Annotated in this window: 55 protein-coding genes and 3 pseudogenes (1 of these 58 running past the window's edge); 30 read left to right on the plus strand and 28 right to left on the minus strand. The window is 69.8% G+C overall.

Features of this window, described 5'->3' with window-relative positions; genetic code table 11:
• The 6 genes from ectA to DDJ31_RS38460 all read left to right on the plus strand — a co-directional run.
• Positions 1-476, plus strand: partial view of a diaminobutyrate acetyltransferase gene (ectA, locus tag DDJ31_RS38435; protein ID WP_127175816.1) — the 3' portion only. Its footprint begins 64 nt before the window's first position; the window shows 476 of its 540 coding nt (coding positions 65-540); its start codon lies off the left edge, out of view; the stop codon is at positions 474-476.
• Between the two features lie 130 nt (positions 477-606).
• Positions 607-1758, plus strand: coding sequence for a cytochrome P450 (locus DDJ31_RS38440; RefSeq protein WP_240677917.1), 1152 nt, complete (start codon positions 607-609; stop codon positions 1756-1758).
• A gap of 25 nt (positions 1759-1783) precedes the next feature.
• Positions 1784-1981, plus strand: coding sequence for a ferredoxin (locus tag DDJ31_RS38445; protein WP_127175814.1), 198 nt, complete (start codon positions 1784-1786; stop codon positions 1979-1981).
• Entirely contained in the window at positions 1978-3222 is a 1245-nt protein-coding gene (locus DDJ31_RS38450; RefSeq protein WP_127175813.1) for an NAD(P)/FAD-dependent oxidoreductase, read from the plus strand. Before DDJ31_RS38445 ends, DDJ31_RS38450 begins: the two co-directional genes overlap by 4 nt.
• A 48-nt stretch (positions 3223-3270) precedes the next feature.
• The gene (locus DDJ31_RS38455; RefSeq protein WP_127175812.1) at positions 3271-3684 is read left to right on the plus strand and encodes an ectoine synthase; all 414 of its coding nucleotides are present in this window, start codon (positions 3271-3273) and stop codon (positions 3682-3684) included.
• Between the two features lie 330 nt (positions 3685-4014).
• Positions 4015-4788, plus strand: coding sequence for an NAD(P)H-dependent oxidoreductase (locus DDJ31_RS38460; RefSeq protein ID WP_127175811.1), 774 nt, complete (start codon positions 4015-4017; stop codon positions 4786-4788).
• Positions 4789-4941: 153 nt separating this feature from the next.
• On the opposite strand, the gene DDJ31_RS38465 is transcribed toward DDJ31_RS38460, so the two are convergent.
• Positions 4942-5517, minus strand: coding sequence for a CGNR zinc finger domain-containing protein (locus tag DDJ31_RS38465; RefSeq protein ID WP_127175810.1), 576 nt, complete (start codon positions 5515-5517; stop codon positions 4942-4944).
• Between the two features lie 417 nt (positions 5518-5934).
• On the opposite strand from DDJ31_RS38465, the gene thpD reads away from it, so the two are divergent.
• The 4 genes from thpD to DDJ31_RS38485 all read left to right on the plus strand — a co-directional run bounded on the left by thpD (position 5935) and on the right by DDJ31_RS38485 (position 11048).
• Positions 5935-6834 (plus strand): ectoine hydroxylase, encoded by a 900-nt coding sequence (gene thpD / locus DDJ31_RS38470; RefSeq protein ID WP_127175809.1) that lies wholly within the window; start codon positions 5935-5937, stop codon positions 6832-6834.
• 637 nt (positions 6835-7471) lie between these two features.
• Positions 7472-8782, plus strand: a complete 1311-nt coding sequence (locus DDJ31_RS38475) for an MFS transporter (RefSeq protein ID WP_127175808.1) — start codon at positions 7472-7474, stop codon at positions 8780-8782.
• A gap of 406 nt (positions 8783-9188) precedes the next feature.
• Positions 9189-9749, plus strand: coding sequence for a hypothetical protein (locus DDJ31_RS38480; protein WP_127175807.1), 561 nt, complete (start codon positions 9189-9191; stop codon positions 9747-9749).
• A gap of 78 nt (positions 9750-9827) precedes the next feature.
• The gene (locus tag DDJ31_RS38485; protein WP_127175806.1) at positions 9828-11048 is read left to right on the plus strand and encodes a phthiocerol/phthiodiolone dimycocerosyl transferase family protein; all 1221 of its coding nucleotides are present in this window, start codon (positions 9828-9830) and stop codon (positions 11046-11048) included.
• A 160-nt stretch (positions 11049-11208) separates the two neighbouring features.
• Here DDJ31_RS38485 and DDJ31_RS38490 read toward each other — a convergent pair whose 3' ends face one another.
• Positions 11209-12459 (minus strand): MFS transporter, encoded by a 1251-nt coding sequence (locus tag DDJ31_RS38490; protein ID WP_127175805.1) that lies wholly within the window; start codon positions 12457-12459, stop codon positions 11209-11211.
• An 84-nt stretch (positions 12460-12543) separates the two neighbouring features.
• Between DDJ31_RS38490 and DDJ31_RS38495 the strand changes: the two genes are divergently transcribed.
• Complete coding sequence (locus DDJ31_RS38495; RefSeq protein WP_127175804.1) at positions 12544-12870, plus strand: ArsR/SmtB family transcription factor; 327 nt, start codon at positions 12544-12546, stop codon at positions 12868-12870.
• 224 nt (positions 12871-13094) lie between these two features.
• Here the strand turns inward: DDJ31_RS38495 and DDJ31_RS38500 are convergent, their stop codons facing one another.
• Positions 13095-14213 carry an FAD-dependent oxidoreductase gene (locus DDJ31_RS38500; RefSeq protein ID WP_127175803.1) on the minus strand — a complete coding sequence of 373 codons (1119 nt, stop codon included), beginning with the start codon at positions 14211-14213 and terminating at the stop codon, positions 13095-13097.
• A gap of 99 nt (positions 14214-14312) precedes the next feature.
• Between DDJ31_RS38500 and DDJ31_RS38505 the strand changes: the two genes are divergently transcribed.
• Positions 14313-14999 (plus strand): TetR/AcrR family transcriptional regulator, encoded by a 687-nt coding sequence (locus tag DDJ31_RS38505; RefSeq protein WP_127175802.1) that lies wholly within the window; start codon positions 14313-14315, stop codon positions 14997-14999.
• A 100-nt stretch (positions 15000-15099) separates the two neighbouring features.
• Here DDJ31_RS38505 and DDJ31_RS38510 read toward each other — a convergent pair whose 3' ends face one another.
• A complete protein-coding gene (locus DDJ31_RS38510) occupies positions 15100-16413 on the minus strand; it encodes a M14 family zinc carboxypeptidase (RefSeq protein ID WP_127182384.1) in 1314 nt (437 codons plus the stop codon).
• A gap of 261 nt (positions 16414-16674) precedes the next feature.
• Between DDJ31_RS38510 and DDJ31_RS38515 the strand changes: the two are divergent.
• Positions 16675-17247: pseudogene (locus DDJ31_RS38515) on the plus strand (ThiF family adenylyltransferase); the annotation flags it as partial.
• Positions 17248-17311: 64 nt separating this feature from the next.
• Here the strand turns inward: DDJ31_RS38515 and DDJ31_RS38520 are convergent.
• Positions 17312-17917 (minus strand): NADPH-dependent FMN reductase, encoded by a 606-nt coding sequence (locus DDJ31_RS38520; RefSeq protein ID WP_127175801.1) that lies wholly within the window; start codon positions 17915-17917, stop codon positions 17312-17314.
• 151 nt (positions 17918-18068) lie between these two features.
• Between DDJ31_RS38520 and DDJ31_RS38525 the strand changes: the two genes are divergently transcribed.
• Positions 18069-18917 (plus strand): helix-turn-helix domain-containing protein, encoded by an 849-nt coding sequence (locus tag DDJ31_RS38525; protein WP_127175800.1) that lies wholly within the window; start codon positions 18069-18071, stop codon positions 18915-18917.
• Between the two features lie 362 nt (positions 18918-19279).
• Here DDJ31_RS38525 and DDJ31_RS38530 read toward each other — a convergent pair whose 3' ends face one another.
• The gene (locus DDJ31_RS38530; RefSeq protein WP_127175799.1) at positions 19280-20743 is read right to left on the minus strand and encodes an oxygenase MpaB family protein; all 1464 of its coding nucleotides are present in this window, start codon (positions 20741-20743) and stop codon (positions 19280-19282) included.
• Entirely contained in the window at positions 20740-21426 is a 687-nt protein-coding gene (uppS, locus tag DDJ31_RS38535) for a polyprenyl diphosphate synthase (protein ID WP_127182383.1), read from the minus strand. Before uppS ends, DDJ31_RS38530 begins: the two co-directional genes overlap by 4 nt.
• Before the next feature lie 308 nt (positions 21427-21734).
• Between uppS and DDJ31_RS38540 the strand changes: the two genes are divergently transcribed.
• On the plus strand, positions 21735-22121 hold the full coding sequence (locus DDJ31_RS38540) for an alpha/beta hydrolase (RefSeq protein WP_276319327.1): 387 nt from the start codon (positions 21735-21737) through the stop codon (positions 22119-22121).
• Positions 22122-22226: 105 nt separating this feature from the next.
• On the opposite strand, the gene DDJ31_RS38545 is transcribed toward DDJ31_RS38540, so the two are convergent.
• Genes DDJ31_RS38545 through DDJ31_RS38555 form a run of 3 tightly spaced genes read right to left on the minus strand, consistent with a single transcriptional unit; the run spans position 22227 to position 25511 of the window.
• Positions 22227-22697, minus strand: coding sequence for a MarR family winged helix-turn-helix transcriptional regulator (locus DDJ31_RS38545; protein ID WP_127175797.1), 471 nt, complete (start codon positions 22695-22697; stop codon positions 22227-22229).
• 59 nt (positions 22698-22756) lie between these two features.
• On the minus strand, positions 22757-23965 hold the full coding sequence (locus DDJ31_RS38550) for an FAD-dependent monooxygenase (RefSeq protein ID WP_127175796.1): 1209 nt from the start codon (positions 23963-23965) through the stop codon (positions 22757-22759).
• A gap of 49 nt (positions 23966-24014) precedes the next feature.
• Complete coding sequence (locus DDJ31_RS38555; RefSeq protein WP_127175795.1) at positions 24015-25511, minus strand: MFS transporter; 1497 nt, start codon at positions 25509-25511, stop codon at positions 24015-24017.
• Between the two features lie 608 nt (positions 25512-26119).
• On the opposite strand from DDJ31_RS38555, the gene DDJ31_RS38560 reads away from it, so the two are divergent.
• On the plus strand, positions 26120-26302 hold the full coding sequence (locus tag DDJ31_RS38560) for a hypothetical protein (RefSeq protein WP_127175794.1): 183 nt from the start codon (positions 26120-26122) through the stop codon (positions 26300-26302).
• 236 nt (positions 26303-26538) lie between these two features.
• Here DDJ31_RS38560 and DDJ31_RS38565 read toward each other — a convergent pair whose 3' ends face one another.
• The 6 genes from DDJ31_RS38565 to DDJ31_RS38590 all read right to left on the minus strand — a co-directional run bounded on the left by DDJ31_RS38565 (position 26539) and on the right by DDJ31_RS38590 (position 33324).
• Positions 26539-27153, minus strand: coding sequence for a TetR/AcrR family transcriptional regulator (locus DDJ31_RS38565; RefSeq protein ID WP_127175793.1), 615 nt, complete (start codon positions 27151-27153; stop codon positions 26539-26541).
• Positions 27154-27307: 154 nt separating this feature from the next.
• Positions 27308-28150, minus strand: coding sequence for an MBL fold metallo-hydrolase (locus DDJ31_RS38570; RefSeq protein ID WP_164784804.1), 843 nt, complete (start codon positions 28148-28150; stop codon positions 27308-27310).
• A gap of 409 nt (positions 28151-28559) precedes the next feature.
• Complete coding sequence (locus DDJ31_RS38575) at positions 28560-29825, minus strand: MFS transporter (protein WP_206280599.1); 1266 nt, start codon at positions 29823-29825, stop codon at positions 28560-28562.
• Positions 29826-30209: 384 nt separating this feature from the next.
• Positions 30210-31088, minus strand: coding sequence for an NAD-dependent epimerase/dehydratase family protein (locus DDJ31_RS38580; protein WP_127175790.1), 879 nt, complete (start codon positions 31086-31088; stop codon positions 30210-30212).
• Positions 31089-31723: 635 nt separating this feature from the next.
• Positions 31724-31894 (minus strand): hypothetical protein, encoded by a 171-nt coding sequence (locus DDJ31_RS38585; protein ID WP_164784803.1) that lies wholly within the window; start codon positions 31892-31894, stop codon positions 31724-31726.
• Between the two features lie 164 nt (positions 31895-32058).
• Positions 32059-33324 (minus strand): MFS transporter, encoded by a 1266-nt coding sequence (locus tag DDJ31_RS38590; protein WP_127175789.1) that lies wholly within the window; start codon positions 33322-33324, stop codon positions 32059-32061.
• A gap of 55 nt (positions 33325-33379) precedes the next feature.
• On the opposite strand from DDJ31_RS38590, the gene DDJ31_RS38595 reads away from it, so the two are divergent.
• The gene (locus DDJ31_RS38595) at positions 33380-33886 is read left to right on the plus strand and encodes a winged helix-turn-helix transcriptional regulator (RefSeq protein ID WP_431029107.1); all 507 of its coding nucleotides are present in this window, start codon (positions 33380-33382) and stop codon (positions 33884-33886) included.
• A gap of 116 nt (positions 33887-34002) precedes the next feature.
• Here DDJ31_RS38595 and DDJ31_RS39575 read toward each other — a convergent pair whose 3' ends face one another.
• The 4 genes and pseudogenes from DDJ31_RS39575 to DDJ31_RS39580 form a co-directional block, all read right to left on the minus strand.
• A complete protein-coding gene (locus DDJ31_RS39575) occupies positions 34003-34140 on the minus strand; it encodes a hypothetical protein (protein ID WP_240677916.1) in 138 nt (45 codons plus the stop codon).
• 319 nt (positions 34141-34459) lie between these two features.
• Positions 34460-34654, minus strand: coding sequence for a transposase family protein (locus DDJ31_RS38605; RefSeq protein ID WP_240677915.1), 195 nt, complete (start codon positions 34652-34654; stop codon positions 34460-34462).
• A gap of 121 nt (positions 34655-34775) precedes the next feature.
• Positions 34776-35580, minus strand: a protein-coding gene (locus DDJ31_RS38610; RefSeq protein ID WP_127175787.1) for an IS5 family transposase whose coding sequence is annotated in 2 segments (ribosomal slippage) — positions 34776-35238 and positions 35237-35580 — 807 coding nt in all. Because the reading frame shifts where the segments join, the coding sequence is not laid out codon by codon here.
• A 98-nt stretch (positions 35581-35678) separates the two neighbouring features.
• Positions 35679-36038, minus strand: a pseudogene (locus DDJ31_RS39580) (transcriptional regulator); the annotation flags it as partial.
• A gap of 298 nt (positions 36039-36336) precedes the next feature.
• On the opposite strand from DDJ31_RS39580, the gene DDJ31_RS38615 reads away from it, so the two are divergent.
• From DDJ31_RS38615 to DDJ31_RS38630, 4 genes are all read left to right on the plus strand, one after another.
• Positions 36337-37575: an ATP-binding protein gene (locus tag DDJ31_RS38615; protein WP_240677914.1), complete on the plus strand. Its 1239-nt coding sequence runs from the start codon at positions 36337-36339 to the stop codon at positions 37573-37575.
• A gap of 166 nt (positions 37576-37741) precedes the next feature.
• Positions 37742-39355 carry a Mu transposase C-terminal domain-containing protein gene (locus DDJ31_RS38620; RefSeq protein ID WP_431029105.1) on the plus strand — a complete coding sequence of 538 codons (1614 nt, stop codon included), beginning with the start codon at positions 37742-37744 and terminating at the stop codon, positions 39353-39355.
• The gene (locus DDJ31_RS38625) at positions 39352-40095 is read left to right on the plus strand and encodes an ATP-binding protein (protein ID WP_127175784.1); all 744 of its coding nucleotides are present in this window, start codon (positions 39352-39354) and stop codon (positions 40093-40095) included. Before DDJ31_RS38620 ends, DDJ31_RS38625 begins: the two co-directional genes overlap by 4 nt.
• Positions 40096-40108: 13 nt before the next feature.
• Positions 40109-41218, plus strand: a complete 1110-nt coding sequence (locus DDJ31_RS38630; protein WP_240677913.1) for a hypothetical protein — start codon at positions 40109-40111, stop codon at positions 41216-41218.
• 20 nt (positions 41219-41238) lie between these two features.
• On the opposite strand, the gene tpg (DDJ31_RS40145) is transcribed toward DDJ31_RS38630, so the two are convergent.
• Positions 41239-41991, minus strand: coding sequence for a telomere-protecting terminal protein Tpg (gene tpg, locus DDJ31_RS40145; RefSeq protein ID WP_437184208.1), 753 nt, complete (start codon positions 41989-41991; stop codon positions 41239-41241).
• A 71-nt stretch (positions 41992-42062) separates the two neighbouring features.
• Between tpg (DDJ31_RS40145) and tap the strand changes: the two genes are divergently transcribed.
• From tap to DDJ31_RS38815, 3 genes are all read left to right on the plus strand, one after another.
• Entirely contained in the window at positions 42063-44285 is a 2223-nt protein-coding gene (gene tap, locus DDJ31_RS38640; RefSeq protein ID WP_127175782.1) for a telomere-associated protein Tap, read from the plus strand.
• A 10-nt stretch (positions 44286-44295) separates the two neighbouring features.
• On the plus strand, positions 44296-44814 hold the full coding sequence (tpg, locus tag DDJ31_RS38645) for a telomere-protecting terminal protein Tpg (RefSeq protein WP_346656299.1): 519 nt from the start codon (positions 44296-44298) through the stop codon (positions 44812-44814).
• Positions 44815-45103: 289 nt separating this feature from the next.
• Positions 45104-46021, plus strand: coding sequence for a hypothetical protein (locus DDJ31_RS38815; RefSeq protein WP_206280770.1), 918 nt, complete (start codon positions 45104-45106; stop codon positions 46019-46021).
• A 17-nt stretch (positions 46022-46038) separates the two neighbouring features.
• Here the strand turns inward: DDJ31_RS38815 and DDJ31_RS38655 are convergent, their stop codons facing one another.
• The 7 genes from DDJ31_RS38655 to DDJ31_RS38685 all read right to left on the minus strand — a co-directional run bounded on the left by DDJ31_RS38655 (position 46039) and on the right by DDJ31_RS38685 (position 51384).
• On the minus strand, positions 46039-46668 hold the full coding sequence (locus DDJ31_RS38655; RefSeq protein WP_171480956.1) for a hypothetical protein: 630 nt from the start codon (positions 46666-46668) through the stop codon (positions 46039-46041).
• Positions 46665-47195, minus strand: a complete 531-nt coding sequence (locus DDJ31_RS38660; protein WP_171480957.1) for a hypothetical protein — start codon at positions 47193-47195, stop codon at positions 46665-46667. Before DDJ31_RS38660 ends, DDJ31_RS38655 begins: the two co-directional genes overlap by 4 nt.
• The gene (locus tag DDJ31_RS38665; RefSeq protein ID WP_171480958.1) at positions 47192-48022 is read right to left on the minus strand and encodes a hypothetical protein; all 831 of its coding nucleotides are present in this window, start codon (positions 48020-48022) and stop codon (positions 47192-47194) included. The genes DDJ31_RS38660 and DDJ31_RS38665 overlap by 4 nt, the downstream gene beginning before the upstream one ends.
• Complete coding sequence (locus DDJ31_RS38670; protein WP_171480959.1) at positions 47962-49434, minus strand: hypothetical protein; 1473 nt, start codon at positions 49432-49434, stop codon at positions 47962-47964. The genes DDJ31_RS38665 and DDJ31_RS38670 overlap by 61 nt, the downstream gene beginning before the upstream one ends.
• Before the next feature lie 55 nt (positions 49435-49489).
• Positions 49490-49831 carry a hypothetical protein gene (locus DDJ31_RS38675; RefSeq protein WP_171480960.1) on the minus strand — a complete coding sequence of 114 codons (342 nt, stop codon included), beginning with the start codon at positions 49829-49831 and terminating at the stop codon, positions 49490-49492.
• 554 nt (positions 49832-50385) lie between these two features.
• Positions 50386-50574 carry a hypothetical protein gene (locus DDJ31_RS38680; RefSeq protein ID WP_171480961.1) on the minus strand — a complete coding sequence of 63 codons (189 nt, stop codon included), beginning with the start codon at positions 50572-50574 and terminating at the stop codon, positions 50386-50388.
• Positions 50575-50763: 189 nt separating this feature from the next.
• The gene (locus DDJ31_RS38685; protein ID WP_171480962.1) at positions 50764-51384 is read right to left on the minus strand and encodes a TniQ family protein; all 621 of its coding nucleotides are present in this window, start codon (positions 51382-51384) and stop codon (positions 50764-50766) included.
• A gap of 256 nt (positions 51385-51640) precedes the next feature.
• Here DDJ31_RS38685 and DDJ31_RS38690 point away from each other — a divergent pair, with 256 nt between their 5' ends.
• From DDJ31_RS38690 to DDJ31_RS38715, 6 genes and pseudogenes are all read left to right on the plus strand, one after another.
• The gene (locus tag DDJ31_RS38690) at positions 51641-51964 is read left to right on the plus strand and encodes a DEAD/DEAH box helicase family protein (protein ID WP_171480963.1); all 324 of its coding nucleotides are present in this window, start codon (positions 51641-51643) and stop codon (positions 51962-51964) included.
• A gap of 55 nt (positions 51965-52019) precedes the next feature.
• Positions 52020-52691: a DEAD/DEAH box helicase family protein gene (locus tag DDJ31_RS39970; RefSeq protein WP_171480964.1), complete on the plus strand. Its 672-nt coding sequence runs from the start codon at positions 52020-52022 to the stop codon at positions 52689-52691.
• A gap of 375 nt (positions 52692-53066) precedes the next feature.
• Positions 53067-53270 (plus strand): helicase associated domain-containing protein, encoded by a 204-nt coding sequence (locus DDJ31_RS38700; protein ID WP_171480965.1) that lies wholly within the window; start codon positions 53067-53069, stop codon positions 53268-53270.
• A 1-nt stretch (position 53271) separates the two neighbouring features.
• Positions 53272-53457 (plus strand): annotated as a pseudogene (locus DDJ31_RS39975) (helicase associated domain-containing protein); the annotation flags it as partial.
• A gap of 390 nt (positions 53458-53847) precedes the next feature.
• Positions 53848-54453, plus strand: coding sequence for a hypothetical protein (locus DDJ31_RS39590; protein ID WP_171480966.1), 606 nt, complete (start codon positions 53848-53850; stop codon positions 54451-54453).
• Between the two features lie 326 nt (positions 54454-54779).
• Positions 54780-54977 (plus strand): hypothetical protein (locus DDJ31_RS38715; RefSeq protein ID WP_171480967.1); only part of this gene is annotated, 198 nt, incomplete at its 3' end.

Consider the following 54977-nt stretch of genomic DNA (forward strand, 5'->3'; position numbering starts at 1 on the left):
TCTTCCGCGCTCCGGTGCCCCAGGACGGCCCCGCCGTCTGGAAGATGGTCGAGGCCACCCCCGGCCTCGACTCCAACAGCCTCTACTACTACACGCTCTGGTTCCGCGACTTCGCCGACGGTTCGCTCGTCGCGACCGTGGGCGACGAACTCGTCGGATTCCTCACCGGCTACCGCCGCCCGGAGGAGCCCGAGACCTACTTCGTCTGGCAGACCGCCGTCAACCCGCGCCACGGCATCCCCTTCCTCGGGGTGAAACTCTTCCAGGCCGCGGCCGATCAGCAGGTGGCCGACGGCGCCCGGTACGTCGAGGCCACGGTCTCCGCCGAGAACAAGGCGATCATCATGGTCCTGAAGCAGTTCGCCAAGAAGCACGCGGCCCCCATCGCGACCCGGGTGCTCTTCCCCAGCAGCCTCTTCGCCGACAGCCACCACGACGAGGTCCTCTACCGCATCGGCCCGCTGACCGCCGACTGACCTGGTCAGCCCGCCCGGCAGCAGCCGCGGGCCGCACCGACCCGGACCGATCCTCGACGACTGGGAGTCGTCCGCTATGACTCAGCAGCCCACAATCCCGCATCTCGACATCAGTGGCGAACACTTCCGTATGGACTCGGAAGACGTACGGAAGGCGCGCGCCACCCACTGGTACGCACGAACCGACTGGGGCATCGCCGTCCTCTCCTACGAGGACAGCAGTTTCCTCCTGAAGAATCCCCGCCTGACCCAGGGATCGGCCAAGTGGCCCTCTCAGCACGGGGTGTTCGACGGTCACTTCGACCGCTGGTGGCAGAAGACCCTGCTGGTGCTGGAGGGCGACGAGCACAACAGGATCCGCCGCCTGGTCAATCCGGCCTTCTCACCGCGCCGGATAGAGCCCCTGCACCCCCGGTTCCAAGCCCTCGCGGAGAGCCTGGTCGACGAGTGGATCGACGACGGGCGGACGGATTTCGCCGGCCGCTTCGCGGCACCGTACGCGACCAGGATCCTGTGCGTGATCCTCGGCATCGACGAGCGGGACTGGAAGAAGATCCACGAACTCGCGTCCACGATCGGGCTCGGTCTCGGCATCACCATCCAGGAGAACATCGCACAGATCGACGACGCCATCGTCGAACTCACCCAGTACGCGGAATCCCTCGTACTGAGCAGGAGGAAGTCACCTCAGGACGACATCCTGAGCACCCTGGTGGAGACGAGGGACGCGGACGCGGGCAAGCTCTCGGACCAGGAGCTGATCAACCTCATCATCCTGCTCATCTTCGCGGGCATAGACACGACGCGAAATCAACTGGCCCTGGCCGTCGAGGCATTCTCGAAGCAGCCGGACCAGTGGGAGAAGCTGGCCGCGGACCCCGAGCGCTACGCCGCCAAGGCGGCGGAAGAGGCACTTCGCATCAATCCGATCGGCCGATGGATATCGCGTGAGGCGGCGGAGACGTTCCAGCACAAGGAGCGCACGATCGAGCAGGGGACGACCCTCCACCTGTTCACGATGACCTCGGCCACCGATCCCGCCGCGTTCGACGATCCCGACCGCATCGACCTCGACGCCGAACGCGCGCCGCATTTCGCGTTCGGCGGGGGAGTGCACCACTGCCTGGGGCATTTCGTCGCCAGGGCAGACATCGGTGTGGCTCTGACGACACTGGCCACGCGCATGACCGACCTGCGTCTGGGAGAAGGCGCCGAGTGGCTGCCCGACTCCGGAAACACGGGCGCCAACAAGCTGCCGATCACGTTCACCCCGCGTTCCTGAAACACGATCACGCTTGGAGGAAATTGTGAAGATCTTCGTTGACCAAGTCAAATGCCAGAACCACGGGCTCTGCGCAATTTCGTCTCCGGACCACTTCGAACTGGACGCCGACGGAGAGCTTCGGTACCAGGAGTCGTTCGATGAGGAGAACATCGACGAGATCGAGGACGCCATCGACTCCTGCCCCCTGCAGGCGATCGCCCTGAACCGTGATTCCGCATGACCGGATCGGCGCCCCTCATCGGCATAGTCGGTTCTGGCATAGCCGGCTTACGAGCGGCCAACGCGCTGCTCAAGTGCGGGGTGGACGCCAGGATCGTCATCCTCGGAGACGAGGCCCACCGCACCTACAGCCGGCCAGGTCTCACGAAGAAGCGGTATCCGCCGCCGGACGGCATCGAGGCGGCCACCGAGGGCCTGAAGGTGCCCGGAGTCGAGAACACCGCCCTGACCTGGCATCTCGATACGCGAGTCGAGACCGCGGACCTGCGTGACAGGGTTCTGCGCCTGAGTACAGGCGACACGCTCGCATACGACCGCCTCGTGATCGCCTCGGGTGTGCGCCCGCGCACCTCGGCCGAGGGCGACAGGGAGTGCGCGGTCCATGCGCACCGGACGCTGCGAGGCCTGGATGACGCGCGATCCATTCACCAGGAACTCCAGAAAAGCAAAAAAGTCACGATCGCGGGCGCCGGATTCGTCGCTTGCGAGCTGGCTTCCCTGGCCAAGGAGTACGGCTGCGAAGTCGTCATGCTCGAAGCGCTGCGTCACGGGCCCTTCGAGAGAATTCTGGGCACGACGACCGCACGCTCGCTCAGGAGTTGGATCGCTCGGAACGGCGTCACGTTCTTGACGGGCGACGCCGCACGGAACATGCTCTGTGACGGCGCCGGAAGGCTCGCCAAAGATGCGAGCGGATCGAAGGACGCATACCTCGAACCCGCGTCGGACCGATCGCTCTACATCGAAGCGATCGGCAGCGTTCCCAACGTGGAATGGCTGCGGGGAAACGGTTTGGACCTGTCCGACGGGGTACGCGTTGATGAGTACATGCGCGTATCGGAGTGCGAGGATGTGTTCGCGGCCGGGGATATCGCTCGCTACCCGGACCCGTGGACGTCGGAAAGCCACACGCGCATGGAATTCTGGAAGAACGCGATTGACACCGGCGATCTCGCGGGTAAGTCTTTGGCATCGTCTCTGGGATATGACGCGAAAATCTCCCGGATCAAGTACTTCCCCAACATGGTGACCGAGGTCTTCGGGCTGCGTATCCAGATCGCCGGTAACCCGAAGATCTCCGATTCCATGGAGATCGTCCGTGGAGACCTGGAACGACCTGACCACGGAGTGGTCGTCAAGTACCTGCGGGAAGGCGCCATGGTCGGAGCCGCCTACCTGGACAGAGGCGCCCGGCTCAACAGCCTCTACATCGAACTCCTCACCGCACTGAGAGCGCGCTAGCGCAGACCCTGCCCATGTCGCACAGGAACAAAGAGAAGGAGAACTGTCATGCAGGTTCGTAGGCTTTCGGACATCGAAGGTACCGAGCGGGACGTCACGGCCGCGAGCGGCACGTGGCGGAGCAAGCGCATCCTGCTCGCCTCGGACGGATTCGGATACTCCGTCTCCGAGACCGTGGTGTACGCCGGCACCGAGACCGACATCTGCTACGCGAACCACGTGGAAGCGGTGTTCTGCATCTCCGGAAAGATGATTCTGGTCGACCGGGACGAGAACGAGGAACACATCATCGAGCCCGGAACGCTGCACATCCTGGACGACGCCGACAACCACACGATCAAGCCCATCGAGGACAGCACGTTCCTGTGCATCTTCACGCCGGCGCTGACCGGCCGCGAGGACCACGACGAGAACGGCGTCTACCCGCTGCTGACGGAGGACGAAGTAGTGGAAGCGAAGTAGGCCGTACGGTCACCCTCGACCGACCGTGAGTCCCCGTCAGCCCGCTGACGGGGACTCGGTGTTCGCGCGGTGAGGCCCTTGCAGCAGGAGACAGGTCCAAGTGCCACCTCCTGCTGCCGAGTTGGCCGGCGCCGGGAAGGCAACTCCTGACAGCTCGCCCATCACCAGCACGAGAGCCACTGCCCCGGCCGCAACCGATCCGCCGCACTCCACTGGCGTGCGGACCCACTTCCCGACGCGAAACTCCCGTCGTCCAGTTCGGGGATCGGTTGTTCCACAGCGGTTCGGGTAAGCGCGAACGATCATGGCCACCGCAGAAAGGAACCGACGGTGAAAGTCCTCTGGCTCGCCGCCCATCCCGAACCCCGCTCCCTCAACGGCTCCCTGTACCGCGAAGGCGTCCGGTCCCTCGAAGAACAGGGACACGAGGTCCGCACCAGCGACCTGTACGCGATGAACTTCAACCCGGTCGTGACGGCCGACGACTTCACTCACGCGGACGGCGAGCGACTGATCGTCGGCCGCGCGGCACAAGAGGCCGTCCGCCGAGGCTCACTGGCCCCCGACATCACCGCGGAGCACGCGAAACTGTCCTGGGCCGACACCGTGATCGTGCAGTTCCCGCTCTGGTGGTACGGGATGCCCGCCATCCTCAAAGGCTGGTTCGACCGCGTCTTCGTCGCCGGTTTCGCCTTCGGCATCCACGACGCCCAGGGCCGCCAACTCCGCTACGGGGAGGGCGCGCTCGCGGGCAAGCGGGCGATGGTCGTCGTCAGCGCCGGCGCCCGAGAGGTGAGCCTGGGACCACGCGGCATCAACGGCGACCTGAACGACCTGCTCTTTCCCCTGCAACACGGCACCCTGTGGTACGCGGGCATCGACGTCCTCCCGCCCCTACTGGTCCACGGGGCCGACCGGATGGACGAGGCCACCTACGCCTTCCACGTGGACGCCCTGCGCGAGCGGCTGAAGGACCTCCCGCACACCGAACCGCTGCCCTTCCGCCGACAGAACGGTGGCGACTACGACGACGACCTGGTCCTGCGCCCCGAACTCAGCCCCCACCTCACGGGAACCGCCGCCCACTATCGCACCGAGAGCTGAGCGCACCCGGACGAGGGGAGGGCCTTGCCACGGACCGCGGAGGGTCTCGACACCGCCCTCCGCGGGTTCACTCGGTCCAAGGCGATCGTGCTGTCCTCGCCGGAGAGGCCGTGGCGCGCGAGGGGGAGTGGTCAGCGGGCAGTCAGTAGCCAGTCAGTGGGCGGGACTTGGGCTCTGGCGCTTGTTGGCGAGGAAGCGTGCCTTCTTCTCACGGTTCCCGCAGGTGTTCATCTCGCACCATCGGCGCGTGGCGCCTCGGCTGGTGTCGAAGAACGCGGCCCGGCACGTCGGCGACGCGCACAGGGCCATCTTGCCGTCGCGTTCACCCGAGATGACGCTGATGGCGTCGGCGGCGATCACGCTGAGCGCGTCCTCCACGGAAGCCGAACCCAGCCGCCACTCCTGGCGCCCTTCGGGCGTCAGAACGACCGAGGCCACACCGCTGGTGCTGCAGTCATTGATGACCCGCACAGCCGAAGGGGGAAGCGGAGCCTGGTCGGCGACGGCGGTAGCGGCCGCGTGAATCGACTCCCGCACTTCTCGGGCGCGGTCGAGCTGGGAGTCGGTGCAGGAGTCGACCATGAGCCCATTGACCGCCAACCAGTCCACGAGACGCCGCGGCACCGGGATGCGCTCCACCGGCTCGCCGCAGCGCTCCGTCAGCGTCGCCGTGAAGCTGGTCGCTAGCACCTTGCCAAGACGGAACTCGGGGTACTGATCGGCCGACATGGAACCACCCTAGCTGGTTACCATCTGGTGGACAAACGGGAGAACCGTCATGGACGGTTCGGCCTCGGCATGGAGGTCTCAACCCTCGGAGGGGGCGTCGGGAGCCGACTGCGGCTGCCGCCATCGTCGGGCGGAGTCGGCCCTGCAAGCACCCCTCTCCACTGAGAGCCGGAATGGCCGGTTACCACGCCCGACCGCGGTCCGGAACAGGTCAGGGCCGATTCAGTCCACCCGTTTTCTCTTCCCTTCACTGCCTTGAATCTCGCAATATCGAGAGAGCTTGAGAAAAACCAGAGAGAGAGATGAGCGGTGAAGGACCTCCGCCGTCTGGCTGACTCCTCGCGATCCTCTGCCTGGAGAACCCTATCCGTGCATGAGTGGACCGCACCGCCCCTGCCCTGTGAAGGAGAGTGCCATATGACTGCCACTGCGCGCCCCGACCTGTATCCCACGCGAGTCCTCGGTGAGTCCGTTCCCCAGCCGCGAATCGATCCGACCGTATGGGGAAATGGTCCCGGTCCTCTCAGCCGGGAGCAGTTGGAGCGGTACGAGTCCAGTGGCTACCTGGTCCTCGACGGACTGCTGTCCGACCAAGAGGTGAAGACATACCTGGCCGAACTGCAACGGCTGAGCGAGGACCCGGTGCTGCGCGCCAGTGAGCGCGTGATTCTGGAACCGGAGTTCGACCAACTGCGCTCTGTCTTCGAGGTCGAGAAGGTCAGCGAGCTCTTTGCCGAGCTGCTGAGGTCCCCGCGGCTCACCGACATCGCCCGGCAGGTCCTCGACTCGGAGGTGTACATCCACCAGAGCCGGGTCAACTACAAGCCCGGTTTCGGCGGTGCTCCGTTCCACTGGCATTCCGATTTCGAGACCTGGCACTCCGAAGACGGCATGCGTCAGCCGCGCGCGTTCAGTTTCTCGATCTCGCTGACCGAGAACCATCCGTTCAACGGCCCGCTCATGGTCATGCCCGGTACGCACAAGTCGTTCATTCCCACGATCGGGGAGACGCCGCAGAACTACCACGAGGAATCCCTCCGGGTGGCCAGCCCCTCAGTCGGTTCTCCGGATCAGCGGCACCTCACGCGCATGGCCGAGGAGCATGGGATCGAGCAGATCACCGGCCCGGCCGGATCCGCGGTGATGTTCGACTCGAACCTGCTGCACGGTTCCAACGGGAACCTCTCGCCCTTCGCGCGCTCCAACATCTTCATTGTGTACAACAGCGTGGAGAACACGCTGGAAGCTCCTTTCGCCGCGCCCAAGCCGCGTCCGCAGCACCTCAGCAACCGCGAGTTTCCGTCCGCGTCGGCGTAAAGGTCGAGAGAGGCCGACAGCGGCCGACAGAGGCCGACCGTCAGAGCCGGCGTCCCCGACTCGCAGGCTTGTTCGAGGTCTCAGCAGCGGTTCATCGGCGGGGGAGGCCAGAGCCCTCTTCGCCGCCGCGCCCTCGGTCGTCATCATCCGGCGGCACGACGATGCTCCTGGTGGCTGGGGTCAGGGCCAACGGCCCCCATCCACCAGGAGCTTCGCGACTCGTCGGCCCGTCGGTGCTCGGTCTGTCCGGCGCGGCGGCGTCGCCCGGCGGAGATGCCGCGCCCGGGTCGCCGCGCGGCCCGCCGATGGCGCGTTACCCGGACGGAACCCGGGGAACGAGCGTGGAACCGGCTTGGCCGGTTGCCGCGTGTTACGCGGGCTGATAGAACCGTCTTAGGTAGTTCTATGTCGACTCGGAGAGCTCATGGCACCCCTCAGGGCCAGCGTCGGATACCCGGCCGCTGGCGGCGATCACCCAGCGCGCAGCAGGCGCCACCGGCGCCGCGTGGCCTACGCGCGCCACGCCGAGGCCGCGAGCAGAAGACGACGGTGGAGTTGACGGCCAGGACGGCCTTCAATCCAGTGATCCCGATCTTCTTCACATCGCCGCAGAGTGCCAACTGAGACGAGGTCTGCCATGGCCGAAAGTGTTCTTGTTTCTGAGCGGTCCACCGTTCCCAAGAAGGTTCTTTTTCCGCTCCTCTTAATCCCCATGTTCCTCGGCGGTGTGGACTCCACACTTTTCAACTCTGTCGCCTACGACCTGCCGGTCCTGACCGACTCATGGCGCCTGTGGTTTATCGACGGATACACGATCGCGCTCGCGTCGAGTATTGTCCTCGGGTCCCGTCTGGGTGCGCGACTTGGTCCGGGCGTCACGTTGGCGATCGGGCTCTTCGTGTTCACCGTCGCAGGCGCGAGTCCCGCACTGCTGGACTCACCGGTGGCATGGACGGCGACTCGGTTCGTGCAAGGCTTCGGCTACGCGCTGATCGTGTCGAGCGTCGCCTCGGTCATCGGCGGTCTGCCCAACACGGCAGAGCGCACCCTGGGTTACTCCCTCTGGATCACCACGTACAGCATCGGCGCCGGCGCGGGACCGTTGATCGGCCGTGCGTTCGTCGATGGCGGCGCGTACACCATGCTGTTCTGGCTCCCCGCCGCGATCGCTCTCGTGGTGGGAGTGTTCGCGACCCTGCTGTTGCGCAGTATCAATCTGGGCCAGGCCGCGTCCACCAAAATCGATGTCGCTTCTTCCGTCCTGGCTTTCCTCGGCTTCGGACTCTTCGTGGCAGGTCTTCAGAGTCACGGTCCGGCGCTCGGACGAGTACTGGCGACCGCTGCCGGCTGCGGCGTCCTTGCGGTATTCAGTACGCGCCAGCTCCGCTCCCGGGATCCGCTCATCGATGTGCGCATGCTCAACTTCTCCCGACTGGGAGCCCCTTCGCTCGCGCTGGTCGTCGGATCGGCGAGTTACACGGGATCGGTGTTCCTGTTCAGCGCGCAGGCCGATTCACTGCTGGCCATCCTGCCGGTTTCCGTGCTGGCACTGTGGGTGTCGCTCGGAGGATTCGCCTTCCACAAACTGCAATCCCGTTTTTCCCCGGTGCACATGTTGCAGGTCAGCCTGGCCACATGCGCTCTCGGCCTCGTGGTAGCTGCCTTTGTCGGCCTGTGGCCGGCCAGCTTCCTGATCGGTCTCGGGGTGGGCGTCTCGATGGCGTCCGGAGACTCGTACCTGCTCGGGAGCGTCCCGCCCAAGGACGTCGCGCGCGCCGCCGCTCTCCAGGAGACCAGCCTCGCGGTGGGCGCGGCGCTGGGCGTGGCCGGGTTCGGCGGCATCTTCGCCGCCACCAGCTCGGTCGTGGGAACGGCCGTCATCACAGCGGTCATCGTTGCCGTCGTCGTCTGGGCCATCCGCTTCAACCGCGGCGTTTTCTCAGCGTAGTCAGACCGCCTTCGATCGGTCACGAGCCTCCGCCGGGCTGCTGACGGGGGCTCTGCGGTCGTGCGCTCCGCCGCCGGTCTGGGCGCCAAGCCCCTGGTGGCCGACCTCGGCCGGGGCGCCGGGGCAGGCCAGTTGACGGGCAGCTCGATGCCGGTCCGCCCGTCGGGGCTGAGCCGGTCGATGATGTCGGCGGGTTCCCCGACGGCATCTGAGTGGTCGTGCGGATTCTGGCCGTGACGTGAAGGGGGCGCCCGCGTTGACGGAGCGGATCGTGATCCGGACCGGGCTTCACGATCGTCGAACGTCCGTCTGCGTCACCTGGAGTTGCGCTGTGGGTAAGTCGTCTCTGCGTCTGGCCGGCCTTGCCGTTGGTTGTCTGGGAGTCCTCGCGGCGGTTGTGCCGCCGGTGGCGGCCCGGGAGGCGGGCAGTGTCCTGCCGCCTCTGCCGCTGAAGGCCGGCGACCCGTACTACTTCTGCCTCACCGACGCGTCCGCGAAGGCCCTGGCGACGGCACGCATCAGTCTCGACGCCGTCAAGCCGAACACCGTGGTGACCTACAAGGCCCACACGTGCATGCGCGGCACCCTCACGAAGGGCCAGATCAACACCGACCTGACCGGCCTGACCGGCGAGGGCACGGGCGGCTTCGCGTTCCAACGCGACGGCAGGCGCGCGGAGTTCACCGTCCCCAGGGTCGCACTCCGCCCGGACATGACCGGCTCGTGGACCGCGGAACACAAGGGGCGGCGCATCGAGATGTTCATCTCCACCAAGGTCGGCGCGAAGCTCTCGCTGACCAAGGTGAGTGCCGAACGCCTTCCGATGGCGCTGACCAAGCAGGGCGCCGACGCCCTGGCGGGGACGTTCGGCACCAGCCCTGTACCGTCCGGCACCCCCTTCTTCGAGGGCAACGCCAGCTTCGATGTCCTGAACACCCTCACCAGCCCCCTCACCACCAAGCCGTAACCCGGCGCAGGGCCCGCGGCCGGACCACCGCGACCGACAGGTGGCTGAACAGTCAGCCCGCAGCGAGGGGAACGTGTGATGGAGCGGTCGCTCGCGCCGCACGAGGCGGCCATTGCGTCGGCCGGGGTCCGGCTCGTGCTGCACAGCGAACTCGAAGGCAGCCTTGACGACGCGGTCCTGGCGCGGGCACTGGTCCAGCTGCGGAAGAGCTACCCGCTGACCGCGGGGAGCATCACCCACCGGACCGGAGAGACCCGCCCACACGTCCAGGTCGGGGAGTCGGCAGCGGGCCCGGCGCTCGGCCACAGCAGTGACTTCGACGACGAGATCAGCGCTCCGCTCGACTGGGGGAAGGGCCCGCTTCTGCGGGTCTCGGTCGTACGCGACGGCCGTACTCGTGTCGTGATGACGTTGCTGCGGGCTTTCGCCGACGCCATGAGCTACCAGGCACTCCACCAGCGCCTGTGGACCCTCTACACCGCGCTCGCCACGGGCCGACCCCTACCGGCCGGACCGGTCCGGCCGGTACTGGGCCCCGCGCTCGACGACATCCTCGCCGCACGCTTCACCCCCGCGCGGTTGCGTGACTTCGTCGCCGAACGGGCAGGGCTGGATACGCAGGCCCCGCCGGCGCTCCTGCCCGCACTCGCGTCGCGCGACGGCGGCCCCGGCCCCGATCCGAGCTTCGGGATCACCCGTGTCGAGGCGAGCCCCCGCCGGTACGAGCGGCTACTCAGCCAGGCCCGCACGGCTTCCCTGAGCCTCAACTCCCTGGTGAGCGGGGCCCTGTTGACCAGTCTGCGATCCCTGTTCCCTACTCAGAAGGAACCGGTGCGCGTGCTGTGCACCATGGCCGTGGACATGCGCCGCAGACTCTCCCCGCCCATGCCGCCGGAGATCCTCCAGTCGGCGGCCACCACCACCTCCATACGGCTCTGGATCGGCGGCGACGCACAGCCGGTCGACGTGGGCCGCGACATGGCCGCACAGCTGCGCGCGCATCTCGACAGCGGGGCTGCGGCCATGGAGTTGGCGGCGTTCCCCTACATGCTCGAGCAGCGCCCGCCGAGCCTGGTCATCACCAATGTGGGCACCATCGCCGAACCGCCCCTGCCGCCGGGACTGCGGATCAGCAGGGTGCGTCTCGCCCCGCTCGGACGCGTCCCCATGATCTTCGCCGTGATCAGCCGCTACCGGGGCCGGCTCACCGTCGACCTGACCCATAGCAGGGCCTGGTACACCGAGACCCAGATCAAGGAACTGTCTGGTCATCTGGCAGCGGCTCTCGAACCGGCCTGACCTGGGGGCCGGCCCTCGCGGTCGGGCATCGGCGGGTGGAGCGCCTTCCTTGGGCCCTGGAGGTTCCCCCTCCGATTCACAGAATCGTCCGGACGCCGCGCGGTGCGGACTCCTGCCAAGCCCCGTGCCGATCCCGCCCGTGCCCCAACGGGGCCGCCGGTCAGTCGACTTCGCTCATCCGCGGCGCCTCGTCCGTCGTCGCCCGCGTCACCTCGAAGGGTCCACCTCGGCGTCCTACTACCCGCTCGACGACCACGGCGGAGAGGCACAGCACGGCGGCTGCTACAGAAAACACGGGGAAGATCGCGGTGTCGCTCCAGACGGTCGCGCCGATGCCCACCAGGAGCGTGGGCGTGATGAGCGCGCCGTACGCGAGCAGGTAGAACATGGACATGACCGCCCCGCGCCGCTCGGCGGGGATGTGCGCGGTCAGATGGCGCAGGGAGCCGCCGAAGGCGAGTCCGTAGGCGCCGCCCTGGAGTGCGACGGTGACGATGATGACGACGGCGTTGCCGGTCGCGAAGCCCGCCACTCCGGCCACCATGAGCACGGCGAGCGCCGTGTCGCCGACGAGCGCCACCGTGCGGGCCGGGAATCGGGCGCTGACGACCTGGGTGGTGGCGGCGGAGAGAGTCACGGCCGCGATGACGACGCCGCCGAAGAACGGTCCGTCGACGTGCGCCGCGTGAGCGGCGATCGACGGCTCCAGGGAGAAGCAGACCCCGAGCACCGTCCAGGCGGCGCCCGCGCCGATCACGGCGAAGATGAAGCGCCCGCGGATCTCCCTGGGCACCTGCGGACGCGGGATCCCCAACGGCGCGGCACCGGCCGAGGGGTGCGGCTCACACATCACCAGAAGGAGGACGAACAGGACGACGGCGATGAGCGCGTCGGCGAGGTAGGGCAGGAACAGGGGGTGGAATCCGGTCTGGGCGAGGGCCGCGGTGCCGAGCGCCGCGACGGCGATGCCGACGTTGAAGGCGATGGCGGTGAGCGTCCCGCTCCGGGCCGCCCGCTCCGGGCTGACGTCCAGCAGAGCGGCCCCGCCGACGACGACGATCGCGCCGATCCCCAGGCCGTTGAGCATCCGCGCCACGACGAGGTAGCCGGGTCCCGCGGCGAAGACGAAGACGACCAGCCCCGCCAGCAGGAGCAGGACGGCGACCAGGAGCACGGGCCGTCGGCCGTACCGGTCGGACAGGGCCCCGGAGACGAGGATCGCGACGACCGCCACGGCCCCGTACGCGGCGAAGATGACGGTGGTGAGGAAGGGCGGATAGTCCCACTTATCGGCGTACAGGGAGTACAGCGGTGAGGGGATCGCGGAGGTCGCCTGCCCGAGCATGAGCAGAACGAGGAGGGTCGGGTAACTCCACGACTGGGGACGGCGGCCCGGGGAAAGTGTCCGCACGGAGACTCCTGGTAAGTTTGATGTGGATCGTACTTCGAGGATGCTAGGGAGAAGTACGACGCTCGTCAAACATGGAGTTGTCTGATGCCGCCCTGGGAGACCCCGTCCGACCAGTTGCCGCCCGTCGCCGCCGTCCAGAAGCTGCTGCGCGCGCTCGCGGACCCCGCACGCCTGGAAATGGTCCGCCGCCTGGCCGTGCATCCCGCCGAGGAGGCGTCCTGCTCGGACCTCTACGACGGCCTGAGCAAATCCACCGCGACCCACCACTTCAAGATCCTGGTAGAGGCGGGCATCCTCCGCCCGGTCATGGTCGGCCCCTCCCGGGGCCACCGTCTCCGCCGATCCGCCCTCCAGGAGTCGGTGCCCGGCCTGCTGGACGCGCTGATGGACGCCTTGGCGCGGGAGGGCTGACAGACGGACTTGGGGCGGGGTTCACGCCGGCTCGGGTGTCCCTGCCGGGACGGCGCGGACAGCGGCGAGTGGTGCATGTCCCATGGGGCGGCTGGGGCTGCCCGGTCCGATGCACCAGCAGGCCACGGACTCCAGGGCTCGGGCAGGTCCGTGCAGGCGTGTCGCGGCGAACGACTCGTCGTCGGCGCCCGCCGCTGCCCGGCGTTGCCGTCGCCGGAACCGAGTCAGCCCCCGGCGAAGGCGCTGATCAGGTTGTGAGGTGCGTCGTCGCCCAACATGGTGCTGAGATCGGGTGCTTCGGCATGGGCCGCCGCGGTGCGTACGAACATGGCCTGCTCGAACTCGGCGAGCGCCGACTCCGTGTCGCCGGGGTGCGCCGCTATCGCCTTGCCCAGTTCGGCGCCGTCCAGCAGGGCCAGGTTGGCGCCCTCTCCGTTGGGGGCCGTCAGGTGTGCGGCGTCGCCGATCAGGGTGACGCCGGGGGTGCGGTCCCAGACGTGTTGGCCGGGCAGGGCGTAGATGTGGCGCAGCGCTGGAGGGGTATCGCCGTCGGTGACCAGCGCGGTGAGTTCCGGTGCCCAGCCGTCGAATTCCCGCACGATCCGCGCGGTGGCCGCGACGGGATCGGTGAAGTCCATTCCGCTGAACCAGTCCTTCGGCCGGGCGAGCATGACCCAGGTGTGGAGGTTGCCGCCGCGCTCCCGGTGCGCCAGGATCCCCCTTCCCGGTTCGAGCACCATCATCGCTCCGCCACCCACCGTCTCCGCGCTGGTCGGGTGCCGGTTGTCGCCGTCGAACAGGTGGGTCTCGACGAACGAGAAGCCGGTGTACCCGGGCGTCGCCCCGGAGAGCAGCGGGCGGACCCGCGACCAGGCGCCGTCCGCCCCGACGAGCAGGCGCGTGATGACCGTCGTGCCGTCGCCGAATGCCACTTCGTGCGCGCCGTCCCCGAGCGGACGGACGCCGCTGACCTTGCGGCCCCACCTGACTGTGCCGTCGGGCAGTGAGTCGAGCAGCAGCTGCCGCAGTTCGCCGCGCTGGACCTCGGGGCTGTTGCCGGTGCCGTCGTCGGGCAGGCCGAGCAGGAGGTTCGCGTTCCGGTCCAGGAGGCGGATCGCCTGGCGGCCTTCCAGGACTAGCTTGCGGAACTCCTCGGTCAGGCCCGCCGTCTCCAGCGCCGGCTGGCCGTTGTAGTCGCGGATGTCCAGCAGTCCGCCCTGCGTGCGCGCCGACGGGGAGGATTCCGCCTCGTGGACCGTGGACGGGATGCCGTGCAGGTGCAGCACCCGGGCCAGTGTCAGGCCGCCCAGACCTGCGCCGATGATCGTGACCGATGTCGTCATGGTGGTCCTCCTGGAGTGTGGCCGATCCTGAATGGATCGCCACTCCAAAAAAGCTAGCACGACGTTGGAGCGGCGATCCACCCGTGCGATACTGGGACCATGGCGAAGACACCCGCGAACGGATCGGCGCGGACCCCGAGGCGCAAGGACGGCCTGTCCAGGGACGTGATCATCCAGACCGCGATCGAACTCCTGGACGGCGGCGGCGAGAGCGCGCTGACCCTGCGCGCGCTCACCGTGCACCTGAGCACCGGTTACGGAGCGATCTACCACCACGTCGCGGACAAGGGTGACCTGCTCTCGACCGCCACCGACGAGGTCTTCGCCCGCGTGCTGACCGGCGCGGTCGTCGACGCGGACCCGCGCGAGAGCCTGCGCCGCCTCGCCCTGGGGCTGTTCGACGCGATCGACGCCCACCCCTGGGTCGCGGCCGAACTCTCCCGGCAACCGTGGCGACCCGCCCTGCTGGACTTCTACGAGAGCATCGCCCGACTGCTGGACGCACTCGACGTCCCCGCGCGGGCACGCTTCGACGCGGCCGGCACGTTCATGAGCTACGTCCTCGGCGAGGCCGTGCAGAACGCCGCTAACGCCCGCCAGTTGGCCGACAGCGGCACGGACCGGGCCGCCTTCCTCGATGCCGCCGCCGCGCACTGGGCGGAGGTGGACCCCGGCAAGTACCCCTTCGTGCACGCGGCCGTGAAGCAACTGCGCGAGCACGACGACCGCGAGCAGTTCCTCGCGGGCGTCGACATCGTCATGGCGGGCATCGCAACCCTGCGGTAGGCGGCGACCGCCCGCCCACGAGCCCGGTGTCCACCGACCGGATTCCGCGCTCGATCGGTGTCGTGGGTGACCTTGATAGGGGTTCCGGGATTCTGTCTGGTCAAGTCGTCGCCGTGTTCAACGCGGCTTCGGTCGCCGTCAGTACCGTGCTGAGCTGATGCTCCACCTGGTTGTGCACCGGTACCCGGCGCAGGCGCAGGGACCTTCTGAAGTCTGTGGACCAGGCGGTGAGGAGTTCGTCCAGGTCGTCGCGGAGACCTACGGCCGCCGGGGCTGTCGTCGACTTCAGCAGGTGGTGGAGAAGTCCCGCCGCGCGGAGCGGTTGGCGACGGGCCACGATGTCCAGGGCGCAGATCTGGGCTGTCGTCAGCGGGTGCGGGTGCGGGTGCGGGTGCGGGTGCGAGGCGTCGGCGGCGAGCGGCTGCCAGGATTCGGCCACCAGGTCGTACAGCCCGTCGGCCATCCACTCCAGCACGCGTCTGCGTGGACTGTCCTCAGGCCGAGGCAGGAAGGCGCGAGCCTTGTCCAGGATCGCGGTCACCTGCCGCCCCCCGTCGAGCACCCGGGCGGACAGATCGCGGACGGCGGCGGCGCGGTTCGGGTGCGCGGCCAAGTCGTCGGCCATGTCGGTGGTCCACAGCGGGACTTCGATGATCGCCGTGACGCCGCCGTAGCGAGGAGGGGCGCACCAGGTGGACCGCCCGATGTTCTCGGACCCGGCCGCCAGACGGCCGGTGAGCTCCGGGGGCGGCAGGATGTAGACCCCGGGGCTGGGATTCTCCCAGTACAGGGCGTCGAACGTGCCGTGCTGCACGGGAATCCCGTGCTTCGCGGCGGACGTGTGGAAAGGCGCGGTGAGTTCGGGAAGTTCGCGGGTCAACTGGACCCAGGTGCCGCCCGCCTCGACGCTGTGCAGGGAGCACTGGAGGAACGGACGCAGTTCGTCGATGACGTCGAACAGAGCCTGGCTCTCCGGAAGTTGGTGCGAGACGATCGGCGCCCACTCCGGCTGCTCCGCCGCTACGGGACGGTAGGCGGAACGGTAATAGCCTTCCAGGGTGTGGCCGTCGCCGGCCGTCGCTTCTTCCAACCCCTGGCTCAGCGCGGCCCCGTCCGGGTCAAGGCACAGGACGATGTTCCAGGTGACGGTGGTGGAACCGGTCGCGGGGGACACTCCGACACCGTGTGCCGCTCGCGCCGCCAGGGTTATCGCGGTCGCGGCGCCCACCGGCTCATCGGGATGCGGGCGAGCGACGACCAGGACGTGGTGCGGGCCGTGGCCCACCGTGAGCATCGTGATCGGGCGTCCCCCGCTGGATGTCCCGATTCGACGCAGTCGGCAGGTTCCGGAAAACCGGGAGACCAACTGCCGCGCCGAATCGTCGACTTCCGCAACCGTGGGATAACGGCGCATCATCCGCAATGGATCAACCGCCGCCGTTACCACCGCTTTCGCCGGTGGTCTCCTTCTTGTCCAGTGGACGAATCTCGATCTTGTTCGCCATTCCGGTGTCCTTCCGTCGACGGATGGTGGGACGTGATCCGATGTGCTCTTGTCAGGCTCTGCTTCACGGACGACCCTTGTCAAGGTTCTTCATCTGAAGGGGAGTTGGGGGACATCGGTATTCATGAGGTAGGTATCCACGAGGTCGGCGCGAGAGTGACGGTGCCCGCGATGCGGCTGCCTCGGATCAAGCCGGAACACCGGGCCTACCGGACGGTGGACGGTCACGTCAGGATCGGGAGCGTCGTCCACGGCATCGGTGCCGAGGTCAAGGATCCCGAGGGCTGGGTGTGGACGCTGGTCGAGGCCATGGACGGTACGCGCGGCACCTCGGACGTCGTCGCCGCCGTGTCCCGGCGCCATCCGGAACTGCGGCTGCCCGAGGCGGACATCGTCCAGGCCATGACCGATCTCACCCTCGCCGGCTACGTGGAGGACGTCGGCGCGGCGCCACCGCCGGAACTGTCCGAGCGGGAACGCGAGCGGTACAGCAGAGGCATGACCCTGCTGCGCTGGATGGACCTCCGGCCCAGGGAGAGTTCCTGGGAGCCACAGCTGCGACTGCGTCGTGCGCGAGTCCTGCTGGTCGGCGTCGGCGGTACCGGCGGCGCCGCCGCACGGGACCTGGTGGCCTCAGGCGTGGGGTGGCTGCACTGCGTCGAACCCGATGTCGTCGAACTGTCCAACCTCAACCGGCAGACCCTCTTCCGCGAGAGCGACCTCGGTACGCCGAAGCTCGACGCCCACCGCCGGACGGCGCCGTAGGGCATCCGCGTCGTCGCCGTCGCCGGACGGCCCGCGGGGACGGCTACCGCCTCGTGATCTGCGGGCGGTCACGGCGGGCGTCGTGCAGAACTGAGCCCCACCAGTGGAGTTGATCGAGCATGACCGCGGCGGCGTCCTCGGGGCCCTTCGGGTCCCGGAGCGTGCCGTCGGGGGAGAAGAGGAGGTAGTAGCTGGGGAAGGCGACATAGTCGCGCACCGTGTGGGCGTGCAACTCCGCGAGGACCTGCCGCAGTTGCTCGATCGCCAGCAGACCTCCGCTGAGGCCGCTGTATCCGACGAAGCCGATCGGCTTGGCCTTCCACTGCGTGTAGTGCCAGTCGATGGCGGCCTTCAGGGAGGCCGGGAAGCTGCTGTTGTAGTCGGGCGTCACGATGACGACCGCGTCGGCGTCGTCGAGCCGCCGCGTGAGTTCCGCCATGCCCTCGGGACGCGGCAGGTCGGGTCGCAGGGCAGGCGGGGTGGGCGGCAGCGTGAGCGGGAGGTCGACGTCCGCCAGATCGACCAGGCTGACGGTGAACTCGGCGTGCCGCTCTGCCTGTTCGACGAACCAGTCGGCCACCACGGGCCCGAAGCGGCCCTCCCTGACACTGCCGACGATCACCGTGAGACTGAGTCGTGCGCTGGACATGGCCGCGGGCCTCCTGACGAGAGGGAAAGTCGCCCCGAAGCCGGGGCGTTCGCTCCACCGTGGCGGACCGGCGGCGCGCGAGGGAGGCCCGGCGGAGGGTGGTAGGCGCAGGGCCACGATCCGCCAGGACGGCCGGTGTTACGTTCGGAGAATGAGCGACAACGAGCTCGGCCTCTTCCTGCGGCTGCGCCGGGAAGCCGTCACCCCGGCGGTCGCGGGCCTGCCGACCGGGCCGCGCCGCCGCACGCCAGGGCTCCGCCGCACCGAACTGGCGACGCTCGCCGGAGTCAGCGTCGAGTACGTGACCAGGCTTGAACAGGGCCGGGACCGCAGGCCCTCCGTAGAGGTGCTTGCCGCCCTGGCGGACGCGCTCCTGCTCCCCCCCGGCGAACGGGTGCATCTTCAGCGGCTCGCCAAGGGCGCCGACCCCGGCTTCAGTTGCCGCGGCGACGCGGGACCCAACCGGATGGTCAGACCCACGGTACGCGCCCTGCTCGAACGGCTGGAGCCGACGGCCGCGGTGCTGGTGAACCGGCTGAGCGAGATCCTGGCCTGCACGGACGGATACCGGCGACTGGCCGAACCGCTCGGCCTGCTGGACGGCGCCCGCCCCAGCCTCGCCCGTTTCGTCTTCACCGACCCGCGGGCCCGCACGGCCTACCCGGACTGGGACACCGTCGCCGACGACCAAGTGGCGGCGCTCAAACAGGGTCCAGGGCGGATCGACGTCCATGTCGCCGCGCTCATGGACGAGTTGACGGTGTCCTGCGGGCCACCGTTCGCCGACCGGCTGCGGGCGCTGCCGGGACTGCCACGGGCCAACGGCGTGGTGCGCGTCGTCCACCCGGGGGCGGGGGAGCTGCGGTTGGCGTACGAGACGCTCGGCCTGCCGGCCGACGACGACCAGCACCTCGTCGTCCACCTGCCGGCCGACGACGCGAGCGCCGCCGCACTCGACCGCCTCACCGGCCGCCGCCCTGACGCCCTGCGCGCGGTCTGAGCGGCAGGTGACGACGCCGTGCCATCGGGCGCCCTCGCATGCGTGGCACGGAGAACGGTGCTCCACGTGATGGGACGCCATCGCGATCAGGCCGCGTACGGGCGACCGGTGGGTGCCCAGCCGTCCGCGACGCCGCCCTCGCGCCGCCCACAGCCCTGTACCGGGATATGGTCCGCACCCTTCGGGCGGTGACTGCCCCCGTCCCCAACTGGCCGTTGCAGTAGCGCGGTTGGCGCCCACACAAGCAGGGTGAAGGCGGTCAGCCGCTGCAGTCCCGGCTGTGCGAGGCGAAGATGTGATGCGGCCCCGAAGAGAGCGTTATGAGCCCAGCACAGCCGCCCGGACCGGCATCACGTTCGGGTTCAGGCGTCGGCGAGGAGCGGGTCGTACGCGGTGCCCGTGCGGCGGCCCGCCATGAAGGAGAGGAAGTCGCCCACGAAGGCGCTCCGACCGTAGCCGCCGCCGGTGGTGGTGAGGTCGCGGTGGAAGGCGGTGCGGAAGAGGATCCGGTACTCGTCCGCGTCGATGCTCCCGTTGCGGTCCCTGTCGGTGGCGTCGAAGAGGACCTCGGCGACGCGGATGAGCGCGGGTCCGGCGAGGGAGGGAACGGCGGCGGCGTACTCCTCGGCGCTGACGCGGCCGTCGCCGTCCGTGTCGAGGGCGGCCTGCAACTCGCGCCACCAGGCGGCGAAGGCGTCGTAGAGCTGGGTCTCCTCGGGTTCGTCCAGGTCGAGGCGGGTGGCGAGTTCGCGCGCCATGGCGGCGAGGTCGGGCCAGTCGAGGTGGCCGTCGCCGGTCTGGTCGAGGACACGGCGGAAGAACTCCTCCGACGAGCGCCGGTTCTCTTCCGTGGCCGTCGAAGGCGCCGGGCCGGGGTCGGTGTCGCCGCTCAGTGGTGTGAGGAGGCGGAGCAGGGCCGATGCCTTCCTCATGCGGGCGCGCAGGGCGGTCACGGTGCGGGCGCGGGGGTCGTCGCTGTCCGGTGCGAGGGAGAGGGCTTCGATGATGGTTTCGGCGTTGATCCACCCCTCGGGCAGGAACCGGGCGAGCCCGGCGGCCAGGTAGGCGCCCTGCATGAGGGTCGGCGCGCCGGGCATCTCGGGGAGGCCGGCCCGGCGTCGGTAGGGCTCGGGGAGCGAGGCGACGGTGATGGCGCCGAGCAGCGGGCCGACGACGGCGCGACCGGCCGCCCACAACGTCGGCATGCCGTCGAGCAGCGCGGGGGCGGGCAAGTGGTCGAAGAGCCGGTAGAGGATGACGCGGGCCGCCTCAGTGTTCTCCAACTCGTTCTCGACGATGCGGTCGAAGTACCGCCAGAAGTCGGCGAGTTCCTTGGGGAGTTCCGCGGCGTCGCCGTCGAGCGCGGCCAGGAACGCGCGGTACTCGGCGTACATCCGCTCCATCGTGTCCTGGTCGAGCGGCTGGCCGCTCAGCCGGCACATGGTGACGGCGCTCTCGAAGAGGGTGGCCACCACCCAGGCGCGGGCCGCGCGGTCCGTCGCGTCGTAGGCGCGGCCGTGGGAGTCGGAACCGCTCATGCGGGCGTGCAGCCGGTTGAGCCGGGCGGCCTCCCGCTCGCGTACCGCCGGGTCGGTGCCGAACATGCGCCGCATGCTGAGGAAGGTGTTGCGCAGCCTGCGCCAGGGGTGGGTGACGAAGGTGGAGTTGTCGACGAGGGCGGCGCCGATCTGCGGGTGAGCGGCTTCCAGCACGGTGGCGCGGATCATGGCCAGGGCCCAGCGTGGATCGTCGAAGAAGGCGCTGAACTGTGATTCCGGGCCGAACAGGGGTGCCTCGTCGGCCGGTTCCGTGGTTTCGGTGGTCATGATGGGTCTCCGTTCGTCCGGGCGGGCACGCCGCCGAAGCGGCGGTCGCGGCGCCGGTAGGTGTGCAGGCAGGCGAGGAAGTCGGGAGCCCGGAACTCAGGCCAGAGCACCTCGGGGAAGACCCACTCGGCGTAAGCGACCTGCCAGAGCATGAAGTTGGAGATGCGCTGCTCACCGGAGGTGCGGATCACCAGGTCCACATCGGGGGTGTCGGGGAACGGCAGATGGTCCGCGAAGATCCGCTCGGTCACCTCGTCGGCGGGTGTCCCGCTGCGGATCAGCGACCTCGCCGCCTCAACGATGTCCCTTCGCCCGCCGTGGTCGAAGGCGACGGTCAGCGTCATCCCCCGATTGTCGGCCGTCAGCACCGCCAAGTCGTCGAAGTCCTGGGCCAGTTCACGGGGAATGCGCGGGTCGGCGACCCCGAGGAAACGGCAGCGGATTCCGCGCGCGAGCAGCAGTGGCGCGTGCTTGCGCACGACCCGGCGCACCAGCCGCATCAGGAACTCGACCTCGGCGCCAGGGCGGTTCCAGTTCTCGGTGGAGAAGGCGTACAGGCTGAGCCACTCCACGCCCGCGGACCGAGCCGCCTCGATGACGTCGATGACAGCGGTCTCCGCGGCCCGGTGACCCGCGGTGCGGGGAAGTGAACGCTGCTGCGCCCAGCGGCCGTTGCCGTCCATCACGCAGGCGACGTGTCGCGGACCCGCGCGCGTCGCCCTCTCGTCCCGCCGCTGTCCGGCGGGTGCGTCACCGTACTGTCGTCCGCCCGGCCGGTCCTCCGTCACCGCGCGTGCGCGCGGGACGCCGTAGTCCGTCACTCCCTGGCCCCGCCTCGTCCGGGGCGCAACGACCGGCCGAACCGCGCCCGGTCACGCCCACGCTGCCTCGCCCACGCCCCTTGGCGTGTTCCCTCCGGGGAGTCTGACAGCGGGACCGGACCAGACTCGGCCGAACGGGTGGCCGTCACCCTTGGCTCGTATGTTCCCGTCTGTCCGGGCGCTGGCGCCCGCCGAGGCGCCACCCTCCTCGCCCGACCGTCCAGCGATCACGAAAGCCAGCGACCATGACCATGGCGCGACCCGCCCTCGACCCCGAACTGCGCGAGCTCCTGGCGGACATGGCCCTCATGTCGAGACCCAGCCCGGAAGCCGTCTCGCCGGAACTGGCCGAAGATCTCTCGGCTCTCCCGGCCGCGTACATCGACACCGGCTTCGAGGAGGTCTTCCGTGGCGAGGACACCGACTACGCCACCCGCAGCTGGGCGGCGGGAGGGCAGTCCGAACTCCACGTGTGGGCAGGCCGCTTCCACGGCTTCGAGGCCCTGCACCCGCAGGCACACCTCTCGACCACAGCCCGCCGAACCCGCACGTATTGACTGTCCCGACTCCTCGACCCGACGGATCACCGCGCCAGGGACACCAACAGCGATCCGCCACCGCTGCCAGAGGTTGCCTGGTAGGGGACGTCGGAATCAGGCTCCCTACACCTTGGTCGCCCGGTCGTACACGGCCACCGCCCGCTCGAGGAACGCCGCCACCGTGGCCTGTTCCTCGGGTGTCATGGATTCGGTGATCTCCCCGATGCCCGCGACCAGCGGCTCGACGTGTGCGAACGCGGCTTCCTCCCACTGCTGCGCCGGGGTCACGAGCACCTTGCGCCGGTCGCTGGGGTGCGGCTGCCGGCTCACGTGTCCGCCGTCCGCCAGACGGTCGATGACCAGCGTCATCGCCGCCGTCGACGTACTGAGTTCGCGTGCCAGTTCACTCGGCGTCGCGGATCCGGCGCTGACGAGACGGTCCATCACCGCGAGCCCGGCGGGATCGACGTGCATCTGCCGACCCAGGTACCGCTCGAACCGCTGCTGGCGGCGGGTCAGGTTCCGCAGCTGGTCGCGGATGGGACCCTCTGCCGGGGCTCCGGACTGTGGACCGGTGGGCTGGTTGGCGGTCATGGTGTGAAAGCTGCTCCTGGATCATCGAAGGCGTCGGCGCAACCAATGATGCGTGACATCTACAGGCTGTAGCAGGGCAGGGTGAACGTGTCAGCCGGCGGGACGAGGAAGCGGTTCAGACGCGCGACCGCCCGGGGCCGCGCAGCCGCCCGCAAGGCCAGGTGGAGGGCGCGGATGCCTGCCCCGGTCCGAGGCATCGCGACGCGCGGCACGCCGGGAGGCAGCCTCTGGGCCCGCTCGGCGTAGGGGCGCAGGACCTCCTCGCAGCGGTTGAACGCCTGCTCGTGGTGGGCGTGGTGGGCCAGTTCACCGGCCAGGACGTACGCGCCGGCAAAGGCGAGGCTGGTGCCCATGCCGCTCAGGGGCGAGGCGCAGTACCCGGCGTCCCCGAGCACGGCGACACGGCCATGGGACCAGCGGGGCATGCGGATCTGGACGGCCCGGTCGAGGAAGAAGTCCGGCGCGGTGTCCATGGCCGCCAGGACGCGGGCCGTCTCCCAGCCGGCCTCGCGGAAGACGCGGTGCAGGAGCTGCTTCTGCGCCTGCGGCACCAACTTCTCCGCACTCTCGTCCGCGTGGGGCGGGGAGAGAAAGGACAGCGCGGCGCGGGTGGTGCCACGGCCGTCTGGCCGCAGGGTCACCACTCGTCCCCCTGGAGCGTTGTACCAGCGGGCCCAGCGCCCGTCGCCGGGCTCACCGGGGATGGTGAAGTAGGCGGTCGTCAGGCCCACGGGCCGAACGTCCACGGCGTCGTCGAGACCGCCGAAGACGAGGTCACGGGTGGGGGAGCGGGCACCGTCGGCGGCGATGACAAGATCGAAGACCCGCTCGGCACCGCCACGGAACGTGACTCGCACCCTCGCGTCGCTCTGCGACAGCTCGGTGATCTCATCGGCGAACAGGTACTCGGTGTAGGGCCGCGTCTCCTCGTACAGGAGGCGCGACAGGTCGGCGCGGAGAATCTCCAGCTCGGCGACCGGTCCCTGCCCGCCGTAGGACCCGGAGGAGAAGACGGCCTTCACCTCGTCCGCCCGGTCGACGAACCGGATGCCCTCCTCACCGGTGGTATGGGCCCGCAGCGTCCGCTCCAGTCCCATCCTGCGGGCCACAGCGCGCCCGGCACCCCGCAGGTCCACGGTCTGTCCGCCCTCTCGCACGGCGGGTGCACGCTCGACCACCGTGGCCGCGAGGCCGTGCCGGTGCAGCCAGTAGGCCAGGGCAGGACCGGCGATGCCCGCGCCCGCCACCAGGACACTCCGATGGGTCATGACGCTCCCTTCCTTCCTCACGTGGACTCCGCGCGCGCCGGGCCGGGGATCAGGCGGTGATGTCCTGCTTCGCGCCGGAACCGGCAGAACTGGCGTCGGAGGCAGAGAGGGTGCCGCCGTGCTGCTCGTCCTCGGGCCGGCCCTTCTTCGGCAACAGGAAGGTGATGGCCAGGAACGCCGCCAGCAGGCAGGCCTGGACGATCAGCGCGTGATGGAAACCGGCGGTGAACTCGCCGGTCTTGGCCTGCGCGAAGAACACCGAGCCGAAGATCGCCACCCCGATGGAGCCGCCGATGGCCTGCACCGCGGACAGCACGCCGGAAGCGGAGCCGATCTCGTCGTCGTCGACCGCGGCGAGGATGAAGCTGAACAGGGCGGCGATCACCATGCCCGCTCCGATACCGGCCACCGCCACACCCGGGGCGATGTCCCAGATCGAGAACGACCCCGTGCGCAGGCGGTCGAGCTCGAACCAGAGCAGCGCCGCACCGGCGAGCTGAATCACCGGTCCGACCTGGAGGACCTTGCGGCCGATCTTGTCGGCGAGGAACGCGCCGCTGACCGCACCGCCGATCGCCGTGCCGACCGCGAGCGGCAGATTGCCGAGGCCCGCGTCCCCGGCGCTGAAGTGCTGACCGATCTGCAGGAACAGGGTGAGCACGAGCTGCGTGCCGATCAGCCCGCCGAAGAACAGAGCGATACCGCCGAGCCCGACGGTGAAGGCGGGCTTGCGCAGCAGGGCCGGCGTCACCAGCGGCTCGCGGCCGGCCGCGGCGGCGCGGCGCTGCTGCAGCGCGAACAGGCCGAATCCGACGACGGAAGCGGCCAGGCACAGCCAGGTCCACAGCGGCCAGCCGTCCTCCTGCCCCTGGTTCAGCGGCAGCACGAGCAGCGCGCAGGACGCCACGACAAGACCCGCGCCTGCCACGTCGACCCGCACGGTGCGGTCGCCCCGCTTCTTCGGGACGAACTTCGCTGCGACGGCGAGGGCCGCGAGCCCGATGGGCAGGTTGACCAGGAACACCGAGCGCCACCCGAGGCCGAGGATGTCGCCCTCGATGAGGAAGCCGCCCAGGACCGGGCCGATGATGCCGCCCAGGCCGAGCACGGGACCGAAGACCGCGAACACCTTGGTGAGTTCGGGCCCGGAGAAGTTCTCCCGCAGCAGCCCGAGGCCCTGCGGAAGCAGCATCGCCCCCGCGGCCCCCTGGAGCAGCCGGAAGACGATCAGGGACTCGATGTTCGGCGCCAGCGCGCACAGCAGCGAGCTCAACGTGAAGGCGGCCAGACCGACCAGGAACATCCGGCGCCGCCCGTAACGGTCACCGAGCCGCCCACCCAGGACCAGACCGGCCCCCAGCGTGAGGGCATAGCCGCCGATCACCCACTGCAGCCCGACAGAACTGGCGCCGAGAGACTCCTCCAACGCGGGCCCCGCGACGTTGACGATCGACGCGTCCAGAAGATCCATGACCTCCGCGACGATCATCACCACGAGGATCAGCCATCGCCACCGGTAGGGCTCGACGCCAGGGTCGACACTCATCTTGCCTCAGTTCATTTATTACCAATATTCTTAGCAATATAGAGGCTAATCGGGATGCCGCAGATGTCAACCACACCCCGAAACCGCAGCTCACATGGGTCTACATCGCCTCCAAGACGAACACTGAGGGGGGCACTGCGGCCGTCACCCTGCCCCTCCTCACCCGCAACATCAGACCGGAGGCGACGCGCTCGGCCTGGTCGAAGACGCTGGTGATACCCGGTCACCGCTGCCTCGCTGCTGCCTCGCGGCGCCTGCCGGCCCTGGAACTGAACGACCGACTGGAGGCGAGTTCACCTGGAAGCACGGAGGTCGTCACCGGCGGCAAGAGGGGCTACCGCTACGACGGGCGCGGGCCGCTTCTCCGCGCCGCCGAGATCAGGGACTCCTACTCCCACAACAGCCCCGCCCGCTCGGGCTGTTCGCCATTTCGACGGCGGGCATGGACATGGGCTTCAACCGGGAACCCGGGGGCACCCTGAACTCCACGCCCACCGGGGGCAGAACCTGCTCCTACCTCACCACGTGATCGGCTCGGTCGTCGGCCTCGAGGCGAGTCTCGCCTACGACACGGCGCCGGGTGATACAGACGATGATTCGGAGGCACCATGAAAAGCAGCCCCGCACGAAAGCTGGCCATGTTCGCCGTGGTGGCCTTGATCGTCGCTGTGGGTGCTCTTCTGCTCGGCGCGCGTAGCGGAAACGCCCTGCTCGTAGTGTCCGGAACAATCATCCTGCTCGCGCTGGCAGTCATGGGGGCGGCGATCTTCTTCAAGACACGGAAAGGCTGATCTTCCGGTCCGAGGGCTTGTGGAACCCGGCGTGGCTGGCGCCGATCCGGCCGGTGCCGGCCCTGCCTGGACGGTCCAGGCAGGGCCGGCACCGCCAAGTTCTTGCCCTCGCTATCCAGCCTCGCGCTCGACGCCCCGCGGCTCAGCGAGCGAGCCACGAGACGGCAGGCACTACCTGCCCCGCCGGTCACGCTGAGCAGCGGGGCAGACGGCCCGCAGTTCGGAGTCGAGGCGGGTCAGGCCACGTGCTGCGGCGCGTGCCAGAGGGCGAGTAGGGTGTCGGCCGCCGCGTGCAGGTCTAGCGCGGGTACGTCGTCGCACACCTGGGTGGAGATGCCGAGCAGGAAGCTGTGGATCATGGTGGTGAAGCCGTCCACCGAGGTGTCCTCCGCCAGTTCTCCCGACGCGATGCCGCGGACGACGCACTCCCTGATGCTCGCCCGGTCGGACGCGCGGCGGGCCATCATCATCGCGCGTACTGCGGCTTCGCCGTCACCGGGCGCCCGGACGGTACCGGACAGGGCGACGAGGCAGCCGCGGGGATGGGACGTGTCCGTCTGCATGTCGATGGACGCGTGCAGCATCCGGGCGACCGCCTCGCGCGGGCTCAGCGACCCGTCGGCGATGACCTCGGTGACACTGCCGGGCCCGGCGATGTAGTGCTCGGCCGCGCGCTCGAACAGGCCCTGCTTGGAGCCGAACGCGCCGTACAGGCTCGCCGACGACAGTCCGGTGGCCTCCCGCAGCTGGGCCATCGAGGTCGCCTCGTAGCCGTGTTCCCAGAACAGACGCATCGCTCCTTCGAGGACCTGCGACATGTCGAAGGCTCGGGGGCGGCCGGGGGTGGGCACAGGGTCCTCCTTAACGGAATGATTCATCCATTATGGCGGACGAGGACCACCGGAGCCCGACGTGAGGCTCCGGCGGCCGTGTTCCGCATCGATACGGGGCGCATCGATACGGGGCGCATCGATACGGGACGCATCGGCACGAGGCGCAGCAGACTCAGCGGCCGTCCGCCGCGTCGGACCAGGGGCGCCAGCGGCCGGAGCCGTCGACGGTTCCCAGCTGCTGATCGGCGAAGTGGACGCCGAAGCCGTACACCCCGTCGCGGGCGAGTTGGTCGATGAGCCGTCGGCGTGACCGCTCGGCCTCGTCCCGGTCGGTGTCGAGAATCACCTCCCACTCCGGATGCGCCACCTGGACCGGCGAGTGCAGAGCGTCGCCGAAGGCCACCACCTCCCGCCCGTCGCCGGTGTCGAGGACCCACGCGGTGTGGCCGGGAGTGTGTCCGGGAAGGGACCAGGCGCGGATGCCTTCGGCGATCTCCGTCCCGTCGGTCACCGTCACGGTCCGTCCGTCCTGACCGGCCAGTACCGGCCCCGTTCCCGCAGCGACGCTCTCCAACTCGCCCGCGCCGACCATCCACCGCGCCCGGGTGAAGAGGCTCCGCGGATCATCCGTCGCGTCGGGCCGTGCCCATCCGGTGTGATCACCGTGGAAGTGAGTGAAGGCGACCATCTCCAGCTCGCCCGGATCGACCCCGAGGGCCGCCAGCGATCCGGGCAGGTCCCGTACATGGCCGAAGGCGTGCTGGAAGTGCTCCACCTCGCTCCCTGAGATACGGCCGTGGCCCGCGTCGATGAGGAGGCGGGTGTCGCCCTTTTCGACCAGCAGGGCGCCACATCCCATCGACAGATGACCGGCTTCGGTCAGATGCGGGCGGTGCTCGTGCCACTCGTCCTCGGCGGCGGACGGGTAGAGCCGTTCCCGGATCATCGCGACTCCGGCGTCCGGGACGTAGCTCAGGGTCAGCTCGCCCAGGGTGCGGGTCCACAGCCCAGGCATCCGGACCCCGGAGTCGTCGCCGCTCGCCTCCTCACAGCGCGGGGCGTCCGTGCTGCTCGTCGCGGTGTGTCGCTCATGCGTTCCATGCGGTGCCACGGGGTCATGCCTTTCGTCACTGTGTGCGGGGGAGGTGGAGAGGGGGCAACGCGGTCTGCTCACGGCGCGAGGACCCGGATCGGCGCGCCGGTGGTGTACGCGAGGATGTCCTCCAGCGCGTCGGAGCAGAAGACGCCGTAGCGCCCTCGGTCACGTAGCCCAGATGCGGGGTGCGCACCGCGTGCGGGACGGCGAGTCAGAGGGGAGCGGCTCAACGTGAGGGGACGTCGAGACCCGCGCCGCCGACGTCACGGCATGCACAGCCGCGAGCAGTGCCTCCTCCTCGTCGAGGAGGACCGCCAGGTGGCGGATCTCAGGCATGCCGGACCTTTTGACCGCACGCTGCCTCCTCAACGGGCTTGCGGGGGAGGCCCGTTGCTGGTGCGGACGGGCTGTCCACGCCGGCGCCCGTCGCCGCCGAGGGGACGGCGAGGGGCTCGGAGGGGCTGGGACGGACCAGCTCCAGGACCCAGGTGCCGACGCCGGCCAGCGCGATGAGCAGGCCGAGACCGCACACGCCCGGCCACCCCAGGAGCGGATACAACGCCGCGGTCAGCGCCGAGGCGATGGTGCTCCCCGCGAAGGCGGACACCATGAGAGCCGTCGTCACCCTGCTCCTGGCATGCGGGGCCCGGTGGTAGATGGCGCTCTGGTGGCTGATCAACAAGGACTGCTGCGCGAGGTTGAGCGCCACGATGCCGAGCACCAGCGCGATCAGGCCGACCGGCCCGCCCACACCGGCGACGGCGAGCACCGGCCAACTGAGCGTCAGCAGCACCAGTCCGCCCGAAGTCACCTGCCGGCCGCGTCCGCTGTCGGTGAGCCGACCGGCCCTCATCGCGACGGCGGCTCCGACGACCCCGGCAAGACCGAAGAGACCGATGGCGGCGGGGCCGAACCTGTACGGCGGGTCGGCCAGCAGGAACGACGACGCGGTCCACAGCACGGTGAAGCACCCCATGCCGACCGCGGCCAGCGCCATGCGCCTGCGCAGCAGCGACTCGGCCCGCACCAGCGCGACGATCGAACCCAGGAGGCGCGGATAAGTGGTGTGCTCAGGCGGCGGTACGGGGGACAGGACCAGGCGCAGGGTGACGGCCAGGACCGCCATCAGGATCGCGGCGAAGACGAACACCAGGTGCCAGTCCCCGAGTTGGGCGAGCAGCCCGGCGACGGTGCGCGCGATCATGATGCCGATGAGCAGCCCGCTCATCACCGTGGCCACCACCGTCCCGCGCTGGTGGCTCGGCGCCAGCGAAGCGGCCAGGGGCACCACGATCTGCGCCACGGCGGAGGTTGCCCCCACCACCGCGATCGCGAGGAGCAGTGTGCCGAGCGACGGGGACAGGGCGGCCCCGAGCAGGGCGACGGCGCTCAGGCCGAGCAGGACGCTCACCAGGCGACGTCGTTCGAGCACGTCGCCCAGGGGCACGAGAAGGGCGAGCGACAGCGCGTAGCCGACCTGCGAGACGGTGACCACCAGCCCGCCGGCTCCCTGGGACACCCCGAGCGTCCGCGATATCACCGGCAACAACGGCTGGGCGTAGTAGATGTTCGCGACCGCCGCCCCACAGGTCACGGCCAGCAACAGCAACGTGGCCCGGCTCAGGGTCGGCGGGGCGACGCGTGGCCCCTGCGCGGCTGCCGCAGGCGCTGCGTGAGGGCGTGCCGTGTCCCTCACGCCAAATTCTGGATCATTCATGCCGTAATAGTTGCCGCGGTCGTATCCGCTGGTCAAGCAAATATGGATCGAGTGATCCGAAAGTGAACAAGATCACTGAGACGAGACGGCATGCCCAGGCACCGCGGCTGACTCCGCTATCGATCTCGCCCCGGCGCGCCTCAAGCACATAAGACCAACCGAGCAAGCCCCCCCAGACGTGGGCGGACCATGCCCGCGGCCGACGACGGGCTGCGCACCCGACGTCGGACGCGCGCGGGTGGGACCGGTGCCGGGGGACCGTCAGGCACTCTGCCCGTCAGCGACATCCCGCAGAAGCTGCCGGATCCCGCGAACAGGCCTGTACCCGAAGGCTTTTGAGGCGCCGGTGGAGTCGTAGACGCGGTCCAGGCGGTCGGGCACTGTCCACCCCCGCTCCCGGAAGACCGCGTGCACGTCCGGAAGCCGATCGGCGAGGACCGCATCCGCATCGTGGTAGAGGGCGAGGCAGTCCTCCCGGCGGAACGGGTGGGGCCCGGAGATATTGAACGTGCCGGTCGCATCGGCGTGCGAAGCGGCCAGAACTCCGGCCGCGGCCACGTCGGTTACGTCGACCGCCCGGTGCAGCAGGTGAGAGGCCAGCACAGGCAGCGGCTCCGGGAAACACCGCGCTATGCGCAGCGTGACCGAGGGGAGAGGGCAGGCGGCGACCAGTTCCTCGGCGGCGAGTTTGGTCTCGTCGTAGATGTCCCGGGGGAGAGGTGCGAGCTGTTCGTCCACCCAGACCGTGCGGTCGACGGGTACCAGAGCGTGCCCGTAGACGCTGGTACTGCTGATGTAGAGGACGCGCTGGACACCGAGACCGACGGCGGCCTCCAGCAGTTCCGCGGTCACGTCGACGTTCACGGCCCGAAACTCTTCGTCGCTCAGCCGCCCGACGTGCGGGGCGTGCAGCGCGGCGGCGTGGACCAGGACGTCGGCCGACCGCAACGCGACCGCCCGTACGGACCGCTCCCGCAGGTCCCCGACGACACTCGTCCAGCGGCCGGGTACCCGGTCCACGCCATGAACCTCCCAGCCGACCGCGTCGAAGGCGCCGGCCAGCGCCGCCCCCACCCGCCCCGAACTTCCCGTCACCACAACAGCCCTGCCAGGCGCTGCACTTCTTCGTTCCAGGCGCATGTCCCACGGCCCTCCCTCGTCGCACGGGCATCAACGCTCCGTGTGCCTCAACTCCCGCAGGGCGGACGATTCCAGATGTTGCGTCAAGGCGCGCGCGAAGGGGGCGAGTTGGTCGACCCGGACGGCGGTTCCCACATGGAAGACGTCAGCGTGGCGAGGCAGTCGGCTCCAACGGCCGGAGGCCATGCAGGGTTGCTGTACGTTCCGCCACCATCACCCCAGACCTCCATATCCCAACCACTCAACCTTGGAGGGAAGTTGAGGAGTTCGCTGACCGGTCCGGCGTCGACGTTGCTGTGGGGGAAGCCAAATGGTGCAGTTGCGGTGTCAGGCACCACGGTTCGTGGCGGTCCTTGGACGGTACGAGCTTGGTCAGCTTCTTGCAGATGGCGCATTCGCTGACCGACTGCCGATCGACGAGGTTGTAGGCGGGACTCTTCCGTCCTCGTGGGCGCCGACCGTGCGCCGTGAACATCTCGTAGCCGTTCCCACGATTCCCGAAGGGCGCCCCGAGGAGGGGGGCTATCCAGGCCCGCCGCGCTGTGGCCCTTCCTGCGAATTGAGCCTGTGCCGGGCGCAGTGCCTGGGGTCACCAGAGCCCCGAATCTCCTGACCTCTGTGGCTCTGTCGGCTCGTCACCAGTCGGCGGTGGCTGTCGGATGGACCTCGCAGTGATCGATGTCGTCCAGACGTCCCGCACCGGCGACGGCCACGCGCAGGGTCTGCCTGCCCTTCGCGGGCACGGACACCTGGCTGCCGGTGTCGACGACGGTGAAGCCGTTCCTGTCCTTGAAGTCGATCTTCACGGTGAAAACGACATCGCGTGCGTTCTGGTTCCTGACGCAGTCGACACGATTGGCCGGGTTTGTCAGGGACGCGATCACTCTTTGGGAGGGTGGAGGACCTGCATCGGTGCGGGCGCGGACCGCGGCCCGGGCCTGCTGTCGTGGGGCAGGTGACCGGGGCGCCCTCAGAAGACCCCGGAGCGGTCCGACACCGGGACGACCTGCTCAGCGTCGTCGCTCTGCCGTTCTTCCTCGCGGCGCGCGTCCGTGGTTCCGGCGCCGTCCCGCGGGGCGGCGCCGCGCCGGCGGGCGTCGGTCGCCCACACGATCAGCGCGCAGGTCGCGAACGCTGCCCCGAGGAGGCTGGGGGCGCCCCAACCGTGGGAGGAGAAGACGGAGGTAGTGGCGGCCGCGCCAAGGGCGGAGCCGAGGGAGTAGAAGACCATGTAGCCGCCGATGACGCTGCTGGTGCGCTCCGGGTGCGCGGTGGTGAGCACGTGCTGGTTGCTCACGTGCACGACCTGGACCGCGAAGTCCAGCACCACTATGCCGACGGCGAGCAGCCACAACGACGAGGACAACTCCGCGATGGCGGCCCAGGAGACGATGAGCAGCGTCAGCGCGAGGCCGCTGGCCTGGACCGCCCGTCCGGCGTCTGCCCACCGTCCGGCGCGTGCCGCGCCGAGCGCGCCGACCAGTCCGGCGATGCCGAATAGTCCGATCTGGCTCTCGCTCAGGTGCCGGGGCGCGTCCGTGAGCGGCAGGGACAGGCCGCTCCACAGGGTGCCGAACGACGCGAACAGGAAGAACGCGATGAGGCCGCGCGTCAGGAAAAGCCGCTCCCCGAAAAGGCCGCCGAGCGAGACGAGGGCCTGCCGGTAGCCGACGGGCCGGCGAGTGTCGCCCTCAGGGGGCAGGGCGCGCAGGACAAGGGCCGCGAGGGCGAGAGCGAGTGCACCGAGCGCGATGTACATGCTGCGCCAGCCCCACGCCTGCGCGAGCACGCCGGTGACGAACCGCGCGCCCAGGATGCCCAACACTACGCCGGAGGTCACGACACCGATGGTGCGTCCGCGCTCGGCGGGCGGTGAGACAGTCGCGGCGTAGGCCACCGTGGTCTGGACGACGACGGCGAACATACCGGCGAGGGCGAGCCCGGCGAAGGCCGTCCACGCGGCCGAGGCCGAGGCAGTCACGAACAGGCCCGCCGCGGTGACGGCCAGGTGCACCGCGATCAGCCGACGCCTGTTGGTGACCACATCGCCGAGCGGCACGAGCAGCACCAGGCCGACCAGGTAGCCGAACTGGCCGACGGAGACGATCCACCCGGTCTGCTCCGCTGACACCCCGAGGCTGTCCCCCATCGGCGGCAGCACTGTTTGCGCAGAGTAGATGCTCGCCACCGCGACACCGCACACGGTCGTGAGGAGCAACCGTCGCCAGACGTCCATCGAACTCCCGATCGCAATAAGTAGCATAGTGAAACCATTTTGACCGTAGGGCATGATGGTCTCAATCCGCAACTCATGGGGAGGTGTCGTGCCGAGCACTTCCACCGGCCTACCGAACGCCGCCTGGACCGATCCCGACTGCCCGGTGGCCCGCACGCTCGACCTGGTCGGCGACCGGTGGAGCCTCCTTGTCGTGCGGGACGCGATGGACGGGGCGCGGTCCTTCACCGAGTTCCAGCGACGGACCGGCATTGCCCGCAACATCCTCACCGACCGCCTGCGCAAGCTCACCGACCACGGAATCCTGACCCAGCGGACCGCGCCCTCGGGCCGCCGCCGGCAGTACGTGCTCACCGACGCGGGCCGCGCCCTCTTCCCTGTCCTGCTCACTCTCCGCCAGTGGGGGGAGCGCCACGCCTTCGCGCCCGGCGAACCGCACTCCACCCTGGTCGACCAGCACGGCGCACGCGTGCCGGAACTAAGGCCGACCGGCACCGACGGCGCCCCGCTGGACGCCGACACCACCCACGTGCGGAAGACCGGCAGTACGCCGCCCGGGTGAGCCGTCGCACGCCCGCGGGACGCTCAGGACACGCGCACCGACGCGGCGTGCCGGGCCCGTTCACGCGCGGCCCCCGCGGGCCAGACGACGTCCACGGCGACCCCACGGGTCCGGGCCTAGGTGACCACATGGGCCGTGGCGCCCCGACCGCTGCACGGTGAGCCGTCCCAGACGGCCAGTCGGTTGCACCCGGCGACCAGCCGTTCGTCCGCGCTCACACAGGCGTCCCGGTCCAGCGGTTCGAACGGCAGCATTTAGATCTGCGCGCCCAAGGCCAGCAGCTCCCGGTGCGCCCGCAGCTTGCCCTCGTCGCCGCCGGGAACGCGTCGCCGTGTTCCGGGAGCAGGACCATCAGGCGCCGCCCCAGCTCGTGCGCCACCCGCCCGAAAGCCAGCGGCACTCCGGCGCCGGCTCGTACCAGGGTCGGCGTGTCGGGTGCAGGCCCAGTAGGTGTGCGCGCAGTTCGGTCTCACTCAGACGTCATCCGCACTGGCAACGACCATTTGCGGGACAGCCTTTACGGGCTCGTGCACGACAAGCGGTGAGACGTCGAGGACTTCGGTGGGGCCGTGCTCATGTCTGCCGTGTCGAGTGCAGGTCTGCGGTCTGCTGGTCGGAGAGTGGGCTGGCGACGGCCTGGACGGTGTCGCTCATGTGCTCGCGACGGCCGAGGTGGCGGGCCAGGGCCCGCCAGTTCTTCAGGTGGGCGATGCCGTGCTCGACCCGGATGCGACGCGAGGAGTGTGCCTTGTGCTGACGCTCGGACATCTCCTCGTGCCAGTCGGGGGTGTTGTTCTTGAACTAGCGATGCGGGGGCGTCATCACCCGGCCGCCGGTCTGCGAGCCCATGCCCTGGTAGCCGGCGTCGGCGAGGCTCTAAGACGTCATTTCAGTTGGTGAGTCGGCGGTGACATATGAATGTCGCGGCGATGGCGGTGAAGGCGAGGAAGTGTTCAGGCTTGCGCTCGTAGCGGCGGTGCAGGCGTCGGCAACCGGACAGCCAGGACACGGTCCGCTCCACGACCCAGCGGTGCCGGCCCAGGCGTTGGGATGACTCGATGCCTTTACGGGCCAGGCGGTGCCGGATGCCGTGGGAAGCCAGCCATCGTCGCAGGTGGCGGTAGTCGTAGCCCTTGTCCCCGTGCAGCTTGCCGGGCCGTCGGCGGCGGGGACCGCGACGTGAACGGATCGGCGGGATGCCGCGGACCAGCGGTATCAGTGCCTGGCTGTCGTGGAGGTTCGCCGCGGAGATCCCGATCGACAGAGGCAGACCACGGCGGTCCACGATCAGGTGGATTTTCGAACCCTTCTTGCCGCGGTCGGTCGGATTCGGTCCCGTCAGCTGCCCCCTTTGAGGGCCCGCTGACGGAGTCGATCGCGCACCGCGACCAGTCCAGTCCGCCGCGGGAACCAAGTTCGTCCAGGACCAGCCGGTGGAGCTTGGCCCACACCCGGGCCTCGGTCCACTCGGTGAACCGACGAAAGGCGGTCACGACCGACAGGCCGAAGCCGGGCGGCAGTTGGTTCCAGGTGCAGCCCGAGGTAGCCACGAAGATGATCACGGCCAGCACTTCACGGTCCCCTCGCCGCCGATGCCCGCCACCCTGCGGGCGTTCCGGGGCCGGCGGGACTACTCGCTGGAACAACTCCCACAGGTCCTCCGGCGCCAACCGTTCGACAAGCGCAGCAGTCATCACCCCAGACTGCCGCAAGATCACACCAACTGAAATGACGTCTTAGGGCTTGAGTGCTTCTTGTGGGTGGCTGGTGTGGTGGGTTGTTGTGGTGGGGGTTATGCGGCGAAGCCGATGGTGGTGACGTAGTCGTATTGGCCCCAGGAGGAGCCGAGGTGTGTGGCTGCGTCGTTGATCCATGCGTTGTCGAGGGCGTGGGTGTCTGTGCGGGTCCAGGCGTCGATGATGCGGTTCCAGTGACGGACGTTCAGGGTTCTGTGTTGGAGGGTGCGTTGGTGGGGTCGGGGGACGTGGGATTGGTTGAGGGGGTGGATTTCGACTCTGGTTCCTTGGCCGTTGCGGTTGAGGCGTGTGAGGAGGTAGCGGGCTACGTTTTGGCGGCGGAGGGTGTGGTAGGCGGTTTCGATGCGTTGGAGGTTTTTTTTGGTGGGGTTGCGTTTGCCTTGGAGCCAGGCTTTGTGCGATGTGCCGGTTTGGTGTCAGTGGGTGGGGGTCAGTGACGGCACATCAGAGCTGGGTGTTTTCGCTGGTCGGGCGTTGAGGAAGGGCGTGGTCACTGTCGTGGGGCGGTTTCTGTAGCGGTGCGGCTGTCATAGGCCGGTACACCCCACTCCGCTCCACTGTCTTGAGAACGGCACTTCTGATCTTTCCGAGGGCTGCGCGGCGGCACGGTGGTCCGTGTCGGGTTTTGCGCGGGCGAAAGGGGGCGGGGTGGGGCAGCCGGGCGCGTGGGGTGGGGTCACGGCGGGGTTGAGGGTGTCCAGACCGGTGCTGGTTGCGCGGCTGCTGGAGCTCGAGGCGGCCGGGGCGTTGACCACGGCCCATGTGCGTGCGGGCGCCCAGGTCGGCGGGGTGAATGTGCGCACGGTGTGGCGCTGGCTGGATGCGGCGCGGACGGAGGGCCGTGTCGAGCACAGGCCGCGGGCCCGGCTGGAGTTGTCCGACCAGATGTGGGAGGCACTGGCTCAGGCGGGCGGGAACGTTGCGGCGCTGCACCGGCACCTGAAGGCAGCCGGGGGCGAGGTGCCCTCCCTGGCGTCGTTGCACCGGGCGGTGCGCCGGGACCTTCAGGCCGGCAGGATCCTGCCGGACCGCGCGGTGGCGCGGCGGGAGCGGGAAGAACAGCAAACGCGGCAGGCACTCGCTGACCTCGCTCTGGCCGGGCCGCGTGAGGCAGGCGCGGCGAAAGTGGCTGCGCTCCGGCTGCCGCGTCTCGTACCAGAGGCGACCGGGAGCTTGCAGGTGGGGGAGAACGGTGCGCTGGCAGGTGTGGCGTTGCCGGCGGGAGCGCAGCTGGTGCGGACGTCGTTGGTGCGGGCGGTGGCCGAGGCGGTCGGGCAGGCGATGGCGACCCAGGGCGCGGTGTGTGTCTTCGGCAATCCGGGCCGGGGCAAGACCGCCGCCGTGCGGATGGCGCTCAGCGAAGTGCCCCCGGGCTGGAAGGTGACGTGGGTGCCGGTACCGGTGCGCCCGTCGGTGGCCGGCATGAGGCGGGCGGTATTCGACGCGCTGGCGCTGGCGGGCCGCTTCCCACACACATCTGCGCTGGCCGACGCCGCGGTCGCGGGGGCTCTGGGTGAGGCGCGGGTGCTGGTGGTCGATGAGGCACAGCGCCTGCCCGTGCCGTGCCTGGAGTACCTGCAGAGCCTGTGGGACCACCCCGGCACCCGGATCACGCTGGTGCTGTGCGGGGCGGGCAGCGAGCGGGCGCTGTCCCGGCTGCCGCAGCTGGCATCGCGGGTGGTCGCGTGGCAGGAGGTTCCACGCTTGACCGGAGCGGAAGTGGCGACCGTGGTGACCGGCTTCCATCCGCTGTGGCGCACCGTACCGGCCCCGGACCTGACGTGGATCGACCGGTCGTGCGCGCACGGCACGTTCCGCACGTGGGCCGCTTTGACTGCGCACCTGCAGAACGCGCTGCTCGCCACCGCTGACGCGTCCATCGACCGGGCCTTGCTGAGGCGGCTGTTCCAGCGGGTCGCGCCGCCACTGTGAACGAAAGCGCTCCTGCAAGGGACGGGAGGCGATCGCATGCTCCCGGCCACCGGCAAGCACACGACGTCCCACCCGCCTGAGGGGAGCTGACATGAAGGACGGCGACGCCATCCGCCCAGACGGCGGACTGCCTGCGGCGTCCAGGACGGCGCTGCGCGGTCCGGCCGTGCGGCGGCTGCTCGCCCTGCGGGCAGCGAAGAAGCTGACAGCAGTCCATGTACGGGTGGCCGCGGACGCGCTAGGGGTGTCGGAGCGCACGGTGTGGCGCTGGCTGGCCACCGCTCAGAGCGATGAGACCGCGGCTGCCAACCCCGGCGCACGCTCCCGGGTCGATGCAAGGTTCACGGTCACGCCCGAGGTCCGTGGACTGTTGGCGCTGTGGAAGGGGAACGTGCGGGCGGTCCACCGCGAACTGGTCCTGCGTGCTGCCACGCAGTCTCCGCCTGCAGACGCGCCGTCGCTGACGACGCTGCACCGGGCGATCCGCCGTGATCTGACGCCCGGGGAGCGGGCCGGACTTGCGGGAGGGGAGCGGGAGGCGCGCAAGCATGATGTGTTCCTGGCCCGGCCGCGGGGCTGGCGCAATCAGGTGTGGGAGACGGACCACATGCAGGCGCCGGTGCTGGTCGACGTCGAGGGCAAGGCTCGCAGGCCGTGGATCACCTGGTTCACCGACTGCGCGACGAACGCGATCACTGGCGTCGCGGTCGCGCCGGGGGATCCGTCGCGGGAGTCGGTGCTGGCCGCGCTGCGCTCCGCGGTCCTGCGCGAGGAACCCTACGGTCCGTTCGGCGGCGTGCCCGAGAAGGTACGGGTGGACCGTGGCAAGGACTTCCTGTCCCGGACGGTGACCGCAGCGTTCGATCTCCTGGACGTGACGGTGGAGGACCTGCCCGCCTACACCCCCCACCTCAAGGGCACCGTGGAGGGCCTGAACCGGGCGGTGGAGAGCATGTTCCTGGCCTCGCTGCCCGGCTACGCCCGCCAGTCGCGCCCCGGCAAACGTGCTTCCCGTCCGAAGGACGAAGTGCTGCTGGGCTTTGAGGACTTCACCGCCCGGTTGCTGGATTGGACGCTCTGGTGGAACACCGAGCACCGCCCGGCGCCGTTGCGGGGCAAGACTCCGCTTGAGGCGTGGCAGGACGATCCCACCCCGCTGCGGGATGTGCCGGCCGCGGATTTGTGGACGTTCACCCTGGAGGACGCCGGCACCCGCACGCTGACCACCCGCGGCATCCGCTTCAAAAGGCGCGACTACGTGGGGCCGTGGATGACCGGCCAGGCCGGGATCCAGGTCCGCATCCGCTTCATGCCCCACCACGACCACCGCATCGAGGTCTACCACGCCGCCACCGGCCGCTACCTGGGCCCCGCGGACCTGGCCGACCAGGCCACCGACGAACAGATCAGCGCCGTACGAAGGGCGCGGGCCGCTCGTGCCCGCCGCCTGAAGAAGGACCTGGAGGCCTCGCAGCGCGAGCGCTACGCCGCCGTGAACCAGCCCGAGGCCCCCCGGCGGCTCGGCGCGCTGACCACCGCCCAGGCCGAGGCCGAACTCGCCCAGACTGCCGACTCCGACCTCGCGCAGCTCGCGATGCCGGACCTCATCCCGCACGCCGCGCCACCGGCCGACTGGCGCACCCCGGCTTCCCTGGCCGCGCTGACCACGCCAGGCCCGCCCGTCCGGTACCCGTACGGCCGTGACGGCGCTTCCGCCCCCGACGGCCCAGGCGGGCGGCCCGCACCTCCCACCACCGACGAAGACGGAGACGCCTCGTGACCGCGGCCACCTACCAGTACGTCGACCTGCCCGACGCCTCCGTGGTCACCACCCGCGCCCTGCTCACTGCCCGGGAGAACATCACCGACACGGTCGCTGCCCGCGCCATGATGTGCATCCACGGCGGGGCCGGCTTCGGCAAGACCCTCGCTGTCAACACCTGCCTGCGCGCACTCGAACCCGGCGAGGATGTCCGAAAGATCACCTTCCGGGCCCGGCCCACGGCCCGCGCGGTGCGCTACGAACTGTTCACCGCGCTCGACCTGGCCGGCGAGCCACCGCGCCACCCCAGCGAGTTCGACCGTCTGCTGAAGACGGCCCTGGCCGAACGCCCCCGTACCTTCCTCGTCGACGAGGCCCAGTGGCTCAACGGGGAGGCGTTCGAATACTTCCGCTACCTCTGGGACGAACCCTCAACCCAGCTCGCCATCATTTTCGTCGGTGGCGCGGGCTGCCACACCGTGCTGCGCCGCGAACCGATGCTGTCCTCCCGTGTCTTCATCTGGCAGCAGTTCTCCCGCCTCACACCCGACGAGGTCCTCGAGGTGATCCCGCTGTTCCACCCGGTCTGGGCTGACGCCGACCCCGAGGCCATCGCCTTCGCCGACAGTCACGCCGCGCACGGCAACTTCCGCGCCTGGGCCCAGCTGACCGCCCACACCCGCACCGGCCTGGCCCGCACCGGCCGACCCCGTGTGGATCAGGAACTGCTGCGCTGGGCCTTCAGCCGCCTCGCCTGACCACCACGCCGCCATGCCGCCCGCCGTGCCGTCGCCCGTCGCCGTGGTCATCGACCCGGGCGACGATGCGGTTCACACGCGCACCGCTCTGGCCGCCCACCACGTGCCGTCCGGCCGGATCACCCTGCACCCCGGACCGGGCACCACCAGCGAAACCGGTCTTGCCCACGACCTTCTCGTCGCCCTGGGTAAACCGCCCCTGCTCCCGGGCGGCTTTCCCGCCGGCCGTCAGCCCGCCTGGGAAGCCGCCACCGCATGGATCACTGCCGTGCCCGTCACCCGGCTGACTGTCCTGCGCGCTCACCGCCTCACCGCCCGCCGCACGATGCGCCTCCTGGAGCTGCGCACCCTCACCGGTATCCACCTGACGCTGGTCTGCCACCGCCCTCACCTTCCCGCCGCCCTGCACCAGGCCCTGCAGACGGCCGACTACTGCGTCACCGCTGACCTCCAGGCCGCCCGCCGCCACTACTACGGCACACCGGCCGCCGTATCCCCGCTTGTTGACGAGCCCGCCCGGTCGGCCAACCGGTGGCTCACCCTGCCCGTGCTGGACCGCCTCGTCTCCTACGACAGCCCCGCTCCATGTACCGCCCCGTGCACGCCGCCGCCGATCGTCTTCCGGCACCGCCCGCCACCCGCACTGCTCACCGAGCAGGCAGTCCGGGAAGCCGCCCGCCGTCTGGCCACCGTGACGGCCCACCCCCGCCTGGCCGCAGCCCTTGCTGTCGCGCTCTTCACCGGTGTCTCCTTCCAGCAGCTCGCCACCGCCCGTCCCGGCGACTACGACGACGCCGCGGCCACTCTGGCCCTGCATGACCGCGCCCGCTACACCGACGGCTGCGCCACCCACCGCGTGCCGCCGTGGGCGCGCGTCTTCCTGAAGGCCGCCGTCTGCTTCGCCCGGCTCGCTCCTGGACAGGACCAGCATCTGCTGGCAGGCCCTCACGACCGCACCCATCTGCTGCGCGTGGCGGAGGTAGCCCGGCTCTGCCCGCCCCAGCCGCCCGCCGGCCAACACACCGGCCCTGCCGGCCGTATCCAGTGGGACTGGCGCGAACGCAAGGAAGCACAGCACTACGACGCGATGCTGACACGGAACCAGAGGCCGCCCTCGCGCTGAGTGCGAACCCTGCTGCACGGTCAGTCGATGGAGAAATCGGCGAACTCGACGTCGGTGAAGGCGATCCCGAGACCGTGGGCGCGCAGGCCTCCGTCCCGGAAGTAGGCATGCCCCAGCGCTCGGGCGAGGATCACCATCTGCTGCTGCTCGCCCCCGCCGGCGTCCCGGGCGGCGAACAGCTCGCGGGCCACTTCTCCCGACAGGTGCTGGGTGATGAGCCGTACCCGCGGGTCGTCCGACGAGCCTGCCGGAGCGGCGAATCCGAACCGCGCCCTGGTGTGGAGGACAAACCCGTCGGCCTCGGCCCGGGCCCTTCGGCGGGCGCGCACCAGGGGCTGCCACCGTGCCCTGACGGCCTCATCGATCAGCCCCGTATGCACAGCACTGGGACGGCGGCGCATTCCCGGCCGGGTGGTGACCCACCTCTGTACCGTGCGTTGGGAGATCCCCAGGAGGACAGCCACGTTCTTCGTGGAGCCCTTCTCCGCCCTGAGTAGGAAGCGCACAGCGGCATCACTCGTAGGTACGGGACGGGTCAGCAACGCCCGCTCGAGCCCTTTGACGATCTCACCCATGCCCGCCCCCGAGCGTTCTGCCCCCGCGATGGCTGGTGCACGGCGGCCGTCTGCTCTCCCAGATCTCTCACACCAAGCCGCTCTCCCCGACCAGTTCAGGCATAGCCAGGACACCAGCTGCAGCACTCGGCTAAAGACAGCAGTAACCCAAACCCGAGAACGCCCTTCCCGAAGCAACCGTGAACCCCCAACCGCCATTTACGCCATCCGTACGTGCTTGGTACGCGAAAGGTGCGCTTCACGCTAGGGTCTGGGGCAGGAGGTTCTGTATGTCCGAGCTGTTCGACGCGGTCGACGCGCTGGTCTCGTCCCGCTCCACGCTGCCGCCCCCGGCGGAACGCAAACGGCTGCGCCAGGCGCACGGTCTGACGCTGGACGAGGTGGCCGCCGCACTGCAGGTGCGGCGCGCGACGGTCAGCGGCTGGGAGGCCGGCAAGACCGAGCCGCGGCCGCCGGAGCGCGACGCGTACGCCCGTATGCTCAAGCAGCTCGCCCAGCTCTACCCCGCCAACGCCCCGGTGCCCTCTGAGGACACGGCGGTCCCCGAGACGCCTGCCGTCCCGGCCGTTCCTGCGCCATCGGTCGCTGAACCGGCCAAAGCTCGCACCGAACCAACCGCAGACCGGATCCTGGAGCCTGTTTCCGAGGACACCGCGCTGCGCCCCGCCGCTGTGCCGCATCCGGTGGCCACGACCAGGCCGACGTCGCGTCGGCCGCCCGCGCGTAAGGCCGCCCCCGTCGGCAGCCCAGCCGGTGGTGTCGATGCGCGGTTCGAGAACGGGCCGCTCGCGGTCGTCGACGTCGAAGACGGCCAGGTGCTGGCGTACTGCGTCGGCGGCCTGGTCCTAGACGTACCGGCGAAGTCCGTTCCGGCCTTGGTGGAGTGGACGCTGAGTGAGGGGCGGCTCGGTCAGCCGAAGTTGTCCGGTCCGGGCAAGGGCGCCGATCCGCTGCTCGTCCTCACGGAGGCTGCACTGGAGCACTACGGCCTGCCGGTCACGATCACAAAAGAGGAGCGCCTGGCCGGGCGGATCCCGGAGGGCCACAAGGTCATCAAGCAGTTGACGCGCGCCGACTGGAAGCTGACCAAGCGCGGCTTCGGGCCGTGGGCGAGGATCTACCGCCCCGCGCAGGGTTCGGAGCGGGCGTGCGTGCAGTTGTGCATCCCGTCGTGGGACGCGCTGGACACCCGGCACTGGGCCAACACGGGGCAGCTGCCGCCGGCGGATTTGGCCCGGCTGTTGGGCACGTATGCGGCCCGGGTGATGACGCCGCGCGGCTCCACCGCCGTCACAGGCCTGGAGCTGATGAACGCCCTGCACCCGCCGACCCGCGCCTCCGAACCCGACGAGACAGGCAAGAGGCACTCCGAGCACAACCCCGGCTCGCTGGGGAAGGATCCAGTGGACTGCGCGCCGTGCGAGGCCCCCGACGGCCACCCGCTGCTCGCAGACCTGCCGCGCTTCCATCACCGCACCCCGGCTGAGGTCCTGGTGGAGGAGGCGTACGACTGGGCGCGCCCACTCACCGACGCCGAATGCCTTCGCCCCCATCTGGTGGGCATCGACGTGAACATGGCCTTCGCCGCCGGCGCGAACGGCCTCACGGTCGGCCTGGGCGCGCCAACGCACGTCAAGAACCCCGCCTTCGATGCGAAGCTGCCCGGCGCGTGGCTGGTCGACCTGTCCCACGTCGACCTGTCGAGGGTGAAGGTCGCCAAGGACACGTGGGTGGACCTGGACGGCTCGTTGCTGCCCAGCCCGTTCACGCCGAAGGGCGAACGGCCCGAGGGCCCGGCGTGGTACGCCACGCCCACCGTCGCGTACGCGGTCGAACTGGGCTACGAGGTGCGCCCGATCGAGGCGTACGTCCGGTACGAGAACGGCCGTTACCTGGACGGCTGGTACAACCGGCTGCGCGATGCCTACCTCGCCACGATGGCCGACCTCGGGGTGGGCGCGGACCTGTCGCCGGAGGAGTTTTTGAGGGCGATGGACGGCTACCGGCAGCGGGACCCTCAGCTGGCGATCGTGGTGTCCGCGGTCAAGGCGACCGTGAAGGGCGGCATCGGCAAGCTGCGCGAGCGCCCGCGCGGGGAGGGCTGGAAACCCGGGCAGCCGTGGCGGGCCCTTGCCCGGCCGACGTGGCGCCCGGACATCCGCGCCGCTGTCATCTCCCGGACCCGGATCAACATGCACCGCAAGATCGTCAAGCATGCAGCCTTCACCGGGCAGCACCCGGTGGCGGTCCTCTCGGACTGCGCCGTCTACGCCTCCGACGGGCCCTCCCCGCTGGACTTCCTGCCCTACCGGGACGGCAAGCCACTGCCGGGCGGCTTCAAGCTCGGCGTGAACCCTGGGCTGGTCAAGTGGGAGGGCACGCAGAGCGTGCTGTGGGGCGAGGGCGTTCGCGAGCAGTTCAACGCCCCGGACCTCAACCTCGCCCGGTACATCAAGGACGGCACCGTCACCGACCAGGACACCGGGGAGTAGGTAGAGCGCGATGAGCCTGTTCGGGGACGGCCTGGACGCCGCGGTGCAGAAGGCGTTCACCCGCCCGGCGCCCAAGAGTGCGGGCCCGCAGATGCGCTACCTCGTCAAACAGTTGGGGGGCACCAAGGCGGTCGCCCAGATGCTGCGGATCTCCCAGCGCACCGTCGAGCGGTACGTGAAGGACCAGATCAAGAAGCCCCGCGCCGACCTCGCCGCCCGCCTGGAGCGCGAGGTGAAGAAGCGGTGGCAGCCGCAGATCCGGGCGAAGGCCCGGCAGAAGGCGGCGACCACCGGCGGCATCGTCATCGACACCTGCGCCCGCATGGGCTACACCGCGCCGATCGGGTCGACGGACCAGGACCGCATCCGGCACCTGACCATCGCGCTGCCGCCCCGCTACGCCGCCCGCCTCTTCGACGCCCAGGAAGCAGGCGCCACCGACCAGCAGCTCAAGGAGATCGCCGCCTGTGACTTCTCATCGAGAATGCATCCTGGGCGCTCTGTGAGCTGCGGGGTTGCAGATAGTTGAGAACGGAGTGTGTCCCGCTGTATGTGCTCTGGCCTGCTGTGGTGCAGGTTGATTGAGAAGGGCGCAGATCCAGTGAGAACTCCTGAGGATCTGGGCGCTGATCGGAACGGGCGCGATCTTGTGGCCTGGCCTGGTTGCTGGGTTCGTGGGGGCAGGGCGGGCTGGCGCTGTCCCTGTGGCTCCGTACCGAAGCATCGGCCTCCGCGTGGTGGTTTCAGCGCTTTTGGGGTGGGGGTTCTCGAAGCGCCGAGACGATGGGCTGGACTGACGGGACTGCCTTGGAGGGGCTGTGGAGAAGCTCGTCGCTGCCGCCGATCATGTGCACGATCATGCGAGAGATCGTGGGCGGCGGTTCGTTGCGCCCTCGGAATGTTACGTGCCGGACTTCGGGGCGCGGGCTGCTGTGATGGACCAGTTGTACGACGCGGCGCTGGACGGCTGTCAGGGGTGCCGGTCGGTTCTGCTGGATCGCGTGGCGACGGACGCTCGATCGGTCGGCAAGCTGATGGAGTGGGCGTGTGTGATCGCTTTGGAGGTCTACGGCGGGTTCCCTGCGGCACTCCTGGACGGCGACGGGTCGGCGGACGCCGTCGTGCGAACCTCGGCCGCGTTCCGCAGACTTGCACAGCCGTGGGCCGACGGCGCGCGGACGGGAAGTGCCACGAGCGCGGACTGCACGATGCAGGAGCGGCGGGATGCGGCGGACACGGCCGTGGCCCTGGTGGCCGCGCTGAGCGCGGATCATCCCCGAAGTCAGGAGCCGCTCGACATTGGCCCCGGTGAATCGCAACTGAGGGCGCAGAGCGGGCACTTCGCCGATCAGGCTGTGATCTTCATGCTGCAGCCCATGACCATGAAAATGGAGACTGCGCAGGGCGAGGTAGAGGTGGCGGACGTCGTGGAGTTCCTCGTGCGCGAGGCAGGAGGGAAACCTCTGTCGACGAGCACGCTGTTCGCCCCTGAGCGCACGGCTGGTTGGAGTGCGCAACTGCGCCTGCCCGGCGACATGCTGAGCGTGTCCTTCCCGGACGGGCTGTGCTTCTACGAAGGGACAATGCCGTCGTCAGCAGCGTGGCGGCGGGCTGTCGCCGCGGCGGGGGATGTTGTGATCATTACCGGGCCGATGGCTGATCCGACGTGTGTGGACGGTGCGATCTGGGCCGGCCGAACGACCTATGTGCGGGCACCGCTGACCATGCACGAGTAGCCGACTGCCAGGCGCCTTCACACCGTACGGTCCGTTGTAGTGGTGGGGGCGTCCGTGACCTCCGGCTCGGGATCGCTTGCCCAGAGACTGTCGATGTCGTCGCCGGCGGGCAGGTCGAGGTAGGCGGCGGCGTCCCGCAGCACATCGGGGGTGAGGGCTTCACTGTGGTCGAGGATCGCGAGCTGGCCGGCCATGCCGATCAGCGGGGCGAGGTGCTCCATGAGCCCGTCGGTGATGCGGTACAGCACTTTCTGGTATTTCAGCAGAGTGCCCGGCACGTGCTGGATCAGCCGCAGTTTGCCGTCGAAGGTGGCGAGTGCGCTGACCCACTCGTCGGGGTGCTTCGCGCTGCGCGGCGGAAGCCGGTTGACCCACAGGGTGGGCACCGCGCGGGGCCGCAGCGCGGCGGTGTTCTGGCCGGTCCGGCGCAGGGCGGGGATCCGGGCGGTGCGGGCCTCGCGCAGGATGTCGCTGGAGCCGATGCCGCTCCAGAAGATGGTCAGCGACAGTTCGTCAGTGAGGTAGTCGAAGAAGTCGAACGTCGGCTGCAGGTCTTCGGCGCGCAGCCGGTCGATGCCGTCGATCAGGCACAGGCGGGTACGGCTGGTGCGCAGCATGTGCAGCGCGGGCCCGGTGAAGTCCTTCATACGCGGGACAAGCTGACCTTCGGCGTTGTGGCGGTACAGGTCCCATCCCAGGAAGGTGGCCATGACGGCGGACCAGTCGGCCGGAGTGCCGGGGCGGGCGGGGTGTTGAGGCAGACCACGGGGATGACGGTGTCGTCGATGCCGTGCAGCTTCTCCAGTCGGCCCTGAAAGCCCAGGCCGATGTGGTGCAGCAGGGTCCGCTTGCCGGTGCCGCGGCAGTCGCTGTCGATGGCGACGTGGGGGCAGGGGTGGCGGCGTTCACCGTTGAGACGCAGCAGGCGGCGCGCGGTGAGCAGGCCCTTGCTGATGTCGGGGGTCTCCACCAGCCCTAGCCGACCGTGGTAGCGCACCCGCGGATCGTCCTCGGCGACCTCCTTGGGCGGCGCGGCGGGCAGCGGCGGGGGAGAGGGGGGATCCTCGCGCGCCAGCGCGTTCCAGCCGTGCACGGTGCTGGTGAGGTCCTGTGGGTGCAGCGGCGCCGCCGAGCGGGTGGCAGTGGTGCGTGGTGCGCGGGTCTGGCTCGTCATGATCGTTCTCCTGGCGGGGGCGGGAGGTCATCCGGCGGCAGAGTGCCGCTGTCGGGGTGCGGGGTCTGAGGCAGTGAGGCGAGGAAGTCCTCAAGGCTCTGGGCGCCGCCCCGTACCGGTTCCGGGGTGTCGAACAGATCGCGCGCGGGCCGGTCCAGCGAGCGGAACGGGCGCACCGACTCGATGTCCAGCGGCGGCAGTTCAGCGGTGGCTTCGACCGAGGACGCAAGCGCACGTGGCCGCGGCGGGGCCGGCCGGGCCGGCGCGGCCGCGGGGGTGGTGAGGCCGGGCTGCGGCTCCTGCGGCCCGGCGGCCATGGTGCGCTGCAGCTCGGCCAGGACCCGCGTGATAGCCACCTCGTCCCGGATGCTGCCGCCCCGGGCCTGGTGGATGCGTACGGCTTCCTCCCAGGCTTCCTCCGTCCACCGGTCGAGCAGCAGCCGGCGGTGGATGAAGGGAACCTCCACCCACGGGTCCTCCCCGCGCGCCTCGGCCTGATGGTCGAACAACCAGGCGAATTCGGGGTTGTTGGGGGAGCAGTGCACCTCCCAGCGGCCCTTGAGCCAGGCCAGATCGGACGGGCCGCGGAAGGCGTCCAGGCCGCCCCGCTCCAGGTTGTAGGTGCGGTTGTTGAGCTGAAAGCCTTTGCGGGTGACGCGCACGTACCAGGCGGGCAGCAGTTTGCGTGTCTGGCTCTCGGTCAGGCTGATGCGCCGGTAGCCTCGCATGCCCACCAGGGCGGCGTACATGGCGTTGGGGGAGACCTTCACCCCGGGATGGAAGGGGCTGCGCAGTCCGCCGTGCGGCATCTGCTGCCAGTGCAGCACGACCCACTGCTCGAACAGGTCCTGCAGCTGGGGAATCGTCCACACCAGCTGCTTGCGGACCTTCTTTCCGCGCAGGTCCAGACGGTGATGGGTGTAGGAGGCGAGGTACTGGCTGAACCCGAATTTGATGGCCCGCATGGCCGTTCCACGATGGCCTTGTCGATCGCGGTGCGCAGCCGGGCCTTGCGTACCTGGATGCCCAGCGACAGGCAGGCCCGGGTGAAGTCCTCGGAGATGTAGGGCGATCCATGGTCGATGACCACGGTGTGCGGCTTGATGACGGGGCGGGCGGCGGAGCCGGCGAACCGCTCGTCGGCGGCCAGGAGTTCTTCGTAGGGCAGGGCGGATCCCTCCATGAGGGTCTCGGGGCCCCAGCCCGGCCGGGCCGGCAGCGGTGCCAGCGCCTGTCCGAGCACCTGCACCGTGTCGAAGGACCGGGTGGCCCGCCCGGCGATCCACCGGCCTTTGCCGTCGCCGCGGCGGTGGCGTTTGGGCACGATGAGCGCGCCGATGATGCTGCGGGTGGCGACATCGATGGCGATGGTCAACTCCACCGAGATCACCCGCCCGTCATCGCCCATCACCAGGACATCCAGCCCGGTGGTGTCGATCTGGACGAGCTCACCGGGCCAGCGCGCGAGGGTCGCCGGACGCCCGGTGTACCAGCTGGCGGTGTGGGCGCTGTCGGCGGACCGGGCCGCTGCCACCGCATGCGCGTTCTCGGCGGTGATGCCAAGGCCGGCCAGCAGCCGGTACCAGGTGGCCTGGCTGCAGCGCCACTCCTTGGGGAGCTTGCCGTCTTTCGCGTAGCGGGCGGCGATCAGGCGCTTCACGTCGTCGATCAGACGCGACAGCGTGCCCGGCGAGCGGCCCGTTTCCCGCTCGTCGTCCAAGACCTCCCACACCAGGTCGATCACCTTCGCGTCGAGGTGCCCGGTGAGGGACGCGCCGCGCAGGCTGCGCTTGTCGACCAGTGCCATCAGGCCGCCCGCCCGCCACGCGGCGCACTTGCGTTTTACGGTGGCGGCCGACACCTGGTGGCCGAGCGCGGTGAGCTGGTCCGCCTTGGCCTGACAGCGCTGCTCGAGGGTGCGCAGGTGGGGGTCGAACGCGGCCGCGGGCGGGGTGTCGGCGGCAATCCAGGGCGCCTGTTCGTGCAGGACCTCTTGGACGTGCCGCTCCCACCGCTGCGCCTCCTTGCGTAACGCCCGCGGCAGGCCCTGCAGTTCACCGACTCGCATCGGCAGCACGGTCCGCTTGGCCGGCCGGCTGACGACGGCGAAGTCCGGCGCCGCCGTCAGCGCCCGCTGCACGATGACCAGAGGATCCGCCGCCACCTGCCCGGGCCGTTCCAGATACACATGGGGCCCGCAGAACGCGATGACGTTCCAGGTGTTGCCGCGATAGCGCACCGTGTCCCCCAGGGCGAGGCTGTCCCACAGCGGGGGCGGCTCCAGGCGTGCCCGTTCACGCCGGAACCCCAGGACCGGCGGCGCGCCACACGGTCGTGGCGGGCGTGAGCAGGTGGCCGGGATCGAACAGCAGGGCGCCCTTCCACAGCAGGTGGTAGGCCAGGTCCACGCCGCTGAGCAGCGGAAGTCCGGCCGCCCGTACGGCGCGTGAGATACGGCGCGGACGGGGCACCCGGTCGAGCAGCAGCTCGAGCTGCTCCGGGCAGTCGACGGCGTCGCGGGCCGCGTGCATCAGGGTGAGATTGTCCAGCTCCAGGCCCTGCGGGGGCACCATCACCCGCACCAGCCAGCCCGCGGCTGCGGCGCCGTGGCCAACACGTGCTGCTCCAGGCTCCATTGCTCCGTGATCTCGGACGGCTGCACGCACACCACCTCGCGGCGCCCCGCACGCCAGGCGACAAACGCCGGCCGCACACGGTGCGGCCGCTCACCCTGCCAGTGCAGCTCCATCGGGCCGGCGCTGCGCACCCCCGGCTGCGGGTCGCGATCCAGCAGCATCGAGCAGGCCAGCTCACGCAGCGAGGAACACACCAGCGCCTGGCCGCCGACCGGGGGCCGCGGCGTTGGTGACAACGAGTCCGTCCCGGATAGGCCACCGGCGGCCGCAACGGCGGCAACTCCTCGAACGGGATACGGCCCGCCCGCTGAACCGGCAGGGCTTGCTGCCGTCCGAAACGGTCGACGTACACGACCGTGATGTCCCGGGCATACACGGGCACGCTCCCACCCCTGACCTCGTGGCGGACGACCACGCAAACAGCCCCGGCCAGCATCGGCCGACCCGACCCCCAGGGCAGGGCACTTCACCACCGGCCACCCGAACCGGCGATAAGTCGAGCGCATGTTCCACTTGCGGAATGTGCAGGGTGGGGTGCTCGCGCGAACGCACGGTCAGACGGGCGCCGACGGGTCGCTCCACTCCCACGGCAGACAGCACCGGTCCTCCAGCGCGCCCTGCTCGTTACTGCTGTGATGCACCACGGCGCTCACGCACGGCGCCGGCCCGTCGCGGCCGGGCACGAAGCCCTCCATGCGGGCGGGCGCGTCGCAGCGATGGTGCAGCGCCAGCCATTCCGCCACCGGTACCTGCCATCGCCCCGCAGACACCCCCGCCGCCGCGGCCAACTCGACCCGGCTGCCGCCAGTTCGGCTCGGCCCGACCCCACTGTGAGGCCGGCGTCACGGCACGCCGTCGCTCATGGCGCAGCAGTAGCCGGGCCATCTGCACCGCTTCGGGATACAGCAGCAGCCATGCCGTGCCGGGATCCGTCAGCTGCAGGTGCGCCCGCCGCGCCCGGTCCTGCCACACCGGCCCGAACAGGCAACGACGCCACCACCATCCGACGATCGCGAAGGCATCTGCGGACAAGAACGCCCCTGCCGACCCCACTGCCGCTCCAGGCGCAGCCGCACGCGGTGGGCGCGCACCGTCTCCGGCAGCCGCCGCACATCGACCGCTTGTGTGCCTACCTGCCGGACGTGGCTGAACCGGTCGTGTCGCCGGCAGATCGTCCACACATCCGGCCTCACCAGCCACACTGCCGTCTCGGATGCGCCGCGCCGGGCCGCGCACAGAGGACAGGCGGGCACCAGATAGTGCGGCAGCGGCTGCCAGGGCCAGTCCCACCGGGCCTGCTGTCCCGGCAGCAGATGCGGCTCCCGCAGATGCGGCAGCGCCCGGCGCAGCCGCGGCCAGTTCATCTGCACCATCACCGCCAGCCGGTCGACGGCGGCACGGCTGAGGAACACCTCAGCCAGATGCGGCGCCAGTGCCTGCTGCCCGGGCGGGCCCGCACCCAGCTCGCCGAGCAGAAAGTCCACCGACACCCCCTGCACGGCGGCCACCCGGGACAGATACGACGCGTTGGACTCGCCCGCCAGCAGCAGCACACGCCGCGCCGCCAGTCTCCCGCCGTACACCGTTCCCCACCCTCCTTGCGCCCCGGCATCGGCCGATCCGCCGCTCGCCGCACCGCGCCGTGGTCTGTCGGCCCACGGTCGCCGCCCCTCCTTACCACGCCATCCGTGCCCTGCCCATCAACTTCACCCGCACGGATGACAAACGGACGCAGACGAGCCCGCGCCACGCCTGCCGCGCGGCATCCTGCCGGGGATCCTCACCGCGCCGGCCCAGGGGGAGCCGCCCGTGCTGCACGATGCCGTTACCCGCCTGCCCAGCCAGCTGTGGACGCCGCAGCGGGACGCCGCCGACTGCGTCCTCAACGCCTTCGCCATGGGCGCCGAACGCCAACTCGTCGTCATGCCGTGCGGCACCGGGAAGACCCACCTGGCCGTCCACATCGCCCACGAAATCGCCCCGAACAGCCGCAGTCTGGTCGTGGTGCCCACCCTCGACCTGCTCACCAGACCGCCCGCGTCTGGTACGACGCCGGCCGCAAGGGAACCTACCTGGGACTGTGCTCGGACAAGGAGACATCCGAGGCCGCGCTCGCCGGGGTCCTCACCCTGACCCGCGACCCGCTGACCTGACTGCCCGGCTGCGCGCCGCCGACGGCCCGACGAGCGTGTTCGTCACCTACCAGTCGCTGCACAAACTCCCCCCGGCCCACCAGGAGCATCTGCTGCCGCGCTGGGACCTCATCGTCGTCGACGAAGCGCACCGCACCGCCGGCGCCCGCAACAAACGCTGGGGCATCGTCCACGACAACGACGCCATCCCGGCGCGCCACCGGCTCTACCTCACCGCCACCCGCGCATCTGGGACGTCACAAAGGCATCACCGCCGAGCCGGTCGCCTCCATGGACGACGTCACCCTGTACGGCAAAGTGGCCTACCGCTACTCCCTGCCCAGGCCATCCACGAAGGCCGCCTGGCCGACTACCGCATCGCCGCCCGGAGATCCACGACCCGCAGCTGGCGCGGCACTGGCCTTGAACGGCCGCCGCTGCCTGCGTACCCCCCAGGGCGACGCCATGCGCGTCGCGGCCGGACAGCTGGCCCTGTTCGAGGCACGGGCCCGGCACGGCATCCGCCGCACCGTCGTCTTCAGCCGCAGCATCGTGCCAGTGCGACGCGTCGCCGAGACCCTCCCCGAAACCGCTGCCATCTCCCGGCGCCACGCCGACGGCCTGTGGACGGCCGCCATCCACTCCGGCCACTCGCGGGCGCTGCCGCAAAGAACGCACCGACCGGTTCGCCAGCCCCGCCTCCCGCCGGCCCGCGGCACCCTGGGTGACCTGAACGTGCTGTGCAACGTCCGGCTGTGCGTGGAAGGCGTCGACTTCCGCTGGCCGACTCCGTGCTCTTCACCGACCCCAAACGCTCCACTATCGACATCGTGCAGGCCATCGGCGTGCGCTGCGCATCGCCCCCGGCACCGACAAGATCGCCACCTTGATCATTCCTGTGGTGTTCGGCCCTGGGCAGCGTCCCGAGGAGGCCACTTCGCACCCCCTACCACCTCCTGCACCAGGTGATGATCGCTCTGCGGGCGTACGACGAGCACGTGTTCGTCGCCTGCCCGTCAGCGGCCCGGCCAGCCGGCTCAGCACAACGACATCGCCATCCGTCCGCCGCGCGCGGGAGATCGCCCCCACTCATGCTGCGGATCATGGAGCCCGAGCCCGACGTCTGGGACACCGGCATGGCCGCCGCCCAGCAGTACTTCGACGACCAGGGCCATTTGAACGTCCCCAGTAACTACATCGACGCAGCCGGGTTCCACCTCGGCTGCTGGCTCGGCTACCAGCGCGCCCTCAAACTGGCCGGCAACCTCAACCCCGCCCGCACCGCAGCCCTCGCGACCTGCAGATGACCTGGAGCCACCCCAAGGGCAGCACCGAGCCTACCTTCCACCTCGCCAGGCCTACGCGAGCGAACACGGGCACCTGCTCGCCGAGCCCGCACATAAATTCCGGGGCCGCCCGCTGGGGCAGTGGCTCGCCGAGCAGCGCCAGGCCGCCGCCGACGGCACACTGCCTCCGCCCTACGAACGCGCGCTCAAAGACATCGACCCCGTACTGGACCCCTCCTGGCCCCGCGAATGGCAGCGCATGTGCACCCGGCGCCCGAGCCGGGCGCCTGACCATCCCGGCGGCCCGCTGCCCACCCACGCGGACGACCTCACCCGCTGGCTGGACGAACAGTTCGACGCCTTCCCACCCTCACCAAAGGCCAGCAGAGCCAACTCGCGGCGCTTGCCCTGCGGCACGACCGCTGGCCCTCGCCCTGCGCCGCCCCCACGGCCACCAGGCCCGCACCCACGCCCAGGGCCTACGGGCCGCGCGGCGCTTCTTCCGCCGCCACCAGCACCTGCGCGTCCCGGCGACTACGCCGACGACCACGGCGGCACCCGCTTCCCGCTGGGCCGGTGGATCGCCGACCTGCGCATCATGGTCGGCGAAGGACTCCTCAACCACGAAGAGATCGACTCCGTCGAAGCCCTGGCCATGGAATGGCTCCCCGGACTCGCCTGCGACAACGCCCCGGCCGCGCTGCCGGCAACCCCCACGACCGCCACGCTACCGGCCGACACCGCCAAGCCCACGCCGCCACCCGATCTCGCCCAACCTAGCAGGCACCACCCGGCGTTCTGGATCGCCGACCGCCAGTCGGCACCTTCGGCACTCTCCGAGGTGCTGCTCCACGGCGGCCGGCGCCAGCTCCTCAGCCTGCCGGCCGGAGCAGGCAAAACCATGATCGCGGCGACCCTGGCCAGCAAGACCGCGAGCCCCGTCTGCCTGGTTCTCGGCCCCGACCCGACCTACCTCCACCATGTGGTCAAGACCTGGCGCCTGGTGCGCCCGGGGCCGCTGGCCGCCCTCAACATGCGGCCCACCCGCAACGGCAATGCAGGCACCACCCTGGCCAGCGCGGGTGACCTGGCCGACTGGATGACCCAACAGCCCCCGGGATCCCTCGTCCTGGCCCGTTACCGTGATGCAGGACTCATCGCCGAAAGCCACCGCGACCACGACCTGCCCCCTGGGACCACCTGATCGTCGAGGAAGCCCACCGCACCGCCGAAGGCATCATCGACCCGCACCACCCACACGCCACGATCCACTACGACGACGGCATCCTCGCCCACAGCCGCCTCTACCTGACAGCCACCCCCTGCATCCCCTACCAACTCCCGTCCACGCCGACCAGATGTGGGACGCCTGGGCCGTCAACATGCCCAACCAGCCGATCTTCGGCATCCACCAGCACACCGCGGAACGGCCCGAACTCGAAGCCGACGAGGTGCTCAGCCCCTACCAGTGGATGCAGATCCACGTCCCAGCCACCGCCCCTGCCCGGTCCCCGCTGGAGCAACTCACCCATGCGCTGGCGCGCTCAAGCCATCGGGGCGGCCCACCTCATCGAGCTCAACAACCTGCGCCGCGTCGTAGCCGTACTGAAGGACCTGAAACAAGCCGAAGCCTTTGCCTGCCAGTTGGCCGTGCAGATGCTCGACGCAGAAATCGTCGTACCGCAAGGCGCCACCCGCCAGCAGCACAACCAGCCGGTGATCCGCTGC

The organism is Streptomyces griseoviridis, from assembly GCF_005222485.1.
Lineage (GTDB): Bacteria > Actinomycetota > Actinomycetes > Streptomycetales > Streptomycetaceae > Streptomyces > Streptomyces hintoniae.

What these genes read in the sequence shown, in the direction of transcription:
- DDJ31_RS38495 (WP_127175804.1), top strand. Translation starts at nt 12,544, where the DNA reads ATGCCGCCCTGGGAGACCCCGTCCGACCAGTTGCCGCCCGTCGCCGCC.
- thpD (WP_127175809.1), top strand. Translation starts at nt 5,935, where the DNA reads ATGACTGCCACTGCGCGCCCCGACCTGTATCCCACGCGAGTCCTCGGT.
- DDJ31_RS38530 (WP_127175799.1), bottom strand. Translation starts at nt 20,743, where the DNA reads ATGACCACCGAAACCACGGAACCGGCCGACGAGGCACCCCTGTTCGGC.
- DDJ31_RS38675 (WP_171480960.1), bottom strand. Translation starts at nt 49,831, where the DNA reads ATGGAGCCTGGAGCAGCACGTGTTGGCCACGGCGCCGCAGCCGCGGGC.
- DDJ31_RS39590 (WP_171480966.1), top strand. Translation starts at nt 53,848, where the DNA reads ATGGTCGGCGAAGGACTCCTCAACCACGAAGAGATCGACTCCGTCGAA.
- DDJ31_RS38570 (WP_164784804.1), bottom strand. Translation starts at nt 28,150, where the DNA reads ATGCCTGGGCTGTGGACCCGCACCCTGGGCGAGCTGACCCTGAGCTAC.
- DDJ31_RS38655 (WP_171480956.1), bottom strand. Translation starts at nt 46,668, where the DNA reads ATGAAGGACTTCACCGGGCCCGCGCTGCACATGCTGCGCACCAGCCGT.
- DDJ31_RS38440 (WP_240677917.1), top strand. Translation starts at nt 607, where the DNA reads ATGGACTCGGAAGACGTACGGAAGGCGCGCGCCACCCACTGGTACGCA.
- tap (WP_127175782.1), top strand. Translation starts at nt 42,063, where the DNA reads ATGTCCGAGCTGTTCGACGCGGTCGACGCGCTGGTCTCGTCCCGCTCC.
- DDJ31_RS38455 (WP_127175812.1), top strand. Translation starts at nt 3,271, where the DNA reads ATGCAGGTTCGTAGGCTTTCGGACATCGAAGGTACCGAGCGGGACGTC.
- DDJ31_RS38510 (WP_127182384.1), bottom strand. Translation starts at nt 16,413, where the DNA reads ATGCGCCGTTATCCCACGGTTGCGGAAGTCGACGATTCGGCGCGGCAG.
- DDJ31_RS38485 (WP_127175806.1), top strand. Translation starts at nt 9,828, where the DNA reads ATGGAGCGGTCGCTCGCGCCGCACGAGGCGGCCATTGCGTCGGCCGGG.
- DDJ31_RS38595 (WP_431029107.1), top strand. Translation starts at nt 33,380, where the DNA reads ATGGTCTCAATCCGCAACTCATGGGGAGGTGTCGTGCCGAGCACTTCC.
- DDJ31_RS38660 (WP_171480957.1), bottom strand. Translation starts at nt 47,195, where the DNA reads ATGACGAGCCAGACCCGCGCACCACGCACCACTGCCACCCGCTCGGCG.
- DDJ31_RS38520 (WP_127175801.1), bottom strand. Translation starts at nt 17,917, where the DNA reads ATGTCCAGCGCACGACTCAGTCTCACGGTGATCGTCGGCAGTGTCAGG.
- tpg (WP_437184208.1), bottom strand. Translation starts at nt 41,991, where the DNA reads ATGGCGGTTGGGGGTTCACGGTTGCTTCGGGAAGGGCGTTCTCGGGTT.
- DDJ31_RS38580 (WP_127175790.1), bottom strand. Translation starts at nt 31,088, where the DNA reads ATGCGCCTGGAACGAAGAAGTGCAGCGCCTGGCAGGGCTGTTGTGGTG.
- DDJ31_RS38605 (WP_240677915.1), bottom strand. Translation starts at nt 34,654, where the DNA reads ATGTCCGAGCGTCAGCACAAGGCACACTCCTCGCGTCGCATCCGGGTC.
- DDJ31_RS38500 (WP_127175803.1), bottom strand. Translation starts at nt 14,213, where the DNA reads ATGACGACATCGGTCACGATCATCGGCGCAGGTCTGGGCGGCCTGACA.
- DDJ31_RS38550 (WP_127175796.1), bottom strand. Translation starts at nt 23,965, where the DNA reads ATGACCCATCGGAGTGTCCTGGTGGCGGGCGCGGGCATCGCCGGTCCT.
- DDJ31_RS38590 (WP_127175789.1), bottom strand. Translation starts at nt 33,324, where the DNA reads ATGGACGTCTGGCGACGGTTGCTCCTCACGACCGTGTGCGGTGTCGCG.
- DDJ31_RS38505 (WP_127175802.1), top strand. Translation starts at nt 14,313, where the DNA reads ATGGCGAAGACACCCGCGAACGGATCGGCGCGGACCCCGAGGCGCAAG.
- DDJ31_RS39575 (WP_240677916.1), bottom strand. Translation starts at nt 34,140, where the DNA reads ATGCTGCCGTTCGAACCGCTGGACCGGGACGCCTGTGTGAGCGCGGAC.
- DDJ31_RS38545 (WP_127175797.1), bottom strand. Translation starts at nt 22,697, where the DNA reads ATGACCGCCAACCAGCCCACCGGTCCACAGTCCGGAGCCCCGGCAGAG.
- DDJ31_RS38630 (WP_240677913.1), top strand. Translation starts at nt 40,109, where the DNA reads ATGCCGCCCGCCGTGCCGTCGCCCGTCGCCGTGGTCATCGACCCGGGC.
- DDJ31_RS38700 (WP_171480965.1), top strand. Translation starts at nt 53,067, where the DNA reads ATGGAGCCCGAGCCCGACGTCTGGGACACCGGCATGGCCGCCGCCCAG.
- DDJ31_RS38555 (WP_127175795.1), bottom strand. Translation starts at nt 25,511, where the DNA reads ATGAGTGTCGACCCTGGCGTCGAGCCCTACCGGTGGCGATGGCTGATC.
- uppS (WP_127182383.1), bottom strand. Translation starts at nt 21,426, where the DNA reads ATGGACGGCAACGGCCGCTGGGCGCAGCAGCGTTCACTTCCCCGCACC.
- DDJ31_RS38475 (WP_127175808.1), top strand. Translation starts at nt 7,472, where the DNA reads ATGGCCGAAAGTGTTCTTGTTTCTGAGCGGTCCACCGTTCCCAAGAAG.
- DDJ31_RS38560 (WP_127175794.1), top strand. Translation starts at nt 26,120, where the DNA reads ATGAAAAGCAGCCCCGCACGAAAGCTGGCCATGTTCGCCGTGGTGGCC.
- DDJ31_RS38450 (WP_127175813.1), top strand. Translation starts at nt 1,978, where the DNA reads ATGACCGGATCGGCGCCCCTCATCGGCATAGTCGGTTCTGGCATAGCC.
- tpg (WP_346656299.1), top strand. Translation starts at nt 44,296, where the DNA reads ATGAGCCTGTTCGGGGACGGCCTGGACGCCGCGGTGCAGAAGGCGTTC.
- DDJ31_RS38525 (WP_127175800.1), top strand. Translation starts at nt 18,069, where the DNA reads ATGAGCGACAACGAGCTCGGCCTCTTCCTGCGGCTGCGCCGGGAAGCC.
- DDJ31_RS38465 (WP_127175810.1), bottom strand. Translation starts at nt 5,517, where the DNA reads ATGTCGGCCGATCAGTACCCCGAGTTCCGTCTTGGCAAGGTGCTAGCG.